We start from the raw sequence: 57,671 nt of genomic DNA, 5'->3' as shown, positions 1-57,671 counted from the left end.
GCACCTATTTTATTGGTAATGCCTCAGTTAAGGCCGCTAATTTCTCGTTATGCACGAACATTTTCACAAGGACTTGCCGTGTTGTCGTATAACGAGATCCCAGAAAACAAACAGATTAACGTGGTAGGGAACCTTGGATAATTTAACGAGTTACAAAGCGCTGTTTCTCTATGTGTTGCGACTCATAGAGGACAGTGCAGAAACTGAAGATGACGAGAAGCTTGCAGAGTTGCTGTCTAAGGACGAGATCTGCCATGCCAGCCAACCTATTCGTAGCTGTCGCAGCGACGATATTCAGTACCAATACATCACGTTGCGCTATGGCGAGAAGAAAGACGACAGCGTATTTGCCTTAGACTTGTCTGAGAAAGTACGTTCGGCACTGGACTTGTTTGCCCTCTACCTGGCCATTCGCCAAACTCAATTTGAGCTGGAAACCTTCCACCCCGATTTGCTCAACAATGTGGTGGTCGCCGTGAATGCCAGCACCCTGCTGTGGCCCAAAGGCCAGCACTTTGTTGAACAGTTGATGATTCATCACAAAAAGCCGCTGTCGATGATCGTGCCAAGCCTTTACATCACGCAAGAGCAGGCTCATCTGCCGCAAATTCGCGAAGGGGTCAGTAAACTGCAAGAAAAGGTGCACGAGATTTACTTTGATGTGCACCTGCCTGTGACGAATCTGGATTATCTCGCGCCCTACCGCCCAAGCGTAATAAAAGTCTCCAACTCACTTGAAGACCAAAGCGAAAAGCGCGCGCTTCTGCCCATCATTCGTTATCTAAAGCGTACTAAAACCACGCTCATTGCAGGTCGGGTCACCAGCCAGATCACCTTGCAGCAGTACAAAATGCTGGGCGCTAAATACTACTTTGGCTATGTCACGGACATTCCCACCCCTGTGAAATTTAAGGGCTTTGACGATCCCAAAGCGGCCATGCGTAAAGCGCAAAGAGACAAATTAAAGCAAGAAAAAGCACCCGTTAAGGATGCCGCTGAAGATCAACTGGCGATAGAAGAAGCTGAGCGTTTAGCACAGCAAGAAAAACTCGATGCCAGCATAGATAACCTCTATGCCAGCGCCAAACCAAAATTTGAGGACGACGAACTGTCACGCGTGATTCAACTGGCCGAGCAAGAGCAGCAAGACAACTGATCCCCCTGCCACTGCGCCCCTCCACTGGGGCGTGGCATGCTATCTGGTTTAACCAGTAGTCACATTCCCCTCAACTTTGCTAATTTTGTTGAACTAAGATCGCATTTTCTCTGGCAAGTTGACCATTTAGCGTTTTTTTTCACTTTTTCAATTAATTCTCAAAACCAAGTGTCCGCCTTTAGATATTGAGCGGGGCAGATGTCCCACATTGATAAAGAATCTAGGAGAATACACATGGCTCTATCGATGCACACTAACTACGCTTCGCTAGTTACACAAAACACTCTAAGCAGCACAAACAACCTACTTAACACCGCGATGGAGCGCCTAAGTACAGGTTACCGCATTAACTCTGCAGCTGACGATGCAGCGGGTCTTCAAATTGCAAGCCGTCTAGAAGCACAAACTCGTGGTATGGGCGTTGCGATGCGTAACTCGCAAGACGCCATTTCTTACATGTCTACTGCTGAAGGCGCGTTAGATGAAATGTCTAGCATTGCTTACCGCATGAAAGACTTGGCAACACAAGCGGCAAACGGCATCAACACCACTGAAGAGCTTACCGCCCTTGACGCTGAATACCAAGAGCTGGCGACAGAGGGTGCGCGTATTCTATCGGAAACATCGTACGGTGCAGGCGTTAAAATGCTTGACGGCACAGTAGGTACAATTTCTGAAGCGGCGGGGGTTACTTTCCAAATTGGCGCGAACAACTCTGCTGGCGACCAGCTAAACGTTTCTATAGGTACAGAGGTAACTGCTCTTAATACATTCTTCGGCCTAGCAGGTGATCTAACAACTCAAGCCAATGCGCAGACAGCTATTGGCGCCAATGAGACCGTATTGAGTACCGTTGGCCAAGCGCGTGCGACGCTAGGTGCGAACATCAACCGCCTAGAGCACACAATTAGCAACTTAGCAAACATCTCTGAAAACACCGCGGCAGCGAAAGGTCGTATCATGGATGCTGACTTCGCAGTTGAATCTTCAAATATGACGAAGAACCAAATGCTGATGCAAGCAGGTACAACGGTTCTGTCGCAAACCAACCAACTGCCTGGTATGGCGATGTCACTACTGCGCTAATAGCGCTGGACATCTCTTTAGGATTAAAACACCACTTACAGCAAAAGATGAATTTCCTTCGTTAATAATTCATCCGTCCTTTAGCCTCCTTCGGGAGGCTTTTTTCTATGCTTTTCACTGCCTTTGTTTCAATATCCCACCTGAAGCAAGATCTCATAACCCACTATAATCAGTAACTTTTTTGAGTAAGCCGTCGCCTTAGTTAACTGACAATCTCTCTATTATTGTGGAAGTTGCGGAAACGCTCATCGGAAATTCAACTTCCGCAAAAGAACAAATAGAACATAAAGCACTGAAAACATTGCACATTTAAACTGGCATACATCTTGTAGTAATTGTTGAGATTAAACGTATTCAATTAGTCGCAATTTCTGCAACTAATAAGCGTTAGGCGCAAGATGTCCTAACTGAAAAACAAGGAGCGATCAAATGAGTTCATTTGACCCAATAACGATGGCAACCCAGCTGGCAACTTATGACATTCAAGCTTTTCAACAGCGCTATCAAATACAGTCTGATAAGTATCAAGGTCAGCTCGAGGCGTTAGGTAAGGTTGAATCAGCACTGAGAGATTTTCGCACCGCTGTAAATGCGATGAACAGCAGTAGCTCGAACATCATTAAAAACAGTGCCACCGTATCGCAAGATGGCTATTTTTCGGCCAATGCCAATGCCAGCGCCATGACGGGCAGCTATCAAATTTTTGTCGAGCAAATCGCCACGGCTCATCAGCTTTCGACGGGCATGCCCGCCGATCTTGATCCATCCACTGAAATTCCAACCACGGGCACCCTAGAGTTTACCGTTGATGGTCAAACCATGACGCTCGACTTGTCGACGGTAGATACCGATGCCGACGGTAAAGCCACCATCAGTGACTTGGTGTCAGCGATCAATAACGACCCTGACAACCCAGGGGTCAACGCCACGTTAGTGCGCTCTAATGGCCAGACGCACTTTATGTTATCGAGCGAAGAAACCGGAGTGGCTAATCAAATCAATGTCACCGCTTCGGGCACTGGCGCAACCTGGTTTGAAGATGCCTTTACCAACACCACCGACATCAGCGTTGCTAAAGATGCAGTGATTTGGCTTGGCGCTGAAGGCACAGGTCTTAAGCTTGAGAACAGCAGCAACACCTTTACCGGTGTCATTGATGGTGTGGATCTCACAGTCAGTAACGCTCAAACCTCCGGTGAAGCACCGATTACCCTGAAAATTGGCCCTGATGATGAAGCCACCAAAGAGCAAATCAATAACTTTATCGATGCTTACAACACATTGGCGACAACGCTATCTGACTTCACCAATATCGGTGGTGAAGATTCAGCTCGTGGGGTACTGGCAAACGATCCCACACTGCGTTCCATTGATAGTCAACTGACCAGTTTGATTCGTGGGGAATATGATGGCTTAAGTCTAAATGACGTCGGTATTACCATTAACCGTGAAGGTAAAATGGAACTCGATGCTGCTAAATTTTCTGACGCTCAAAACAACAATAGCGCTGCTCTAGAAGCGATGTTTAATGGTGATGGCAACCTGCTCGATTCCATCGATACCATGGCCGAACCATTTCTCATGAGTAACAGTGGCTTATTCAGCAATCGCAAAGATACCTTGCAGCAGAACATCTCGCGTATTGATGATAAACAAGTGGGCTTAGAGCGTAAATACGATATGTCGTACGACCGCTATCTAAAACAATTTACTCAAATGAACATACTAATGACGCAAATGAACCAAACCATGAGCATGTTTGGTCAAAGTTAGGAGAGAACAATTATGCTAATGGATTCTGGCTATGATTCCTATCAACAGGTCGACTTAGACGCGCAGGCGGCCTCGGCCAACCCACACCAACTGGTGGTGATGCTCATTGACGGGCTGCTAGACGAAGTTGAACGCGTGCGCGGCCACATTGAAGCTGGGCGACTCGAGCAAAAAGGCGCAGGGATCAGCAAGTGTATGAACATCCTCGTTGGTCTAGACAGCGCGCTCGATACCGAAACAGGGGGCGAAGTAGCTGAGAATCTACACCAGTTGTATGAGTTTTGTCAGCTAGAGCTCTATCAAGCAAGCGTACAGAACGACGTAGACAAGCTTGGTAATGTCGAGCGAGTAATGAGCAACATACGAGAAGGATGGCTGAATTTTGGCAAGCAAGCATAAAGTCTCTCCGGAGCGATTTCGTCACCTGTCTCATCTGATCCAGGTCGCGACTAAAACCCAGGATTGGAATGCTCTAAAGCGCTACGACTTACAGCTTCGTGAGCTTTTGACCACCCATAGGCCATACCTCCATGACCCTCGTTTAGCCCCAGAAATCAACAAGGCGAAAGAGGCACATAAAAACGCCTTTGAAGCGTTAGAAGCGGCGGCAAAAGAGGTTGAAGGACAGCTCAAGAATCTGGGCGAACAGCGTGAAGGTGCTCTGGCGTATCAGCTAGCAATGAGTTTGGAGTAATCGCGATGATAGATACAACGTTAACGCAGCCGGCAAACCACAACTCGGGCAACCGAAACACTGCAGACGCTAAAGAGCACAACGTCCAACCGGCCCAATCCACTGGCGAGCCATCCGGTTCAGAGGCCGCTTTTCGTTTAAATGAACAGCGCTCATCTGCACAGTCTAAAGGCAAGGATACGAGTATAGATAATCATACTCGCAAAGCAGAAAGCGAGACTAATGCAGACGAGCAGCTCATCGCATCCCTTACCATAGGGTTTGGTGAATTTGGTGAAACAAGAGCGCAATCTACTCAGCCCCTGATGGCTTTTGGTCAACAAACGTTTGAGCGAGGCTTGGCATCACAAACTCGCACCTCCATGAGCGCTTTTGCCAATCCATCCATCAACCTTGATCAAGTGAGCCATGAGCGCAGCCTCAGCCAAATGCAGTACAGCATTGTTCATACCGCAAAAGAGGCCGGGCCAAATAGATTAATGAATCTTGAAGGTGTCAGTGCTCTCTCTTCACAACCGGCACTGCAAACACCACTGCAAGCGATAGCGGCGGTCGCAAACGGCTCAGCCAATGTGGTTAATGATCTCGCTTCTCCACCATCTCAGGCTCTGGCAACAACATCTGCGACAACAAGTGCTGAGTGGGCCAGCGTTCGTGTCGACACCAGTGCAGGAAAATGGGGCGAGCAGATGCTGCAAGTGCTTAACGATCGCGTCACTCTGCAAGCACAGCAAAATCTTCAAGAAGCGAAGATACGCCTTGACCCGCCCGATCTGGGCAAACTCGATCTGATGGTTCGTGTTGAGGGTGACAGGTTGAGCGTACAAATCAATGCCAACACCGCGGCGACTCGCGAAGCTTTGATGCAAGTATCAGAACGATTAAGAGCCGAACTGCAAAACCAAAATTTCGTTCATGTCGAAGTGAATGTGGGTTCAGACAAAGGACGAGAAGGACAACACGACCCACAATCTGACGATGATATAACCGTGTTCTCTGCCAACAACCACCATGACGATAGCACCACATTTACTCAATCTGAGCACTGGCTAAATACCCAAGCTTAGTGTCATAACAAGGAAAGCAATGATGACGAAACCACAATTTTTCGCCATGTTTATTATGATGATTATCACCAGCGTGGTGGTCTCTGGTGCCACTGTGTTTGGCGCAGCATGGTATTTTAAAAACTCGCCGAGTTCAGAGCTATCAGACTCACCTTTTTCCTTTTTAACAGACAAGAGTAGCAGCTACCAAGGACCAAGTTTCCACCCACTGGAAAAGCTGGTGCTTAGCGTTAAAGGTAAAAAACAAACTCACTTCGTCATGCTCGAAATGGCGGTAGAAACCAGCCGTCCTGACCGAATCGAAAAGATCGACAACTACATGCCTGTGGTTCGCAATGCGGTTTTAAAGTTATTTAGTCAAAAGACCTACGATGACCTGCATGGTGCAGACAAGATAGAAAAACTGCAGGCCGAGGTGAAGCAGACGGTCCTTGATGCCTTCGCAAGAACCGATGTCGTGCGTGACATTGATGATATTTTGCTGACCAAATACGTTGTGCAGTAAGGGGGCTTATGCTGGATATGAACCTAACCGATAGCTATGGCCAGGACAATGACGTTGCGTCCTCCTCGCCAGCTATTGATGAGAATAAACTGCTCAACCAGCATCAAATCTTGGTCAAAAGAGTGGTCAATCAACTGCGTAATCACACTTCAACGCATTGCAGCTACGAAGACATGCAGCAAATTGGCCTGATTGGCTTACTTGAAGCCGGTCGACGCTACGGCAATATCGACGACCCTAACTTTCCGGCCTATGCCGTGTGCCGTATTCGTGGCGCGATTCTCGACGAGTTAAGGCGACTCGACTGGCGTTCTCGAAAAACACGGCAGCAAGCGCATGAGCTCAATGACATCACTCGAGATTTAACCAAGGCTTTGGGTCGACCACCTTCTGACGCTGAAATCATTGCCGCGCTTGGCACTGACAACGCCGACTATCAATCCCGGCTGAATGCGTCGCTTGCCGGTGAAATGCAAAGCTTAGATCAACTGCTGGAAACTGGCTTTGAAGCTCAATCGGATCATGCTTTTGATGGGGTCAATCATGAGCACATGCGCCGCAGTCTTGAAGTGGCGCTGAGCAAATTGGCCAAACGCGAGCAACTGCTTCTCACCCTGTTCTATCAGCACGATCTTAACTTACATGAAATCGCTCTTGTGCTAGAACTGACACCACCTCGGATCTGTCAGCTCCACAAACAAGCGCTAAAACAACTCAATCACCATTTATCCTGTTAGGAGTCAGATATGCAAAAGTTTACTGGCGCAATCATCATTTTGATTTGTGTCTTCGGCGGCTACGTTTGGGCCGGAGGCAAAATGGCAGCAATTTGGCAACCTGCTGAATTCCTGATCATTATTGGCGCTACGGTTGGCTCTCTAATTGTCGGCAACCCACCTCAGGTGCTCAAAGAGATGCGCCTACAGCTGCGCGCCATCGTTTCTCCGCCAAAAGACGAAGCTGGGTTCTATATGGAACTCATGGCTCTATTGCAGGCGCTGTTAGAAACCGTGCGCAGTGGTGGCTTCAAAGCGTTAGACCGACACATCGAAAACCCAGAACAGAGCCCGATATTTGCCCGTTATCCGCTGGTTCGCCAAGATTATCGCTTGGTTTCTTTCATTACCGACAATTTACGTTTAATGGCAATGGGACAAATGTCGCCTCATGAATTAGAGGGCTTACTTGAACAAGAAATTGAAGCGATAGAAGCAGACTTATTACTCCCTTCTCGCTCAATGCAGCGCACAGCAGAGGCACTCCCTGGATTTGGTATTCTTGCCGCCGTGGGAGGCATCATCATCACAATGTCGGCGATTGATGGCTCTATTGCTTTAATTGGCTACCATGTCGCCGCTGCTCTTGTAGGTACATTTTTAGGAATTTTTGGCTGTTACTGCTGTTTAGACCCTGCAAGTAACGCCATGGCTCAACGAGTTAAGCGAGACATGTCCGCGTTCGACTGCATCCGCGCCACTTTGGTTGCGTATGTAGCCAAAAAGCCGACATTGTTAGCTATCGATGCAGGCCGTAAACACATTCAGCTAGACATCAAACCGACATTTAATCAAATGGAGAAGTGGCTAGCTGAACAGGAGGGATAATGCAAAAACAAGAGCATGTGGTCTTTAAGCGCGCTTCTCGAAGAAGCCACGAACAATCTCATGGTAGCGCCTGGAAGGTCGCGTTTGCGGACTTTATGATTGCTCTTATGTCGCTATTCCTGGTTCTGTGGGTTATGCAGGTCGTTGATAAAGATGAGCGCAAAGCGATTGTGGCTCATCTGCAAATGGCCAGTGTCTTTGACCAAGGTAGTGGTAACCCTTTTGATACGTCTCAAAGTTTATCGCCTATCGACTTGGCATCGAATTCTTCGGTGCCAAGCAAGCATGACTCTAACCATGTAGTGACGTCATTTTTCAACGGTGACCGTAATGGCCCTGAGAGCGATTCTTTAATCCCCGGCACGTTTGATACTCAAGAGCAGCTTGCGGTATTAGCACAAGTGATTGATCACGTAGCCAAGCAGATCAGTGCTCAAGGCAATGTACATGTCACCATAACACCACAAGGCCTACGTGTCGTGCTGCAAGACGACTACAAACAGCACATGTTTGATCGCGGCGGCTCTGCATTAACGCCTTTCTTCGAAGACTTATTACTCGCGTTTGCGCCAGTATTTCAACGTGTTGAAAATCCAATCATCATAAGTGGTCACACTGATTCAACGCAGTTTAAGAAACGTTTTGGCCACACTTCTAACTGGGAGCTATCCGCGACTCGCGCCAATATTGCTCGTCAAACTCTGGTTGCCGGTGGCATGCCAGAAACTCGGGTGATGCAAGTCACAGGCATGTCAGATCGCGCCTTACTCAACCCTGCAGAACCTGACTCAAGTGAAAACCGCCGCATCGAGTTGTTCGTATTGACCACACCAGCAGCCCAGGTCCTCGATACCCTATTTGGCAACCAGCAAGACAGTGAATTGAATCAGGCCAAAGAAAAAGCCATCTTTAATCAGCCTGTTTTGAGGCAAGATACGATTCGCTATTCTATACTGCCAGAAAGCGGCACACAGAACTCTCAAGAGTTTTAGCATTTTCATGAGCTTATCAGTGCGGCGCCTATCTGGCGTTGCGCGATGAGAGCTGTTGTCTTCATTATTTGCTAACTAGGGTCAGTTTGCTATGCGCCAAACTCAACCACACATTCAACACGACAAAAAGGACAGCTTACAAAAAGCCTTTATGTGGCTGATTGTGATCGATTATGTTTTGTTGGCGATGTTCCTCTCACAGCTCACTTCGCTGTCTCTGCGAAGCGGTACCATGATCAGTTTACTGTTAGTGGTCTACAATATTTTACTTAGTTTTCTGTGCTTTCAACGCACTGGTAAACAAGATTCCCACATCATCTATCCAACCTTATCAGCCACTTTGCTGGCCTTTATCTGTTTTCTCTATTTTTTCTTTTTGATCTAATGGCCCTCTCTTAAGAACATCTTTACAAGAGAATCGTAGTTAAATGATACAAGGACGACACATAGCCGATTGATAGCATGCCTGCACCATCTGCAATGGTCACCTTATTGAGTGCAGTAGTGTTTCAGCACGGGAATACGCTATGTGAAAATGTACTTTAGCGGCGTCACTTGTGACAGTGACGCATCAGTTTGTGCTCGTAGAGTGTTTTGTTGAGGGGGTTACTTAAGCAATGCGACCACTGTGTGTCGTCTTACGTTTGCCTGGGCATTGACAGCCTGAAAGGTCGAGGTGAAGTCATTGGATAGGGATTGGATTTGCTGCAATTTCTGAGTCACTTGCTGCTCAGAAACCACGTTAGATTGTCTTTGGATTTTGTGCATTTGCTGATTAAGCTGGCTATTAAATTGCTTGGCATCTTCTAGGCTCAATTGCACCTGTTTAATGTGCTGATTAACCTTAACAATGGTCTGCTTAATGCCCTCACGCGAACCGGTATCAAACTGCAGCTCTGCAATACCATCTGGCTCAGCCTTGATACCAAACACATTCGCTTGCCCTGCGGGAAAGCGGTGCCCTTGACCTGTCACCATCACCTTTTGCTGCATTTGGTTAAATGCCGATTCTTTTGCTTCGAATAGCACAGTACCGTCAGCGGCAAGGGAAGCTCTCATCCCCATTGGAATCAGGTTTCTATCAAGCATTTTAATGGTCTTAGCACTGTCTGCATCACCGTCAAAACGCATCATGACCGATCCGCCCTGTGGAAAGTCCAAGCGCACCTGTTCAGGCTTATCACTCAAACGATGAACATTGAGTCCCGGCACAGAAAAACGCCTGACATCAGCGCTATCGAGTTTTAGGCGCAGCTCGTTATCCACGACGCGTTGCCCATCAAAACGTGCTCGTTCAAGCGTACCGACGATCTGACGCTTTGACTGGGATAAACTCTCATTTAGTCCCGTATTGGAGCTCACGTTACGCCCCATGGCTTGGGTTAAGTTTCGCTTAACCATGGTCAGCTCGCGACCGACACTCTGGAGCGCTTTACTGGCGATCTGCACTGACGTGGCGTGTTGCTGCCCCTGGGTGAGTAGAACGCCAGATAAGGAATAGGCCGACGTCATGTCAGCCTGAGGTTTAAGGTAGCGCTGGGTCAGTGAGGTGGCCGAATTAGAGGCTTGGGAAGGCGCTATCGTTGCCGCCTCTTGCCCGGTTAATCTTACACTGTGCGGCCTGACTTCAACCGTACTCACTGCCATGCTGATATCCTTTCTTTATAGTCGATCAAATAATGATAAATCATTGATTTTCATGTAACTGGCTTGTGTCGCTTGTAACGCAGCCATGTAGTTACTCAAGCGCACCGAAGCCTCACCGTAATCCAGTGCTGAGAGATCACTAGAAACTTTATCGACAAACAATTGGTTATCACCGTGAGCGCTGTCCATAAGATCCAGATTATTGTGACGCCCACCAATTGTGGTCATCGCCCCTAGCACATTAGCCAAGGTATCATCGATCGCATCTAGTGTGTCACCCACTTCCGTTTGAAAATTTGGACTCGGGTTCTTAAATTCGACAATCAGTGCGTCAATCTGGTTGAGTACATTGGCGCCGCCCCCAAGATCTAAAATATCTTGCGCAGTCAAATTTGACTCCATGGTCACGCCCTTAGCCACGGTCACTATGCGTTTGTCACTGTTGCCATCGAGTACGTAACCGCCGCCACCATTTGAAATCGACGGTGTGTCTGTTTTGGTGCCAGAGAACAGATAGTTTCCTTCTTCATCCTGGGCATTAAAAGAAGCTGCTAAAGCATCTTTTAAGCTTTCAAGCTCCGCAACCATACCTGCACGGTCCTCGTCAGTCAGGGTGCCATTTGCACCCCACAACACTAACTCCCGCATGCTCTTTAGGCCTTCATTTGCGGAATCCAAATACACTTCCTGGCTAGAGAGTGTCGTTTTTACGTTTTCGATATTGCGCTGGTATTGATTAATGGCACTGCCTTCTCGATCAAGGTTGAGCAAGCGGATAGACGCCATCGGGTCATCAGATAACTTGGTGAGGCGATCACCCGTGGCCATTTGTTGCATTACCTTACCCAAACCTGCGTTGTTACTCTGCAAGCTTTGCATCATCATTTGGCTAAATTGAGTATCACTAATTCTCATGGTCGCTCCTAGAACAACTGAATAACCGAATCAAACAGTTGATTCGCTGTACTTATGACTTTCATGTTGGCGTTGTGCGCGTTGGCAAATGTCATCAGGTTGGCAGCTTCTTCATCGCTATTAACCGCACTCAGGTTATTTCTCGCCGCAATCGCTTGTTCACTCATTGAGTTTTTCGCCTGATAATCGGCCTCTGCCTGACGAGCTTTGATGGCGGTTTCGCCCACCATAGCAGTAAAAGCATCGTTCAAAGACAACGAGCCAAAGCCGGTAATCGCGACGGGCTTGCTACTGATATCAATGAGATCTTTTAACACGTCACTGTTACCCGGCGTGCCGTCTGACGAAAACGCCAATTCAGCGGCTTTGAGATTGGTAATGTCTAAGCTCGCGGCTGGGTTTGCCGGATCGTAGGTAAACAGCGGCGCACCAGGGTTGCCATTAAGGTCGGTACCTGTTGCCAGTACTGCATTAAATTCATCAGCCAACGAGCGCGCCATGTCATCAATCGCGGTTTGATAAGGTTTGAGCACTTCTGTTTGGTAATCATTGATTGAGCCAAGTTGACCACCCACCGAATCGGCAATTGCGAACGTCTGCTTGGCAAACTCTATATGCATATCGGCCAAATATGGGTCTGTCGGATCAGGCGTGGCTTTTAGCTGGCCAAAATCCCCTCCCATGACTAGCGGCTGCCCAGAAGCCAGCGCCACTTGAATGCTGCCATCAGCTTGTTCGGTGGTTCTTACTTCCATCACTTTAGACAGTTCACCCACTAGGGCATCTCGGGTGTCCATGAGCTGGGCAGGGTTGCCACCGGTGCCTTGCATCTCGACAATCTTTTTGTTCACCTCTGCGATGTTTTCAATCAAGCTGTTGCCATGAGCCACAGCAGCCGTACGCTGATCGCTCATGTCTTTGTGCTGGTTGTACAAAGACTCGTTTAGCGTATTAAAGCGTCTTGATAATGCTTCTGACTCGTTAATAATTTGCTGACGCAGAGGGATAGATTCGGGTTTTGTGGTCGCGTCATGCAGCGAAGCAAAAAGACTATCAAGGCCAGCTGAAAGGCTAAAGCCGTCAGCCCCTAAAGTATTTTCCAGCAGGCTCATGTTGGTAGTGAATTTTTCTGCGTAAGACGACATGGTATTGGTTGACCATGTCTGTTTCACTACAAATTGATCGGTGACACGTCGAATGCTCGTCACCTCGACCCCCATGCCGGGGCTCTGCGCATTGGATACACCACCATGAACAGCGGCCGTTAGCGCCTGCTGTCTGCTGTACCCTGGTGTATTCACATTGGCGACATTCTGTGCCGTCACGTTCATCGCCACTCGATTGGCGTTTAAACCAGAAAGTGCAATATTCACCATACTCATAGTAATTCTTGCTCCGTTGTCCTAATTAAAGGTTGCGAGAATGCGGCTCCGAAAGCCGCATCCTGCAGGGGTGTATTGTTATAGGCGACCGATAGCGGTGCCGAGTTAACGCTCACTTGAGCATCGTGTGATTTGCCTTCCAAATTAGCGGTCATTGGCATAGGTTCGTTAGCCGATGAAAGTGCCTGTGCAGACTTAGGTTCAAACTGAACGTCGGCGTGAGAAGGGCTTAACTGTTTGACCAACATGTCTGCGATACCAGAATTCTGCTTCTTCGCCATTTCGATCGCCAATTGTCCATCGTACATGTCACGAAATACGCCTTGTTGCTGACTGGCAAATGGGCTGTCTTCATCGGCAAGCACATCACTGCTGCTGCGCATCTGCCTTAACACCATTTGCAAAAACATCGCTTCAAACTGCCCAGCAACCGTTTCCAAGGCACCTTCTTGTTGCGAGCTGTGCTTGATGTTCGTTAGTGCGGCATTATCGTGATAGAGCACGCTGTTGACCTTAGCTTGGTCGTTCATTCCATCAATCGTCATACCGCCTCCTATATCACTACAAGTTCAGCATTGAGAGCGCCAGCTTCGTGCAATGCTTGTAAGATCGACATTAAGTCTGTTGGTGTCGCACCTAAACTGTTTACTGCATTCACTATGGTATTGAGTTCAGTACCCGGAGGCCAAATCACCATCTGAGCCTGCTCTTCACTAATGCCAACTTTAGATTGTTCGACCACCACCGTATCGCCATCGGCAAAAGCATTGGGTTGACTCACACGCTGCGATTCAGAGATAGTGACGGTCAAGTTGCCGTGACTCACTGCTGCCTCACTCACTTTTACGTTTTGACCAACCACCACTGTGCCAGTACGAGAATTGAATACGATACGGGCTGGTTTACGACCTTCCACCACGCTCATTTCTTCTAGCATCGACATCATAGTGACGCGCTGCTGAGAGTCTTTCGGTGCGCGCATATCAATGCGACCTTTACTGATTGCGACCGCCACTTCCGGGCCAAACATCGCATTGATCTCACGAGTAATATTTTTCGCTGTGGTAAAACTTGGTTTGCGCAAGTTTAGGGTAATGTTGTCACGCGAGTTAAAGTCAGACGGGATTTCACGCTCTAACGTTGCACCGTTGGGGATCCGTCCCGACGTTGGGGTGTTTATCGCAACTTTCGAACCACTGCGTCCCTCTGCAGAGACACCACCAATCACCAGGTTACCTTGAGCCACAGCATAGACTTCACCATCGACACCGCGCAGAGGGGTCAATAGTAACGTACCGCCTCGCAAGCTTTTTGCATCACCAATCGATGACACCACAATATCCAGTGTCTGACCTGGACCTGCCATTGGATCCACGGTTGCGGTCACACTCACTGAGGCGACATTACGCAATTTTGGATTAGAAGCATCATCGATTTGCACCCCAAATTGGCGCAACATATTAATGATGGATTGCGCGGTAAATTTGACTTGATTTCGATCGCCTTGACCGTCTAAACCAACCACCAGACCGTAGCCGACCAATTGGTTGCTCCGAATGCCCTGCACATCGACCAGATCCATGATCGGAATTTCCACTTCCGCCCGAGCCGTCGCAGCAAACCCTAACGACACAACAAGCAAAATAGTGGTTAAAAATGTTGTCTGTTTTTTCATTAGAACGGCATCCATGGGCTAGTGAAGAACTGAGTTAACCAACCCGCTGAGTTACTGTCTGCTAAGGCACCACGCCCTGAGTAGGTAATGCGCGCATCACCAATGCGATGAGAAAAGACCTGATTGTAGCGATCCACATCATCGATGCGCACAATTCCTGTCACACGAATAAATTCGTCACCCTGGTTGAGGCGGATCCACTTTTCACCACTGATGCGCAGCACGCCACTAGGGAGTACTTCGTGTACCGTGACGGTAATTGCACCTTCAAGCTTGTTACCTTGCGAGCTTGCCGAGCCACCATCAAAGGAGCGATTACCTTCAATGCCAACCTTGGTGCCATCGATGGTGGTACCACCAATGGTTGCCGCGCCAAAATCGACATTCGAAGACTTACCAAAGCGGGTATCGGCTTTTTTGCTTGATTGGGTTTCTTCTGCCAGCAAAACGGTCAAGACATCACCAACGCGATAGGCGCGGCGGTCTTGAAATAGGGTCATGGTGTACTGGTGACGATAGAGGCTTCCATCTTTTGCCTGTGGTAAGGCATAGTCTAACTTCGGCGGCGCGTAATCCTGATCATCAGGCTCTGGCGGCACAAACTCTGGGCGAGTCGCGCACCCCACTAATACCAGCAATACCGACATCGCAAATGTTCTAGAAAGCCATCTCATCGTACTATCCTTTAACCTACTACCGAACTACAGTGCTTGTGCTACAAACTTCAACATATCATCCGCGGCCGAAACCACTTTGGCGTTCATCTCGTAAGCACGTTGCGTGGTGATCATATCCACCATTTCTTCAACCACTTGTACGTTAGAACCTTCCAATGCGCCTTGTTTGATGCTGCCAGAGCCTTCTTCGCCCGGGATCAGTTCTTCCGCTTGACCACTGGCTTCAGTTTGTTTAAACAGGTTGCCGCCGACCGCTTCAAGGCCCGCTGGGTTAACAAATTTCGCTAGGGTCACTTGTCCCAGGTTTTGCGGAACGGTGCTGTCTGCCGTAGTGGCAGTAACGGTGCCGTCATAACCCACGGACAGGCTCAACGCATTTTCGGGAATTTGCACCTGAGGCTCTAGCGGCAGGCCTTGGCTATTCACCATTAAACCCTCTGAGTTGACATGAAACTGACCATTACGGGTATACATAATTTGCCCATCTGAGTTTTCGATCTGGAAGAAACCCTGTCCCATGACCGCCAGATCCAGCTCTTGCCCTGTGTTTTGCGCACTGCCCTGGGTAAACACTTTTTGCGTGCCGACCACACGAACACCACTACCCAGCTGTACCCCTGTTGGCAATTGGTTAACCTGGTCAACCTGCGCCCCTGGTTGACGTTGAATGCTGTAAAACAGATCTTCAAAAACAACGCGATCGCGCTTGAAGCCAACGGTATTCACGTTGGCTAAGTTGTTGGAAATTGCCGTCATTTTGGTGTCTTGAGCGGCCATCCCTGTTTTACTGACCCAGAGTGCTGAATGCATGTGTACTTCTCCTTGGTACGTTCAATAAGCCTATGCTTATCGAGCGCTCATTAATTTGTTGCCAGCTTGCGCCAGAGTTTCTGCGGTTTTCATCATGCGTACTTGCATTTCGAAGTTACGCGTCAGTGACATCACGTTCATTAGCTCATCAATGGCTGACACGTTACTGCCTTCAATATGCTCAGGTGCTAAGTTCACCGTCGCATCTGCAGCAAAAGGTTGCCCATCGACACTGTGCAGTAGGCTGTCACTCTCTTTCTGCAGTTGAGTGATGTCAGGCTTAACCAATTTTAGTTGCCCGACTTCCACTTCGGCGCCACCACCTGGAGGGACGACAGAAACGCGTCCACGTTCACTTATTTCCACTTTTTGAAACTCAGGTAAGGCCATCGGGCCATTGTCACCAATCACGGCAAAGCCGTTGATGCTTAATGCCCCTTGTTGATCGACCTTGATGTTACCAGCACGGGTGTATGCCTCATTCCCATCGGGTGTTTGCACCGTAATGTAACCGTCACCCATGATGGCAATATCAAGTGGACGGCCTGTTTTCACTACATCCCCAGAATCAAATCGTGTCGCCGCCGAGTTCGTAACCACCATAGTGCGGCCATCAAAACCGGAGCCTTGCAGCGGAACGCTTTGTACTCGTTCCATGTCAGCACGAAAGCCTGCGGTGTCGGCGTTCGACAAGTTGTTCGAACGAACATGTTGAGCTTTAAGAACTCGACTTGCCCCTGTGGTTGCGGTAAATAGCAAACTGTCCATGTCTTAAAACCTTAAACTGCGTTAAACAGTGCTTGTGTTAATTTGTCTGACGTCGAAATGGTTTTCGCGTTCGCCTGGTAGTTACGTTGCGCGGTCATCAGACCAACCAATTCAGAGGTTAGGTCAACGTTCGAACCTTCCAAAGCTCCTGGTGTTAAATCACCCAGTATGCCTGTGCCCGGAACACCGATAATTGGCGCACCTGAGCTGAAACTTTGTGTCCAAGCCGTTCCTGTTACATTCGCTAAGCCTTGTGGGTTGGCAAATTCGGCTAGCACCACTTGGCCTTGCAGCTGCGATTGACCATTGGTGTAAGTGGCGTAAACCATGCCGTTATCTTCAACGCGAACACCTGTCAGATCACCCGAAGTGTAACCGTTCGGGTTGTTGGTGCTTACACCAAATGACGCACCAAATTGCGTGCTGCCTGCTAGGCTAATGTCGATGCTCATGCCATTAGCGCCCGCTGCAGGGAAAGCGATGTTAAATGGCGTTGCTGGTGCGGCAAGGGTACCGTCAGGGTTAAAAGACACCGCTTGAGTTGTCGCGGGTACGGTCGGAGCACCATCAACTTCTACATTGACCTGCCACGTGTTGTCAGCCGTTTTAGTGAAGTACTGCGTCACGGTGTGCGAGTTACCCAATGAGTCGTATACCTTACTGGTATAAGATGAGTTGAAAGAGTTTGGATCGGCAGGGTCAAATGGGTTAACCGCTTGGTCAATTACCGATGAACTTGCATCAAAGTTAGCAACAAAGTCCAGATTGTCCGTGGCTTTTGCGCCCAGTGACGCGGTGCTGATTTGAATATCACCAATAGAGCCGCTCAGCAGATTATTGTTGCCATCCACCGCATAACCTTGCAGCTTCGAGCCTGTATTGCTAACCACAAAGTTGTTTTTATCAGTGCCAAATACACCTGAACGGGTGTACTGAACTTGACCTGCCGTGTCTTTCGTCACAAAGAAACCGTTGCCATTGATCGCCAAATCCATTGCTCGGCCAGTGCCCGTCACAGAACCATTCTTATCGAAGTTCTGTGAGATCGAAGCCACTTGTACACCACCAGCCTGTAAGCCGTTATACACCGATGAGAATTCAGTACGCGATCCTTTGAAGCCGTACGTGGATGCATTAGCGATGTTGTTACTGATGGTATTAAGTTGAGTATTGGTGGCATCCAGGCCACTTAATGCGATATCAAAGCTCATAATGTTCCCTAATCCTTGTTATTAATTGAGTAAGTACGGGGTGGGTTAAGCACCAAACTGACTTATTTGATAGAACGGTACGCTGCCTACGCCAGCAATGTGCACCATTGCTGCGCCACCGTTACTCGGAATTCTGACCTGCTCCACTTCACCCGCGAGCAAAATAGTGGGATCTGACTGTCCTTCTTGAACTTTGACAGACACCGTGTATTTACCTGGCTCTAGGCCAAGCTCTTCAGGGTTAAGGGAAAAATCCACATCCCCTGCTGGGTGTGCGCCAAGAGGGACTTCGGTCTTGTTACCGAACTCATCGGTGACTTCTAACGTCACCTGGCTCGATGAGTGCTCAAGCTCTATGCGGCCACCCTGGGTACCTTCACCCAATTCAAACTCATTCCCCACTGCGTATACCGTGCGACCGACTAAACCAGCCGTGGTCAGTACCTGCATGTTGTCGAGCAGCACCATGCTGTTTTGCATCAAACCCGACATGTTCTCCATGCTTTGCACTTGCGAGAACTGAGCGAGCTGACTAACGTACTCGGTACCATCTAGAGGGTTCAGTGGATCCTGGTTTTGAATTTGAGCCACCATCAGGGTGATGAATTCATTTTGCAGTGCAGTACCACTGTTCATGTCTTGCGGGTTCGCTTGTACTGCCACATCGGCTTGCGCCGCGGGTGGTGTGTCTGACGTCAGTGCGGTAAATTGAGCAATACTCATTAGCGTCCTTCTCCTAATCTCAACAAACCTTGCTGCATGCTTTTAACGTTGGCGAGCACTTCTACATTGGTTTCAAAACTGCGAGTGGCTGACATCATGTCGGCCATTTCGGTCACAACATCGATATCAGGGTAAAACACATACCCTTCTTCATTGGCGAGCGGGTTATTTGGTTCAAAGCGCTTATCGGCTTGCCCCTGCTGCTGCACCACATCAACGATGCGCACTTCGGCGTTCGGGTACACATTTTCACCCGCGGCCAATTGTGTCTGGCTGTATACCGTTGCAAACACCGGCTTAAGCGCCTTGTAAGCATCATTTGGGTTGGCTGCCACTGCATCGGCGTTGGCTAAGTTACTTGCCACCGTGTTAAGTCTGACGGTCTGCGCGGTCATCGCAGAGCCAGCAATGGAGTAAATATCAGAAAATGCCATGATTAACGTCCTTCTATCGCTTTTGCCAGCCCGCTAAACTTCATGTTGAGAAAGGTCAGGCTAGTTTGAAAATCCATGTTGTTTTGAGTGAACTTGGCTTGCTCTACGCCAAGCTCAACCGTATTGCCGTCTTTACTGTTTTGATAAGGAATTGAATATTTAGCGGATACATCCAACTTTGGCACTGGCGTGTTCACACCGTTTGGCTTCATCTGGCTCATCACCGTGTTGAAGCTCAAATCTTTAGCAAGGTATCCAGGCGTATCAACATTTGCTAGATTACTGGCCAGGACCTTGGTGCGTTCAACACGAAAATTTAAAGCATCTGGATGGACGCCAAGTGCATTGTTAAAGTTGATTGCCATGCTGCTTTCCTTAAGTCGGCATAAGTTACCAAAGGTATCTTCAAGATACGTGCCATAAAATTAACATTTAAAATTCAACAACTTAAAAAACAAAGGGAAGTTGAACTTCCGTTTATCGGAAGCGTTAAAACCACAAGGGGAAGTGATGAGTTCCGACATAAAACGACTGGTGATCTTGCTCGCAGGCTGGGTCTTTGGAATGTCGTTCAGTCTCGCCAATACGGCGACTATGAACCAAGATCTCATTGAGCAGGCGGTGACTGCGCAGTTAAATGAAGAGCTGTCGATATTGGCCAGCCAGCGCCATTGGCAGCAATATCAGGCTCAATTTACGCTATGGGTACCCAGTTCGGTCAAGCATCTGCCTTTATGCCACTCTGATTTAGTTATCGAAGGGCGAAATCATCAGACCATTCCTGTTGGTAATCTTAAACGCATGGTGCGTTGCGATGATGGCAGTCATGATTGGCGATTGAACGTCACGGTTAAGTCAGTGCTTTCGCTGCCTGTCGTGGTGGCGCAGTCAACATTAAATCGTGATGAGGAAATCTCAGCAAAAGAGCTCAAACTCGAAACCCGTACCTTATCTCGCGCAACAGACTTCTTAACTTCTGTTGCAGATGCCGCAGGGCAAAGACCAACACGTCGCATACGCTCAGGACAAGTGTTGGACGGTGCGCTTTTAATTGCGCCCCCTCTGGTTCAAAAAGGCAATGAAGTGATCATTATCGCCTCTAAAGATGGCTTTAATGCGTCCACGAAAGGCATCGCTCTGGAGCGTGGAAGTCGAGGCGACCAAATCGATGTTCAAAACTTACGCTCAAAAAAAGTCATTCGCGCCGTGGTCAGCGGATTAAACCAGGTGCACACACAGTTTTAAAACTTAGATTTTTCCATTTATTATATGTAAGCAAGTTCATTTCTAATGGCGGATTTGAGTTCAATTACTTGACTCAAGGTATCAAAATTGAAGATGTCACCTCGCCACTCGAAAATGTTTTTAGTACAAACTAAACCATGCAACTTGTGTTTCAGTTGCCAGATACGACGATGATAGAAGATGATGGCAACACCCAATCCCTTTGCTTTGGTCAGTTCACCAACGTAGATTTGATGGTGGTTCCATAATTTTCACAAAAAAGTGGACAAAATGTTTAATCTATTTTGTCCACTTGTCGCCCTATACTGGTAACGACACAAATACAGGACAGTGAGCAATGAAAATCGACAAAGTTGCGGGTGGCCACGTTCCACAAACCAAACTTGATCAAGCGAGCCGAAAGCCAAGCGCAAGCGTGAGCAGCAAGCCAGTATCCGAGCCCGCATTAAATGCAAACACTGCGGCATTGGATAAAGCGCAAGCTGATATGGCAAAGCTACCTGATGTCGACATGGCGAAAGTCGAGCAAGTTCGTAATGCTTTGGTTAAGGGTGAATTGGGCTTAGACGTAAAATCTTTGTCTCAAGCCGTCATGCGCTTTCACACAGGTCATGAATAAGCCGAAGCGTCGCTTGCTCCAATATATCTATAGTTTCAAGGAGTACGATGAATGGCCGAGACAAAGACACAGCTAGTGCAACGTTTTATTTTCTCGATTAACGAGGACATTAAGCACTACAAGCAGCTACTTCATCTACTCCAAGATCAGAGTGTTTTGTACCTCAAGTTTGATGGCGAAGCACTCAGTGAAAACATCCACCAACAACTGCCTATTCTTAAGCAGCTAGGGCGCAGTGCAGCCGAGCGTTCTCGTTGCCTACAGCAACTGCACTTACCAAGCTCTGAGCAAGGGGTTGAAAAGCTGATCCGCGCACTACCGGACAAGCACAAAACACCGCTAAAGATGCAGTGGAAATCTCTAGAAACTCTGATCAAACATTGCCAAAAATACAATAACCAGAATGGCCAGAGCTCTGCGGCATTCCACGAGTTATTAGGGCAGCTGACCCAAGAACCTCAACATGCCTATGGTGAAAACCAGTTCTAATCATTCGATCGCGATCTGTGCTGGTAAATCCTGCTAACCATCTGATCTTGATAACAATCATGAGCGTGACTCTTGGTTGTCGGTTTGCTGCCGCATCAGCCTTGCCCGATGCTCTCATTCAATCGCACATCGATGTGTTGAGTCCTTATCAACGTCAAATTGAGCAAAAGCTGCAACAATTTGACCCCTTGGTGCAAGAGATCTTCAAACAATTAGACAGATACGATTTGCCCGACAATCTGGTATTGGTGCCAATGCTGGAGTCTTCCTACAACCCACAAGCCATTTCTCCAGCCAAGGCGGCGGGGTTATGGCAACTGATGCCTGCCACGGCCAAGCGCTTTGGCTTGAAAGTCTCTTACCAACGAGATGAGCGATTTGAAATAGCCCCCAGCACTGACGCTGCCATCCAGTACTTGGCGTTTTTGTATCGCAAGTTTAAAGGGGATTTAACCTTAACACTGGCGGCATACAACGCAGGGGAAGGACGAGTACAGCGCACTCTCAGAGCCTCTCCGAACACCCCTTTCCACCAGCTGCCTTTACCTAGAGAAACCCAGCATTATGTGCGCCGTTTTTACGCGCTTGATTCGCTCATCAATGTCTCATCTTTGCGCCATGATAACTTTCAACCGATACTATTATTTGCAGGCCAACAACAGTGGCAAAAAAAGCCTCTGATCGATCTCTCACCGTTGCCTGCACTCATTTCTCTCTGACGATTTATTCCTGCACCATTGGGTAAAGTTTTTCGTTTGTTGATTCACATTCACTGGTAAGATGCTCACATTCTGAACCACCACACTATGAATTCAATAATGCATAATGAACGTAATGCACTGCTGTTTGGCTTGGCTGCCGTCCTGCTTTGGTCAACGGTCGCCACGGCTTTTAAACTGACGTTGGCGGAATTTACTCCAGCTCAGATGGTAGCCGCAGCATCACTTGCATCCACTTTGGCTTTGATCGCGGTTTGCGCTTATCAAGGCACCCTCTCACAACTTGCTAATACCTTTACTTCCAACCCTTGGTATTACGTTGTTTTGGGCCTGATTAATCCCTTTGCCTACTATCTGATTCTCTTTAAAGCGTACGATCTTTTACCAGCGTCACAAGCTCAGCCCATTAACTATAGTTGGGCCATTACCCTAACTTTGATGGCCGCTGTTTTCTTAAAACAGAAAATTCGACCACAAGATTGGTTCGCTTGTGCCCTGGGGTATTTTGGCGTTGTGGTGATTGCCACCAAAGGCGACGTGCTGGCTCTGCAGTTTGACAGTCCGCTTGGTGTTGGCCTTGCGCTGCTTTCTACTCTACTTTGGGCAGGCTATTGGATATTGAACACCAAAAACACGGCAGATCCCGTTGTTGGTGTACTGCTCGGTTTTTTAGTCGCTCTTCCGTTTGCTTTTGGCGTGGCGTTCTATGAGGGTGCCGCGTGGTCAACGATCAGCCTGAAAGGATGGCTTGCTGTTGGCTACGTTGGCTTATTTGAAATGGGCATCACGTTTGTGTTGTGGTTGAGTGCTCTCAAACTGACACAAAATACCGCTCGCATCAGTAACCTGATATTTGCCTCACCCTTTATCTCTTTGATGTTGTTGGCCTATGTCATTGGTGAGGAAATCCATCCATCGACCTTGGCTGGTTTGGTTCTCATTGTGATTGGTTTGATTGTCCAGCAGATAAAGCGACGCAAAGCTTAATGTTTCTTGAGTCGGTTTGAGGCTCTTTCATGCCGCCTCACATTAAAATCAACGCCATGACAGGAGGACGCCACGAGCATGAATGATATTATCGCGATTCGCTTAACCAGGGGGCAGGATTTGAAGTCCGAGATTCAAGCGCTCGTGACGCAACACCGGATCCAGGCAGGGAGCATCGCTTCGTGCGTGGGTTGTTTGCAAACTCTCAATATTCGACTCGCAGGCGCGACAAGCACACTGTCGTTGCAGCAGCCCTTTGAAATCGTCTCAATCATGGGCACGCTCACGCCACAACACCAGCATATCCACATTTCTGTGGCCGACTCTCGTGGTCAGGTATTTGGTGGGCACCTTCTTGAGGGCAACATCATCGACACCACCGCAGAACTCATTATTCACCAATATGAACAACTCAGCTTTAGCAGAGAGCACGATCCCATGACTGGCTATAGTGAATGGGTAATTGATAATCCTTCACAGCATCTTTAATTACACGGCTAAATGACATTCTGATGTTTACAGATAAGCTGCCAAGCGCTCTGGAAATGGATAATGTAATCACCATTAAAAACGCCGAGCGATTTTTCTCGGCGTTTTCTTATCTATTACAGCGACTACACATGCTGACCGGCGACAAAGCCCGATGACCAGCACCATTGGAAGTTGTATCCGCCTAGCCAACCAGTCACATCCATGACTTCACCGATAAAGTACAACCCTTCTACCGATTTACATTGCATGGTTTTCGACGATAAGTGGTTGGTATTAACGCCTCCTAAGGTCACTTCCGCAGTGCGGTAGCCCTCTGTACCATTGGGTGCAATACTCCAGTTTTCCAAGGACTCGCGAATTTGCGTGAGCTCTTTCGGATTGTATTGCTTAAGCGGCTTATCTGCGAACACCTTACGTTCTATCAATACCTCGACCAAACGCTTAGGCAGTACTCGCGCCAGGGTATTTTTCAGGCTCTGATTTGGATGTTTTTCCAAAGAATTCGACAGTAATTCATCAATATCGGCCTCAGGCACTAGATTGACTGATACATTTTGCCCCGGCTTCCAAAAAGACGAGATCTGCAACACCGACGGGCCTGACAAACCTCTGTGGGTAAAGAGCAAGGCTTCTTTAAAGAGTGTCCCATCGTTGGCGGTGATCTCAGCAGGGATCGCGATGCCTGACAGCTCAGCGAAGTCTTCTTTGTCTTCCTTATGCAAGGTAAATGGAACCAGCCCTGCGGTCGTGGGGATGACTTCTAAACCAAATTGCTGGGCGATCTTGTAACCAAATGGCGTCGCACCTAATTTGGGCATAGACAAACCACCTGTCGCAACCACCAACGATTTACATTCGATCACATCGGTGTCTGCGTGCAACGAAAAACCCGTTGAGGTTTTTGCGATACTATGTACATCAACTTGATAACGAAACTGCGTTTTGGGTGCTTCGCATTCCGCTAGCAGCATCTTGACGATGTCTTTGGCCGATTCAAGGCAGAACAGCTGACCATGATCGCGCTCTTCAAAATCGATAGCGTATTTGCTGACCATGGAGATGAAATCCCAGTTAGTGTACTGAGACAAAGCCGACTTAACAAAGTGAGGGTTTTGGCAGAGGAAGTTGTTGGCGGATACATCGTAGTTGGTAAAGTTGCATTTACCGCCTCCCGAAATCAAGATCTTGCGTCCAGGTTTTTTGGCGTGATCAAGCACCAGCACACTGCGTCCACGTTTGCCTGCCTCAGCAGCGCACATTAGGCCTGCAGCACCAGCACCTATAATGACAACGTCAACTTTATTACTCATAGCCACACTCATTCCCAGCTTTTCACTTGCGTTTCTCAACAAAAAAGGATGTGCCGATAAGCACATCCTTTATACAATCTGGCGCTATTGTAGCGACTCTTTCTGCTAATGCAATGTTTGAGCAACAACCCACACCTAACACCAATGTCGCGTTAGTGTCAAAACGCCAATGTAATGACTCGAAGCGGTCTGCTAAAGAAGCATCGCCGCAAGCAAGCTCACCCCAACCAAAGAACACGACAAGACAAACAGCTCTCTTACTCTATCGCATTTCTGGATAAAAACAGGATCATGATGGTGGTGATATTCTTTGCTTTTCAGATAATGAAACAGGCGCACTTGTTTTGCCATATTACCATGAGTGGTAAAGAAACCTCTGCCATCCACTTGTTGATAAAGTAATGGATGCGCTTCTCGCATGATAAAAATGAGAGAGCGTAGTGCCGTCAGATACCGAGCCATATTGACCGAAGTGATTAACATCAATACTAATAAAATAGTGTCTCCACTGATCATCTTTTCCTCCCTACATCTTCCGAGATGCCCAAGAGAAAAAGACGACAGGTCGACTTTAGTCGCTGATATTACTCAGCAGAGGCATCCATAATGGAAGAAGAACCTTCTTTTGCTAACTGTGCTAGGTCCTTATCAATGAAAAACAGAGCCTGACCATTTTCACCAACAAGTTCTAGCTTATCCAAAATCCCTTTAAACAGTTTTTCTTCTTCATGCTGCTCAGAAACATACCACTGAAGAAAATTAAACGTTGAGTAGTCCTGAGCGGTGAAAGCAACATGAGCGAGCTTATTGATTTTTTCAGTAATCATTTGCTCATGTTCGTAAGTTTCACGGAATACGTCACCAAGGCTGTTGTAGTCATGTTTAGGAGCGTCAATCGCACCTAAGATTGGCAGCGCACCCGTTTCACTAACATACGTAAATAGGCGCTGCATGTGCTCCATTTCTTCTACAGCATGGACTCGCAAAAACTCCGCTGCACCCTCGAATCCTTTGTCTTCACACCAAGCACTCATTTGTAAGTATAGATTGGATGAAAAAAATTCTAGATTTATTTGCTCATTCAAGTGTTCAACCATGGATGGAGATAGCATTTGAAGCTCCTAATTTTCTGCGCTAAATAATAATTACTATACCATGCTTTATAAACAGGTAGTCAACTTGTGTGCTCGTCGTTGAATGGCGTATCACATTTGTAGCCCCCATATCATCTACATTTACGTTTAAATCAAAGTTCAAAATCAAATGGAAAATCAGTAGATAGCTGCCCATATCAACGATCAACATTCACATCTGTCATCCACTCAGTTAATGAGATCCTGACAACAAAAAAAACTTGCGTGAAGTGCTATGTTTTAACTGGAACATTCAAAAAGGAGCATTGCACATGAGTTACAAACACATTTTAGTCGCATTAGATCTCTCAGATGAAAGCAAACTGCTCATCGATAAGGCAGTCTCCTTAGCCAAACCGCTTGATGCCGAGCTTTCTTTCATTCATATCGATGTGAACTATACCGAGCTGTACACTGGATTGATCGACGTAAACCTTGCGGAGAACCAAAATAAAACAATGGAAGCCTCGCTGGCACAGTTACAAGCTTTTGCTGACTACGCGAGTTATCCAGTGAAGCACTCTCTGGTCGGGAGTGGCGATTTAAGCAATGAGCTGACCGACACCATCAAGGAGTTCAATATCGATCTTGTGGTCTGTGGTCATCATCAGGATTTCTGGAGTAAATTGCTTTCATCCACAAGGCAACTTATCAATACCTCGCCTGTTGATTTACTGGTGGTACCGATCAAGGACTAACCGTCTTCAGGCTCCTAACTGGAGCCTTTTTCATCCTACCTCTTTGCGTATCTTGTCGTGATATACTGCGCGCAAATTCTTAATTGTAAGTTGTATCTATGGGTTATCTCTATTCTGTCACACTGCTTTGGGCATTTTCCTTTAGCTTAATTGGTGTGTATTTAGCGGGTCAGGTTGACTCCTGGTTCTCCGTTCTGATGCGTGTCGTCCTTGCAGGCGTGGTGTTCTTACCATTTCTGAAATTTAAGGGCGTACCTAAGGCTCTAGCAGCCAAGCTGATGGCCATTGGCGGTATCCAACTTGGCTTGATGTATTGCTTTTACTACCAATCCTTTTTGCTGCTATCAGTTCCTGAGGTGTTACTATTTACGGTTTTCACACCTATTTATGTCACCTTGTTTTACGACTTTCTTAAAGGCCGTTTCTCACCGTGGTATTTGGTGACGGCTGCAATTGCGGTAGCGGGCGCGGCGTTTATCAAATTTGCCGGTATCAATGAGCAGTTTTTGACGGGGTTTCTTGTGGTTCAGGGGGCCAACGTCTGTTTCGCTATTGGCCAGGTCGGCTACAAATACGTCATGGAAAAGAGTGATGTCGAGCTGCCTCAACATACGATTTTTGGTTACTTCTATATAGGTGCCATCATAGTCGCTACGGTGGCCTTTGCTCTAATGGGTGACATCAATAAATTACCAACCACCACGACTCAGTGGGTAGTACTGACCTACCTTGGCGTCATCGCTTCAGGCTTGGGTTACTTTATCTGGAACAGAGGGGCGTGTCTGGTCAATGCAGGAGCATTAGCTGTGATGAACAACCTGTTAGTTCCAGCAGGCCTTATTGTAAACATTGTCATTTGGAATCGCGACGTCGATGTCGCCAGGTTGTCGATTGGTGGCGCCATTATCTTAGCGTCATTGGTGATCAATGAAATATGGGTTAAGCCTCGCGCACAAGCTCAGTACCAAGGCTCCGCTAATCCTTAAAGTCGTCAAAGTCAGTGTAGCGCCTCGCGCTGCACTGACTCACCTCGTAATTCCACGCTGCTGGGTGATAAACCATAGCGCAATTCTAACTCTGCTTGCTTACGAGCCAGCTTCGCACTTTTTTTCAAAATCTTAGCAAGCTTTTTCTGCGCCTTCTTCTGTTTCTTCAGTGCCTTTTTAGCGCTCTTTTCCGCTTTATTTTCTTGCTGTTGTTGAGGCTCTTGAATATCAACAACTATAGGCACGGGTTGTACCAATGTTTCGGCCAGCACGGCACACTGCTGTTTCTCAATCATGGGTTTTCCCTGACACTGTTTCGGTGGGATAGCTGCCGGCTTGCACAATCGTGATGAATCACTAGAGGAGCGAGAACATGAACGACACAGGTATTTGGCTTCCGCGACTAAGGTGTAGATTTCACCTAGGTTGGCGTTGATCTCATGTCGATTTAGTTTGCATAGACGTTTACTCATACAACTTCCCACTCTCCGATACAGCGATGAGCCTGTGGCTCCAATTACAGATAAGAATGACAATGATTCTTAATTAGATATAACTGGAAATGGATATGGTTGCAAGTAACAGCGCTCAGGTTACTGGAACAAAAAGTAACCTACTTTCGCTAACTCATTGACGCTTTAACATAAACATCAAAGCGATTTTTCTTGGTCTCGATCGCCATACTCGGCTTTTGACCATCAAGCCAGTCGGCATAGTCGGGACGTTTAACAACGACTCGCTTGCATGCCAGCTGCAGTGCCGGCGCTAATAACGCATCAGCATCATTATCGGCGCCAACCAAAGATTGAAAAACACGCATTTCTTTTTTGACCAGAGCACTCTTTTTCTTGTTCTCTGGATGCGGGTACATTGGGTCAAGATACACCACATCTGGCTGCTCAAAATCAGGGTCACTGGCCAGCTTCTCCAACGCATCGTGGCTTGATGCATGAATCAATGACATTCGCTCTGTCACCCACGCCCCGATCTCTTTATCTTGTTGAGCTCTGGATAAGCCGTCATCCAACAAAGCGGCTACAACGGGGTGCCTTTCCACCATTTGAACCTTACATCCTAACGACGCAAGCACAAACGCATCACGTCCGAGACCGGCGGTACCATCGAGTACTGTCGGCGTCACTCCTTTGTTAAGCCCTGCCGCTTTAGCGATAGATTGTCCCTTACCGCCTCCAAACTTGCGACGATGCGCCACAGCGCCACTCACCAGATCAACGTAAATAGCACCAAGTTTTGGCTCGTCCAATTTACGAAGCTCTAAACGAGTGTCGGTCAATACCAGTGCAAAGACACTTTGTTCACAAGCGACAAGCCCCCAACGAGTGGCGAGCTGTTCGAGTTCTTGCTGACGATTCTCATGTTCACTGATTAACTGAATTTGCACGGGTGGCTCCGACAAGGAATAACTAGGAAGCGCAAGTGTACCTGAACTGCTCAGTGCAACCAATAAGCGTGATCACCTTGCCCCCATATGTAAGTTTAATGGTAAGCTTAGTGGATAATGATTCATCCATCGCTAAGGATACGCTATGCATGGCAATAACGCCCTTGATGATCTCGACCGTGCTATTTTAAAAACGTTAATGGAAGATGCACGCCGGCCTTACGCAGAAATGGCTAAGCAGTTCGATGTCAGCCCAGCAACGATTCATGTTCGTATTGAGAAGATGAAAGCGGCAGGCATCATTGAAGGAACCGAAGTGGTGGTGAACACTAAAAAGCTGGGTTATGACGTGTGCTGCTTTATTGGCATTAACCTCTATGCTGCGCGCGACTACCATTCGGCATTGGAAAAGCTCGACGCCCTTGATGAAGTGGTTGAGGCTTACTACACCACGGGAGCCTACAATATTTTCGTTAAACTTATGTGTCGCTCTATTGAAGAGCTACAGCACGTTCTGATCGAAAAGCTGCAAGCGATCAGTGAGGTGCAATCGACCGAAACGCTGATTTCGTTGCAAAACCCCATCAGTCGCAACGTCGACCCATAAATGCCTTGACTATAAAAAATGGCTCCCTTTGGGGAGCCATTTCAGTTACGCGCTAATACCAGCGTGACGCAGCAAGGCGTCGATTTCTGGCTCTCGGCCTCTAAAGCGTTTAAAGAGCTCCATTGGCTCTTCGCTGCCACCCATTTCCAGGATGTTGTTCAAAAAGCTTTGACCCGTTTCCTTATTAAAAATGCCTTCCTCTTCAAAGCGAGAATACGCATCTGAAGACAGGACTTCTGCCCACAGGTAGCTGTAATAACCCGCACTGTAACCACCAGCAAAAATATGGCTAAAGCTGTGCGAGAAGCGGTTCCACTCAAGGCTTGGCAATACGGCCACTTTGCCTTTCACTTCAGCCAACGTTTCTAGAACGCGAGCTCCAACCTCTGGATCATATTCGGTGTGCAGCGTGAAATCGAAAAGTCCAAACTCGAGTTGACGCAAAATAAACATCGCCGACTGAAAGTTTTTAGCAGACAGCATTTTTTCGAGCATCTCTTTCGGTAATGGTTCACCCGTTTCATAGTGTCCAGAGATGAAGGCTAGCGCTTCTTCTTCCCAACACCAGTTCTCTAAGAATTGGCTAGGCAACTCAACCGCATCCCATGGCACTCCATTGATCCCTGACACCGCCCCTGCATCGATCTTCGTCAGCATATGATGAATGCCATGACCTGTTTCGTGGAAAAGTGTCACCACTTCATCATGAGTAAACATCGCAGGCTTATCGCCTACAGGTTTATTGAAGTTACACGTTAGGTACGCCACTGGCGTTTGCAGCTCACCATCAAGGTTTGTGCGGCGCACACGGCATTCATCCATCCACGCACCGCCACGTTTGTGCTCGCGTGCGTAGAGATCGAGATAGAAACTGCCGCGCAACGTACCTTCACTATCAAAGATATCGAAGAAACGTACCGACTCGTGCCAGGTATCAACCCCTTCACGCTCTTTGATCTGCATACCAAAAACGCGATTGAGCACTTCAAACAGCCCACTCACGACTTTTGATTCAGGGAAGTAAGGGCGCAGCTCTTCGTTAGAAAACTGGAATAAATGCTGTTTTTGCTTCTCACTGTAATAAGCGATGTCCCACAAATTAAGTTCGGTAACACCAAACTCTTTCTCAGAAAATCGACGCAGCTCTTCAACTTCACGCTCGCCTTGTGGCTTAGCCTTCACCGCAAGATCATTAAGAAAACCAAGAACCTGAGCCGGAGTCTCTGCCATTTTGGTCGCCAGTGATTTTTCGCTATAGGTCGCAAAGCCCAGCAAGCGAGCTATTTCGTGACGCAGTTTTAGCTGCTCGGTAATAATTTCGGTGTTGTCCCATTGACCCGCATTCGGACCACGGTCTGAGGCTCTGGTGACGTAAGCCTCGTAAAGCTCTTGGCGCAGTGCTTGGTTATCGCAGTACGTCAGTACCGGAAGGTAAGATGGGATATCGAGAGTGAGCAAGTAACCATCAAGTTCTTTCGCTTGTGCCGCCGCTTGTGCTGCCGCCAGCGCAGACTCTGGCATTCCGGCCAATTCTTTTTCATCGGTAACGTGCTTGCTCCACCCCATAGTTGCGTCGAGCACATTGTTCGAAAACTGCGAGCCTAACTCTGACATGCGCTTGCTGATTTCACCATACCGGTGCTGTTCATCCGCAGGTAGGCCGATCCCAGACAGCTCAAAATCACGCAACGCATCTTTGATGGTTTTTTGTTGAGCTTGCGACAAAGCAGCAAAGCTCTTAGCGTCTTTAATTGCTTTGTAAGCCTCAAAGAGCCCTTTGTGCTGACCAACCCAAGTGCCGTACTCTGACAGCAGCGGTAAGCAGCTCTCGTACGCTTCACGTAATTCATCACTGTTGACGACCGAATTCATATGGCTCACCGGAGACCATAAACGGCTCAGGCTATCATCAACCTGTTCTATTGGCGCGACGAGGTTATCCCAAGTTGGCGTGTCATTTCCCTCAAGCACCTGTTCTATTTTTTTACGGCAAGCCTCGATAGCTTGCTCTACCGCTGGCTTTACATGCTCAGGCTTTATCTGTGAGAAAGGAGGTAAGTCAGTAATACTCAGAAGTGGGTTAGACATGCAGCATCCTTTTTGTGTTATCAGTTATCAATCTTACCTTTACTCGACATAGGGTGAGTCGTTGAGATAAGTGTTATCAATAAGATGTAGGCTGTTGGCCTAAAATTCAATGGCCGATGACGGAACTCCTCACACAGACTGTGCCACCAAAGCGATTTGCGTATATAATCCGTCCATTGGTTTTTATAAGTGAGTCATCATTTTGCTGAGTTATCGACACAGTTTTCACGCAGGCAATCACGCCGACGTCATCAAGCACATAGTACAAAGTCTTATCCTTAATTCTCTAAAAAACAAGGAAAAGCCGTTTGTTTACCACGATACGCATTCCGGTGTCGGGCGCTACGATCTTACTCACGAATGGTCTGAGAAAACGGGTGAATACAAACAAGGGATCGCTCGCATATGGGGAAATAAAGACATCCCACAAGACGTAGCTTCCTACATTGATTCGATCGAAATGCTCAATAGTGACGATACGCTGCGCTATTACCCGGGCTCACCGCGCGTGGCTCGAGCACACTTACGCGCGCAAGATCGCATGGTTCTCACCGAACTGCACCCTAGTGATTTTCCATTGCTAGAACAAGAATTTCACCGCGATCGCCAGGTTAAAATCTATAAAGACGATGGTTTCCAACGTTTGAAGGGCAGCTTGCCTCCAGCAGAACGCCGTGGCTTAGTGCTTATCGACCCGCCGTATGAGTTGGCCAAAGAGTACCGTGATGTGGTGACCGCTATCGCACAAAGCTACAAGCGTTGGGCAACCGGTATCTACGCCATTTGGTATCCAGTGGTGAATCGCTACGACATTGACGACATGATCGAAGGCCTCGAAGGTCTTGGCATTCGTAAAATTCTGCAAATTGAATTGGGTGTCTCCCCCGACACCAACGAACGAGGCATGACCGCATCAGGCATGATTGTCATCAATCCGCCGTGGACACTCGAAAAGCAGATGAACGATATCCTTCCTTACCTAAAAGACAAGATAGCCCCAGCAACCGGCCACTTTAAAGTGGAATGGATTGTACCTGAATAGCAACATCTAGTGAGTCAGCATTTTGGTTGGCTCACTTAACCTCCCAACATCAACTTCTTTCAATGACCTTATCTCACTATATAAGGCATCTTTTTATTGCTGGCACCCGCTGCGCGAACAAAAGTACACCATACTGCTATTGCCTTGTTTTTATTGGATAAAAATTAGATAAAAGTCACTTAATTGCATATAAAAACACAACCCAGTGTGATTAAATACTCTTGCATTTGATATGCAAACAGAACAATAAGATTATCAATAAGGAAATATCAGTGGATAACAAGAATTCAAGGTTGTTTAAAACAACAGGGTTGGCTTTAGCCATTTCTTTGGCAATGACTGGCTGTGGTGGCGGTAGCGATGACAGCAGTGGTAACAATGGTGGTACCGAAACCACCACTTATAAGGTGCAAATCAAAGACGGTTACCTTGTGGACGCTGAAGTCTACGTGGATCGCAATAAAAACGGCGTTGCGGATGCAAATGAAAAAGTCACCGCACTGACTGATGAGCAAGGCTACATTACCCTGCCCGTTGAAGATAAAGAGTTCCCAATCATTGCTCGAGCGATTGCTGGCAAAACTTACGATACCGACAAAGGGGGCCGCTTAACCGACACCTATGAACTATCGACAGCTGCGGGTATGGAAGTCATGAACCCTTTCACGCTTATCGCCGCGAAAAATGATGTCACTATAGAAGAAATTGCTCAGCAGCTTGGTGTGAATAATACTGAGTTACTGACATCGGACTACGTTGCTGCTAAGACAACAAAAAATGATGATGCTAGCAAAGTTCACTTCGCCGCTCGCTCTTTCGCAGAACTCTTTGCCAAAGGCGATGCCAGCGATATTAGTGACTGGCAGAACCACATCACCAACATTGTTGCTGGTATTGCTGAAGTCGAAGGCTACGGCAGCGACGATGATCTAAACAACTATATTGTGCGCGAAGGTGTGGTTGTCGAGGCACTAAAACCACTCAAAGAAGCACTGGTTGGTAAAACGTACGACTTCATTTCAACCAATGAAGCCTACGGTACACAAGAGGGTTTCATGACCCTCACGTTCAACGACTCCACCATCACAGTCGATGATCACGTTCAAGGTGAAGACCCATCTGATATGCCAACTGAGTACCACTACAACGGTTTCATGGTTTCTGGCGAAGAAGGCGGACCGCGCCTTGAAGAAGTGATTTTCCTGGGAGATAGCCTCGCGTTAACCGTGACGGCAGACAACGACCTACAGGTTGGCAGTACCCAAGACCTTGCGGGCGCTGCTGATGGTTATGCAGATTTCCGCATTAATGCACCTTACACCGAAGAGGCACTGAAAGGCAAAACGCTTTACCACTTCTGGGATGATGCGGGTGCTCTTGACTACACGGCCAAGCCATATTTTTCAGTTCTATCACTAGCAGAAAACGGCTCAGGCACGATTACAGAGTTTGCCAGCCTTGAGAGTTATCTTTCAAATACCCCTGAAGCGACTCACGACGGATTCTGGACAGTCATTGACGGTTCATTGGTGATTGGTGAGAGCAGCGATTCATTAACAAAAGATCAGGATTGGACTTTCCACTTTACCGATCTTTCTGATCATGGCCTACATGTGGCTTATGACTATGAAGAAGGCACCGGGCGCACCAAACTACCTCGCCTGATCACTGAAAACGAAGATCTAGCGGTCAGCTTGTTTGAGGAGTGGACAAGTTTAGTACATTCTCGATAATGTCATTCACATGGGCGCTACGGCGCCCATTTTTATAACAAAGGACAAGCCACTTCCTATTTTCGTCCCAACGGCTCTTCATTCATCGTTATTAGTCATAATCAACTGTGCTTTTTCCCATTAGCTAAAGTTGCTAGACTCAATTTATAGTATGGATAGCGATTGTTAACAAAACATGACAGTGATATTGAGTTCATCGATGCTCACCCCAATGTATTGGCAACAAGCAATCAAAAAATTAATAAGCTCTCGGAGAACGTAATGGCAACGCATTTTGACTATATCTGTATTGGTGGCGGCAGTGGCGGTATCGCTTCTGCAAACCGCGCAGCAATGTATGGCGCTAAAGTCGCGCTAATTGAAGCACAAGACCTTGGCGGTACGTGTGTCAATGTGGGTTGTGTGCCAAAGAAGGTAATGTGGCATGGCGCTCAAGTTGCGGAAGCAATGAATCTGTACGCAGAAGACTACGGCTTTGATGTCGATGTTAAAGGTTTTGACTGGAGCAAGCTAGTCGAAAGTCGCCAGGCGTACATTGGCCGAATTCACCAATCTTACGATCGTGTTCTGGGTAACAACAAAGTTAACGTTATCCGTGGCTTTGCTAAGTTTGTTGATGCAAAGACTGTTGAAGTCAACGGTGAGCACTACACTGCGGATCACATCCTCATCGCCGTTGGTGGTCGTCCTACGATTCCAAACATTCCTGGCGCAGAGTATGGCATCGATTCAAATGGTTTCTTTGAACTAAACGAGCAACCAAAACGTGTGGCGGTTATCGGTGCGGGCTACATCGCCGTTGAGATTGCTGGCGTACTGCATGCCCTGGGCACAGAAACACACCTGTTCTGCCGTAAAGAATCACCATTGCGCAGCTTTGACCCAATGATCATCGACACTCTGGTTGAGGTGATGAACACTGAAGGCCCAACTCTTCATACTCACTCTGTACCGAAAGAAGTGATTAAAGAAGCCGATGGCAGCCTGACTCTACACCTAGAAAACGGTGAAAGCCAAAACGTCGATGAGCTTATCTGGGCTATCGGTCGCCACCCTGCGACGGATGCGATCAATTTAGCGGCAACCGGTGTTGTCACCAATGACCGTGGCTACATCAAGGTGGATGAGTATCAAACGACAAACGTTGAAGGCATTTACTGTGTCGGCGACATTATGGAAGGTGGTATAGAGCTAACGCCAGTTGCAGTGAAAGCCGGTCGCCAACTTTCTGAGCGCCTATTTAACAATAAAGCCGACGCAAAAATGGATTACAACCTAGTCCCGACTGTGGTATTCAGCCACCCACCTATCGGCACGATTGGTCTCACAACCCAAGATGCGGAAGCGAAATACGGTAAAGACAACATTAAGGTGTACACGTCTGGCTTTACTGCTATGTACACTGCTGTGACGAAGCACCGTCAACCATGTAAGATGAAGTTGGTATGTGCAGGCCCTGAAGAAACCGTTGTTGGCCTACACGGCATCGGCTTTACCGTTGATGAAATGATTCAAGGCTTTGCCGTTGCCATGAAGATGGGTGCGACTAAAGCAGACTTCGACTCTGTCGTTGCGATTCACCCAACGGGTTCTGAGGAATTTGTTACCATGAGGTGATCATCATATTGAATTTAGAGGCCAGCAAGTTGCTGGCCTTTATTGTTTTAGGTCGAGGTGTAGATATCAATAATTGCCGCTATTTAACCAAACATCTTCTCTTATTGATTTGAATTCCCTATAGTGAAGCGCACTTTCATAAAGGTTGACGCTCTTGAAAAAACATATCTTTTTCTTTGACTTATTGCGTACAGTGGCTGCTATCGCCGTTATCGTTATTCATGCCCTCGGCCCCTTCAAACACGAATTCGGGCAGATCCCTTTTTTTGACTGGGCGACAGCCATTACATTCAATAGTTTCAGCCGCTGGGCAGTTCCTGTCTTTATCTTAATTTCTGGCGCACTGCTGCTCAGTGATAAGCGCCCATTCGACATGAAATATTACCTGTCACGCAGGGTGAGCAAGGTGGTGGTGCCATTTTTGATCTGGTCGCTGTTCTATGCCTATTTATCGGGCTGGACAAGCCAGGGATTTGATCTAGAGACGACAAAAATGGTGCTGTCTGAGAGCTACCATCACCAAACCTACTACCACCTTGGTTTTTTCTACTATTTTATTCCGCTGTACATTGCCGTTCCCTTCCTGCAAGCCATGGTCCGCAAGGGTGACGATACCGTTTTGTATGCATTTACGGCCATTTGGCTCATTACTACCACGCTGTTCTTATTTAGGATCAACGGCATATGGAATGAACAATTTTGGTTATTTCTGGGTTATCTACCACTAGGGTATCTGCTTTATCAAAAGCTGCCACTGTCTGCCAAGTCAGTGAGTATTTCTCTGCTACTGGGCGGTGCGGCGATGATACTTACCGCCTATATGGTAGTCACCAACAGCATTGAGGCAGGTAAGTACACCTATGGGCGCTGGCTCTCCTACAAGACAATCAACACCGTACTCGCGGCATGTTTAGTGTTTGTTGTGTGCAGAGCTAGCGCGAATCACTTACCTGAGTCACTTAAAACCATGGTCAGGTTTGTCGGCAAACACAGTTTAGGCGTCTATCTATTACACCCACTGTTTCTATGGCCAATGATTGAGTTCAAGTTACACCAAGGCCCTGCATTGATCATGATCCCCATTTGGGTGACGCTAAGTGGTGCCGGTTCACTGACGCTAACCTGGTGGATATCTAAATCCCCAAAGTTTCGCTGGCTACTTCCATAACGCGGTTGGTATAAAAAAGCACAGCGCCGTGCTGTGCTTAGGTGAGTGTCTCTTAGTTGATGCAGGCCACATTGAGCAAGGTGTTGCCTTTTAGTGGCGCGATTCTTCCGTTACTGAACATGCCCTTCTGGCCACTACCCCAATACGGCATTTGTTCTGGCCATTTGTCTTTTCTCATTGAGCTATTAAGTCGTAGCGTCTGCCACTCTTTTTCATCGATCAGTCGCATGTCCAACGCACTGCACATCTCAATAGCTTCGTTATAACTGACTCTATTCCATGCTTTATCGTGCTCCATATAAAACTGATGACTGCCTTTAGAGGAGTATGGCGCAACATAGGTTTTGTCATCAATCGAGGTACTGATTCTCACAATTAAGTCTGGCTGAGCCTGGGTTGCCATCGGTTTTATGGTTTGGACTGTTTTTGCGATGGGCTCAGCGGCTGCAGATGATGATTGCTTGGCTTGATCTTGTTGCGGATTGACTTGTCTGGCAAATGCATCTTTGTTTGCTCTTAATGAACGCACCTGCTGCAGTTCCTCTTCTAACACATCAACATCTGAGTAGGGCCCGATTAGGCAGCGGTATTTTTTGGATTCAGGTTTCATCCAAATGTCTGTTGATATTTTGCCGTACAAAGGCTTAGCCTGCTTTAAACTTAATGGGGCATCCAATAATCCACATTGTATCCAATAAACCGACTCGGCACTTCTCGGGGCTTTTTGCCCCCAAATGCCTTTACCGATGGGGCAATCTTGCTCCAATACTGGTAATTCGTTTGTGGATGCTTGGGAAGCGCTACACAGCGCATCTGCCGCGTGCGACGCCATCGAATGCGAGACTAAGGTGAACGATAGAAAGCTTAACCACAATAGTCGACGTCCATTTCTAACCATACAAGAGCTCATATACTTCCTCTTACGCTCTGAATCATCTAGCCGCAGATGAGTAATACGCTGGCAGCTAGCGGTGTTTCATATATTGCTCACTATGATTTATTAAACCAATAAAAAGAGCCACATAAATATGTGGCTCTTAGTTTAGGGATGAACAGGGTTAAAAATCAATCGCTTTGGATCACCCTTTATAGATTTTCGGGTTAAATACATCTCGTAGCCAGTCACCCAATAGGTTAATCACCAGTACCAGTGTTACCAGTAGTACACCAGGGAATGCGGTGATCCACCATGCGCCCGAGAAGATGTAGTTAAAGCCGATACTGATCAATGCGCCCAATGACGGCTGATCAACCGGTAGACCAAGCCCTAGGAATGACAGCGCCGCCTCTGACATGATCGCGTTAGCAACCTGTACCGTTGAGATAACCAAGATTGGTGACAAACAGTTAGGCAGAATGTGACGGAACATGATTCGTGGGGCCTTAAAGCCCATCACTCGCGCCGCTTCTACATACTCTTTCTTCTTCTCTGCTAATACTGATGCACGAATGGTACGCGCATATTGAGGCCACTCTGCCACACCAATGATCACCACCAGCATCACAACCGCATATTGACTGTAAAAGTCACTGCCAAAGCTCGCTTTAAAGATAGCAGAGACGATGATTGCAACCATCATGGTTGAAAACGATAGCTGGACATCCGCGAAACGCATCAAGAAGCTATCGATACGACCACCGAAATACCCTGCCGATAGACCAATAATGGTGCCAAGAAACAGTTGCAAACCTACCGCAAGGAAACCAATGGTCAACGATAAACGCGAGCCGTACAGCATGGTCGAGAAAATATCGCGCCCTTGTTCATCGGTTCCTAGTAAAAAGTTTTCGTCGCCATCTTCCATCCAAGAAGGTGGTAACTCCGCATCCATAATATCAATGGTGCTGAGATCATACGGGTTGTGTGGTGCAATAAGTGGCGACGCCAACGCCATCAATAAGAACACCATAAAGACTGTGAAACTCGCCATCGCAACTTTGTCGCGCTTGAAGTGGTAGAAAAAATCTGACTCCTTGAAGCGCTCCCAGCGAGAAGGAACGTGCGATGTTGTGGTTGAAACTTGAGACATGATTACGCTCCTTTACCTGTAAGATTAACCGTTGGGTTGATGACGCCATACATCAAATCAACAATCGTGTTTGTAACAACAAAGATAAGCCCCACAAAGATGACATATGCGGTAATCAGTGGCGTATCTACACGGTTAATCGCTTCAAGGAAAAGCGAGCCTGTACCTGGCCACTGAAAGACTGTTTCAGTCAAAATAGTGTATGCGACCATGGTACCAATCTGTACACCACCGACTGTCAATACAGGCAGCATGGTGTTCTTAAGAGCATGTTGATAATAAATCTTACGAAGAGGTAAACCTTTTGCCTTGGCAAATTTGATGTATTCCGAGCTGAGTACTTCGAGCATTTCAGAGCGCACTAGACGAATGAACAGTGGCAACATGATTGACGCCAGTGCAATACATGGCAGCACCAAGTGTGCTAAACCATCAAGTGTGAAGAAACCAGAATCCCATCCCAAAATATTCGCTGTTTCACCGCGTCCGTACGACGGGAACCAACCTAGCTCGATAGAGAAAACGTACATCAACATAATCGCTGTCAAGAAGACAGGAATCGAAATACCAACGCTACTACCCGCCATCACGACTTTGGTGAAAAAGCTTTTTGGGTTAATAGCTGAGTACACCCCTAGTGGGATGGACATACAAATAATGATGAGTGTTGCACCAAACACCAGTTCTAGTGTGGCAACTAACTTATCTAAAATCACGTCAACAGCTGGACGCTTGAAGAAATAGGATTGACCTAAATCACCTTGAACCGCACTGCTTAGAAAGCGTGCGTATTTCGTCATGAATGGATCGTTGAGGCCCATCTCATCACGCATAGCTTGGCGCTCGGCTTCTGATACCGATTGACCAACCATTTCACGCAATGGATCACCCAGGTTATCCTGAATGGCAAATGCCACCAAACTGATCACAAACATTACTACCATTGCCTGAAACAGGCGCTTGACCAGAAACGAAAACATCCCTTGCCCCTTAAACTATCCATTACTCATAACAAACAAATGTTATTCAGTCTTAAAATGTGCTCAGCCCGACTGAACAAAGCTGAGCACAATACGTATTATTTCAATTGAAACTCAAATTGAAATTATTTAACTACTAGGTCACCAAAGTATGGGAAGTTCATACCGTTGATGATTGGACTAATCTCAACGTTAGACTTCGCAGCCCACGATGGATCTTGCCAATGCAGAGGAACAAATGCTGCTTCATCATAAAGCGTTGCTTCTACTTGCTTAAGCATCGCGTTACGTTTCGTCAGATCCGTTTCAGTGTTTGAAGCATTAACTAGCTCATCCACTGCTGGATTAGAGTAGTGACCACAGTTGTATTGACCTTTGCCTGTCGTTTCATCACGAGTCATCGTTAGGAACTCAGTGAAGTTGGCAGAATCTTCAGTATCTGGGTGCCAGCCGATCATCATCATGTCTGCTGCACACTTATCAAACTCTGGCCAGTACTGTGCTTTTGGCATAGTTTTAAGGTCAACTTTAATGCCGATCTTAGAAAGCATTGCGGCAGAAGCCTGTGCGATTTTCGCATCGTTAACGTAACGGTTGTTAGGCGCCATCATTGTTAGCGTAAAGCCGTCAGCGTAACCTGCTTCTTTCATCAACTCTTTCGCTTTTTTCAGATCGTAACGAGGAGACAGCTTCTCATCGTAACCTGCATAACCCACTGGGCTTTGCTGGCCAGCTGGAGTCGCAGCGCCTTTCATGATCTTCTTAGCGATACCTTCGTTGTTGATTGCATGAACAATCGCTTGACGAACGCGAACATCTTTAAGAGCTTCATTGCTGTTTTGGTTCATTTGGAACGTGATTACACGCGTACCCGGCATTGTGAAAAGATCAATATTGCTTGCACTCTTAACACGCTGGTAGTCGTTTGGAGCCACAGGAGCAATCATGTCTACGTCGCCAGAAAGTAGCGCAGCAACACGAGTAGCCGCTTCTTTGATTGGAACCAAAGTTAGCTTGTCAACGTTACCTTTTGACGCTGAATCCCAATAACCGTCAAAACGTTCGAATTGTACTTTGATGCCTTGCTCACGTGCTGTGATAGTGAACGGGCCTGTACCAGAAACGTTAGTTGAAGCAAAAGAGTTACCGTGCTTAACGATCTCACCCTTGTCTTTACCTTCTGCCGTTTGGCCAGAGTAGAACTTGCTGTCCATTGGGAAGATGTACGTTGCTACGTTTTCGATTAGAGGGTATGTACCGTCTGTTTTGATTTCGATAGTGTGAGAATCCACTTTCGTTAGTGACACAAGCGGTGCAAAAATACCTTTGTAGTCAGCCGACTTTTTCAAACGAGCGAATGTCCAAACTACGTCATCTGCCGTTAGATCGTTACCAGAGTGGAATTTAACACCTTTACGCAGACTAAAACGCATTGTTTCGTTATCAACACGTTCCCAAGACTCAGCTAAGCGAGGCTCAAACTCCATGTCTTTGTTAAAACGGATGAGTGGATCAAATACCATGTGTGACATTTGCATCACGCCACCAGATAGCTGCTCATGCGGGTCTAGAGTCACTGGATCTGCGTCATACGCGACGGTAATGTCTGCGGCTGCTGCACTTAAGCTTAGACCTGCAGCCATCAAAGCTACAGCTAGTTTGCTTTTCATGGTTTTCATTTGCATAACTCCTTCATGCGGGGATTTCACCCCTTTTGTTGTGTTTGCTTCTGTTTTCGAGCTTGATTAGGCTCAATTATGTAACGACTTAAGCCGTTTTTATTTCTTCTCTTAAACCCGTAAATTCAGGCATCAGAGAAATCAGTTGCTTACTGTACTCGTGTTGTGGATCAGTAAATAACTGTTCAGTAGGTGCGACTTCAAGTAGCGTACCCATCTGCATCACACCTACACGGTCACACATTTGGCGAATAACAGGCAAATCGTGACTGATGAACAACATGGTGAGATTCAATTCTTGTTGTAAATCTTTCAATAAGTTCAAGATCTGAGCTTGAACCGATACATCGAGTGCAGACGTAGGCTCATCACAAATAAGCAAGCGTGGACGAGTCGCTAACGCTCGAGCGATAGAAATACGTTGACGCTGACCACCTGAGAATTCATGTGGGTATTTAACCCCAGCCATGCGACCCAAACCAACATGGTCAAGCAAATCATTCACAATCTGCTGTGTTTCCGATTCATTGCGAGTCAGCTTATGGAAACGAATTGGCTCTGCGATGATATCGAAGATCTTCATACGCGGGTTCATTGACGTATAAGGGTTTTGGAACACCATCTGCATTTGACGACGAATTGGACGACGCTCTTTTTCCGACTTCAATGACGTCAGATCGATGCCTTCAAATGTCACCTTACCAGAGTTAGGTGCATAAAGGCCTGCGATGACGCGAGCGATCGTTGACTTACCAGAGCCTGATTCACCCACTAAACCAAAGGTCTCACCCTCATGAACTTCAAAGCTTACATTGTTTGATGCTTGTACAAACTCACGACGGCTTTCAAACAAAGAATCCTTGGTAACAAAACGAAGATTAACGTTCTCAACATTGAGCAGTGGACCGGTGTATTCACGCTGATCCTGACTTTGACCCAACCAGTGGTTCTTCACGTCCAATGGTTCCATCTCGTGCGCTTCTTCGATGTAACTCACCAATGGGAAACGATCAAGTTTACGGTCTGAACGAGGTACCGCAGAAATTAAGCTATGGGTATAAGGGTGGTCAGGTTCGCCCAATACTTTTGCTGTTGGACCAAACTCAACCAGATCGCCTCGATACATCACCGCAACGCGGTCTGTTACGTTTGATACCACACCCATATCGTGCGTCACCAACATGCAGCCAACATTTTTTTCAATACACAAATCACGAATCAAAGTTAGAATTTGATCTTGAATGGAAACATCAAGTGCGGTAGTCGGTTCATCGGCGATAATAAGATCGGGTTCACCAGCCAGTGCGATGGCAATCACCACACGCTGACGCATACCACCTGAGAATTGGTGAGGATATTGTTTTAGGCGGTTTTCCGGTTGAGGTATCCCTACCTGCTTCATCAGCGAAAGCGAACGCTGATATGCCTCTTCATCAGAAACCTTCATGTTGGCATGAATCGTTTCTTTCAGTTGGTGCTCAACAGTAAAAAGAGGATTAAGAGAGGTCATTGGATCTTGGAAAATAAACCCAATTTTGGAGCCTCGTACTCGGCGCATTTGCTCTGGAGAAAGACCAGAAACTATTTCACCATCTAGGTAAACGTCACCGCTAGCGATACGCCCTGGAGGGCTTAGCAAGTCGATAACGGCGTTACCTACTGTGGATTTACCTGCACCTGACTCTCCGACTACGCCAACTATTTCACCGCGCTCAATATTGAACGACAAAGATTTAACCGCGGCATGTACCCCATGACGTGACGGATATTCGATACGAAGATTTTTTACTTCTAATAATGACATTACCAGACCTCTACTGCTTTGGCAGCTTTCTGCCCCTGTCTGCAAAATTGATTCCATTCTTAGGCAGCATTTTCTACTGACTAATTATAAGGGCATCAATTTGGCAAATCTTTCACAGAAAAGCAACAAAAATAGGATAAAAATTCGAAATAGAACCAATCTAAAGCAGCTTCAGTAAATATTTATGCATAACATCTACATATAGTAGTTGGTAAAACAATTTCACGAACGGATTATAAACCCATAAAACCCACACCATAGGGGATATTTCTACCTAAAAAAAGAGAGTTAAGCCAAATTAATAACTAGAGACGCTAGAATACTTATTCCACTATTAATTTAACACCACAGAAACATAATAAATTAAACACAATCGCCATCAGACCAATAAACCAGACAATTGTCACAGACATAGCAATTACGTTCATGATAGAGGCCAATTACAATATTAACCACCATACAATCACGTTACATTTGTTTATATCTACTACTAATATCCCTACTGAAATATTTCAAATTTTACCCATTTATTAGAATTTCGTTCTCGTTTCCACAAAAGAAAGCGCTAAGAATTAGTATTCACTCGCAAAACTAAGCACTAACTGTAGACGAATTCTGACTATCTGCCGCAATCAATACACAGGAATGGGCGATGGATCCGTTTTGCTTCTAGAGTGTGTGATTTTCAAGTTCGAGCCCGACGGCACCGTAAGCGGTGGAATGCCTCCCGCCCAGTGTCCTTTATTGATGATACACAGTCTCAGGGTTTAATCGGCGGCTTGTTCAAGAGGTTCGATAGTTATGGTGTTGTATAGCACGACTCTTACGGTCAGAGCGATCATCTTTACAATGGCAGAAGGGGCATAGGTTTCACTCTCAACGACTGGGCGTCCAGCCCCGACTCCAATAATGACTCTTTCTTAGTCAAATTCATCTTCGTTCAGACGAAAAAAAACCTCGTCTTTCGACAAGGCCTTGAATGGTGGTCGGTGAAGAGGGATTCGATGCGACTGGCCATTCAGCCCTCGACTCGTATGCGCTTTCCCTAAAACCTGTAAAGCTATATACGAAAAAAGCCTCGTCTTTCGACGAGGCTTTCGAATGGTGGTCGGTGAAGAGGGATTCGAACCCCCGACCCTCTGGTCCCAAACCAGATGCGCTACCAAGCTGCGCTATTCACCGACAATATTTTATTACGACTAGAATCGCAAAAGGGAGCACAATGCTACCAAAATAAATGGGGTGGCTAACGAGATTCGAACTCGCGACCACCGGAATCACAATCCAGGGCTCTACCAACTGAGCTATAGCCACCACAAATTTTGTTTTGTTACCGTTAGCAACGATAACTGAAATAGTGGTCGGTGAAGAGGGATTCGAACCCCCGACCCTCTGGTCCCAAACCAGATGCGCTACCAAGCTGCGCTATTCACCGACAATGTTCTTTTCAGAACGTTTCGTCTCGAAAAATCAAGACTGGAAACCGAAGTTACCGAAATAATGGGGTGGCTAACGAGATTCGAACTCGCGACCACCGGAATCACAATCCAGGGCTCTACCAACTGAGCTATAGCCACCATTATACTTTGCCAATTTTTGTCCGGATGGCGCGCCCGAAAGGATTCGAACCTTCGACCTTTGGCTCCGGAGGCCAACGCTCTATCCAGCTGAGCTACGGGCGCTTGCCCTATCGGCGGAGTGGAATAATACGTATATCACACTATGTCGTAAAGTACTTTTTCAACTTTTTTTATCGTTTGTTGGCTTTTTCGGCACTTCGGGACAATAAATGTGTGGTTTACGATGTGATTAACCCCGTGAAGCTGACAAGTTGTTGTTTATTGCAACAACCTAACAGGATATAATCACCCAACGTTTACATTGATTTAACAGTTCACTGTGAGATCAGAAAAGACTATAAATAGCGTATAAATTGGCGAGCGACGACTTGCCCCTTGGATTGTGAAGTGAGTTTAATGGATATGTCTCAACGAATGTTAACTGTGTTGTTCGCTGCACTAACGTTTTCTACTGCTTCTGTAGCAGCAAATGTTAGCCCAGAAGAATATGATGCGATAGCTGAACGCATCAAACCTGTCGGTAATGTCTATTTAGCAGGCAGTGAGCCTGTTGCTGCTGAACCTACGGGTCCACGTGACGGTAAGGCTGTTTACGGTATGTTCTGTACTGCTTGTCACTCGAGCGGTGTAAGCGGAGCACCAAAGACTGGTGATGCTGCCGATTGGGCTCCTCGTATTGCTCAAGGTAAAGATGTATTGGCAGATCACGCGATTAATGGCTTCAATGCTATGCCAGCAAAAGGCTCTTGTATGGATTGCTCTGACGACGAAATCGTAGCAGCAATTGAACATATGATTGCAGGTCTGTAATAAATTTCGATAAGAAAAAGGCTTACCTCTCACGGTAAGCCTTTTTTGTTGCTGCTGTCCCGTGCTTTGTTATTTCTTGTCAAACATTGCACGTAGATTGGCGATATGCGCCTGGCCTTTTTGCATTCTCTCTTCAGCAGAAACCACTTTTTTCACTCGCTCCCATTCCACATCGTCATAGGGCAGTTCATCCAAAAATCGACTTTGCTGAGGTTTGATGAGCTCACCAAATTGACGTCGCTCTTTGCACATAGTGAAAGTCAGCTCTTTTTGTGCGCGTGTTATCCCCACATACATCAAGCGCCGCTCTTCTTCCACATTATCTTCATCGATACTAGTTTGATGCGGAAGAATACCCTCTTCAGCCCCGATTAGGTAAACATAGGGAAATTCGAGACCTTTTGAGGAGTGCAGGGTCATCAGTTGCACCGCATCGCTATCATCCTCATCTTCTCCACGCTCCATCATGTCTCGCAGAGTTAATCGCTGAACCACCTCTTTAAGGTTCTTCTCTTCTTTATCATAATTATCTCCTTCAAGGTCGGCGACAATCCAAGAATAAAGATCCGATACATTCTTCATGCGCATTTCAGCGGCCTTAGCGCTCGATGATGTTTCGTACAACCAGTCTTCATAATTGATATCACGCACCAACGAGCGAACCGCTTCGACAGTATTACCACGCTCAGCGTTGTCACCTATCGTCACAACCCACTGAGTAAAGCGTCGTAAGTTTTCTAGCCCGCGCCCAGTGAGGTGCTGCTCTAAACCCAATTCAAAGCTCGCTTCAAATAAGCTTTTACCACGCATGTTGGCATAGCTACCCAGCTTTTCTAAAGTAGCAGGACCAATTTCTCGCCGCGGTGTATTTACAATACGCAAAAAGGCATTGTCATCATCAGGGTTCACGAGCACTCTCAAGTAGGCCATGATGTCTTTGATTTCGGCTCGAGCAAAAAATGAGGTCCCACCTGATATTTTGTAAGGTACTCGGTTTTGCATGAGCGCTTTTTCTATCAACCTCGATTGATGGTTACCACGATAAAGAATGGCGTAACCTCGATAGTCGGTACGATTTAAAAAGCGATGGGCAATCAACTCTCCCGTGACACGCTCCGCTTCGTGCTCTTCATTTTTAGCGGTAAGTACTTTAACCTTCTCACCATCAGGGATTTCGGAGAAAAGTTTCTTTTCGAATACGTGTGGGTTGTTATCAATCAGTATATTGGCCGCTCTTAAGATCCTTGAGGTCGAGCGGTAGTTTTGCTCAAGCTTAATAACTCGTAACTGTGGGAAGTCTTGACTCAACAACACTAAGTTCTGTGGTTTGGCTCCACGCCACGAGTAGATCGATTGGTCATCATCACCCACCACGGTAAGACGAGCCCTTTCCCCTACCAGAAGCTTCACTAATTCATACTGACTGGTGTTGGTGTCTTGATATTCATCCACCAGCAAGTAGCGAATGCGATTTTGCCAGCGTTGACGAACGTCTTCATTTTGCTTGAGCAGCATCACTGGCAGCGCAATGAGATCATCAAAATCGAGCGCGTTATAAGCTTTCATCTGCGTTTGATACATTTCAAAACAGAATGCAAACAGCTGTTCTTGTTCAGAGTGTGCTCTGGCTTTCACGGTATCTGGTGAAAGCATGTCGTTTTTCCAATTGGAAATCGAGCTTAGGAGCTGTCTGAGTAAATCCTTGTCACCATCAAGCTGCTGCTCTGTGAGCTCTTTTAGCAGCGCCATTTGATCCTGGTCGTCAAAAAGCGAAAAGCCCGCTTTGAGGCCAAGCGCTTTATATTCACGTCGAATGATATTAAGGCCCATTGTATGGAACGTAGATACCATCAAACCTTTAGACTCTGCTTTTCCTAGGGTTTGTCCAACACGCTCTTTCATCTCGCGCGCCGCTTTGTTAGTAAAAGTTACCGCAGCAATATTTCTGGCTTTATAGCCACACTGCTGAACTAAGTAGGCTATCTTGTTAGTGATAACCCTGGTTTTACCCGAGCCCGCACCCGCGAGGACTAGACACGGTCCTGATACATATTTGACGGCTTCATCTTGCTGGGGATTCAGCTTCATAATGCGCTCACACTTCTGCTTTTTTGAACGAGCACATAATAGATCGCGATCGCTTCGAATACCATGCCGGGGTGTTTTTTTTGCTTCTTAAGCAAATTGATAACTATATTTGTATAAATGCTCGAGTTTTTCCCTATAATGAATGAACGTTCATTCATTAGTTGGCAGGTATCACATGACAGATAACACCAATATGGATAAGCGAGCTCAGATACTGTGTGCTGCCAATAAAATTGTAGCAGAGCAAGGTATTCAGGGTTTGTCGATGCAAAAGCTCGCCAAAGAAGCCAATGTGGCTGCAGGCACGATCTATCGTTACTTTGAAGATAAAGATCACCTGCTTGATGAGTTAAGGATGACTATCACCTCGCAAATAGCAAAAGCTGTACAACGTGGCGTCACCACAGACAAACCTTTGAAAGAGCGTTATCGAACAATGTGGTTGAATATTTGGCACCTCGCAGCCAACGATCTCAACGCATTGAAAAATAGAGCACAGTACGACTCTGTTCCTTCTAAAAATAGTCGAACAATTAGGGAGCAAGAACGGAGAATGTTTGCCCAAATAGATCGACTATTTACAGAAGGAAAGAATCAGGGGGTATTTAAAAACCTCGATAATGAAATTCTCTCTGGGCTAAGCTTAGAAGCAAGCGTGTCTCTTGCCAGAAAACACTCTCAAGGGTTCTATCACTTGGACGATGCGGCGTTAGATTCCGCCATCGAAGCCAGTTGGGATGCAATAATAAAACACAAATAAGTTGGAGTTCTAATCAGAATGAAAAAATGGACAATCTTCATGTTACTTATCGTGACACTGCTATTTGGCAGCGTGATAGGTTTCAATATGTTCAAGCAGAAAAAAATCGCTGAGTATTTGGCTAACCGACCTGAACCTGAATTTCCTGTCACCGTCACCACTGTCGATACCATCGACTGGGTGCCGGTTATTGAAGCGATTGGTTTTGTAGAACCCAACCAAGGCGTAACTCTGACTTCAGAGACCAGCGGTGTGATCGATAAAATAGCCTTCACCTCTGGTTCTCAAGTTGAAACAGGCCAGCTGCTGCTGCAACTTGACTCTGACGTTGAAAAGGCCAATCTACGAAGTGCCGAAGCCAGACTACCCGCCGCACAAGCAAAATATAAACGCTATAAAGGTTTGTTTAGTAAAGGGTCTGTCTCAAAAGAAGCGTTTGATGAAGCAGAAGCTAACTTTTACTCCCTTTCTGCAGACATAGAAAGCCTAAAAGCATCTATCAGTCGCCGTGAAATCAACGCGCCATTTTCTGGTGTCGTGGGCATTCGAAATGTGTTCCTTGGCCAATATTTGCAACCAAGCGATCGCATCGTGCGACTTGAAGATATTAGCGTGATGAAACTGCGTTTTACCGTGCCCCAAACGGATTTTTCTCGTATTTCTATTGGTCAAGATGTGGATATTTTTGTCGACGCTTACCCTAACCGACCATTTAAAGGCTCAATCAGTGCGATCGAACCTGCTGTTAGCGTACAAAGCGGCTTGATCCAAGTGCAAGCTGACATCCCGAATAACGATGGCAAGCTACGTAGTGGCATGTTCGCTCGCGCCAATATCATTTTGCCTAAGATCGAAAATCAGGTCACGCTGCCACAGACGGCCATTACTTTCACATTATATGGCGACAATGTTTACGTCCTAGAAGATGTCGATGGTGAAAAGCGCGTTAAGCAAACAGTCGTCAAAGTCGGCGAGCGTGCTGAAGATATTGCTCATATCTTACAAGGTATTAAAGAGGGTGATACGGTCGTGACCTCTGGTCAGGTTCGTTTAAGTAATGGCGCAAAGGTTCGTGTTGTTGAGAGTGATGCTACAACTCCTCCAGCCGAAACACCGATGCTGTAATTGGAGGTAATATGCGCTTTACTGATGTTTTCATAAAACGTCCAGTTCTGGCGATTTCGATCAGTTTTTTGATTGCTTTGCTTGGTCTACAAGCAATTTTCAAGATGCAGGTTCGTGAATATCCAGAAATGACCAACACTGTTGTGACCGTCACAACCAGTTATTACGGTGCCAGTGCGGACCTTATTCAAGGCTTCATTACCCAACCGTTAGAGCAAGCTGTCGCTCAGGCCGACAATATTGACTTTATGACCTCGCAATCGGTGATGGGTAAGTCAACGATTACGGTAACAATGAAGCTCAACACCGACCCTAATGCGGCGTTGTCTGATATTCTTGCTAAGACAAACTCTGTACGTTCTCAACTGCCAAAGGAATCGGAAGACCCAACGGTAACCATGTCGACGGGCTCAACAACTGCAGTTCTGTATATTGGCTTTACCAGTAATGAACTGGCTTCTAGCCAAATTACCGATTACCTTGAGCGTGTTGTTAATCCACAGCTGTTTACCGTTAATGGGGTCTCTAAAGTCGATCTCTATGGGGGCATGAAATACGCTCTACGTGTCTGGTTAGACCCTGCCAAAATGGGCGCTCTAAAACTCACCGCAGCGGATATCATGGGCGTTCTCAACGCCAACAACTACCAGTCAGCAGCAGGACAAGCCACTGGCGAGTTTGTACTGTATAACGGCAGTGCCGATACACAAGTATCTACTACCAACGAGCTCAGTAACCTAGTGATTAAAGCTGGCGACGGAGAGGTGATCCGTTTAGGCGATATTGCTAAAGTGACGCTAGAGAAAAGCCACGATGTTTATCGTGCTAGTGCCAACGGAGAGGAAGCCGTAGTAACGGCAATTAACGCGGCACCAAGTGCAAACCCAATAAACATCGCCGCTGATGTCATGGCAATGCTGCCAGAGCTAGAACGAAACCTACCTAGCAACATAAAAATGAACGTCATGTACGACTCAACGATTGCCATCAATGAGTCTATCAATGAAGTTATCAAGACTATTCTAGAAGCAGCGCTCATCGTATTGGTGGTCATCACCGTATTCTTAGGTTCTTTCAGAGCTGTCATCATTCCTATTGTGACGATTCCACTGTCATTGATTGGTGTTGCCATGGTGATGCAAGGAATGGGTTTCTCATGGAACCTTATGACCCTGCTGGCAATGGTTCTTGCTATCGGCCTGGTGGTCGATGATGCCATCGTCGTTCTTGAAAATGTGGACCGCCATATTAAGCTCGGCGAATCACCGTTTCGAGCCGCGATCATAGGTACCCGTGAAATCGCAGTTCCTGTCATTGCAATGACACTGACCTTAGGTGCGGTATACGCTCCTATAGCGATGATGGGTGGTATTACTGGCTCATTGTTTAAAGAATTCGCTTTGACTCTAGCAGGCGCGGTATTTGTGTCGGGCATTGTAGCGCTGACTCTGTCACCAATGATGTGCTCTAAGATGCTTAAGGCCAACGAAAAACCAAGCCGCTTCGAAAAAACAGTACACCGAGTACTGGACAAAATGACCACACGCTATGAGAAAATGCTTGTCGCTGTCATGCAACACCGCCCGGTTATCATTGCCTTTGCGATTATTGTGTTCGGTACTCTACCGATGCTGTTTAAGTTCATTCCTAGTGAACTAGCACCATCAGAAGACAAAGGGGTTGTGATGTTAATGGGTACGGGCCCATCAAACGCCAACCTAGACTACCTACAAAACACCATGAATGACGTAAATGAGATTTTGGCAGAACAGCCAGAAGTGAAGTTTGCTCAGGTATTTACTGGTGTACCAAACTCAAACCAAGCTTTCGGCATTGCCTCTATGGTTCCTTGGAGCCAGCGTGAAGCAAGCCAAGCAGAAGTGACTAATCGAGTGGGCCAGTTGGTGAGTAACATCCCTGGAATGGCGGTAACTGCCTTCCAAATGCCAGAGTTGCCAGGTGCTGGTTCAGGACTGCCAATTCAATTTGTCATCACGACTCCAAATAGTTTTGAAAGTCTATTTACCATTGCGACTGAAGTGCTGACGGAAGTACAACGTAATGCAATGTTTGTATACTCTAATTTGGATTTGAACTACGACTCTGCCACGATGAAAATCAATATCGACAAGGATATGGCAGGTGCGTACGGAGTAACGATGCAAGACATCGGTATTACGTTGAGCACCATGATGGCTGATGGGTATGTTAACCGTATCGACCTAAATGGCCGCTCATACGAAGTGATCCCACAAGTAGAGCGTCGTTATCGCTTAAACCCAGAATCGATGAACAGTTACTTTGTTCGCTCTGATGACGGTGAAATGATCCCACTTGGCAGTTTAATTAGCATTGATGTGGTTGCGGAGCCTCGCGCCCTTCCTCACTTTAACCAGCTAAATTCTGCCACCATTGGTGCCGTTCCAGCGCCGGGGACGGCGATGGGGGATGCGATTGCTTGGTTTGAGTCAACCGCAGAGTCTAAACTTCCAAGTGGTTACAACCATGACTACATGGGTGAATCACGTCAGTACGTCACAGAAGGAAGCGCCCTGTATGCGACTTTTGGTCTAGCACTGGCGATTATATTCCTAGTATTGGCGATTCAGTTCGAGTCGGTCAAAGATCCGCTGGTTATCATGGTTTCTGTACCACTCGCTATTTGTGGTGCTTTGATTGCCTTAGCCTGGGGAGCTGCCACGATGAACATATACTCTCAGGTCGGGCTGATCACGCTGGTAGGCTTAATCACCAAGCACGGTATCTTGATTTGCGAAGTGGCGAAAGAAGAGCAACTGCATAATCACAAGAACCGTATGGAAGCTGTCATGGAAGCGGCGAAGGTACGTTTGCGCCCAATTCTAATGACAACAGCTGCTATGATTGCAGGTCTGATCCCGTTGATGTATGCGACAGGCGCTGGTGCAGCACAACGCTTTAGTATTGGTATTGTAATCGTATCAGGTTTGGCGATTGGTACACTGTTTACACTCTTCGTACTACCGGTAATTTATACCTACCTTGCCGAGAAACATAAGCCTCTACCGGTTTTTGTTGAAGACAAGGATTTGGAAAAGCTTGCACGCATTGACGAAGTCAAAGCTGTGCATAGAGAAATGAACGAAAGTCGCTAGCGGTTTCGCTAACTCACTCACGAAAGGCCACAATTGTGGCCTTTTTTATTGCTGTTATATGGAACAATTACATAGAATAGGCAGTAAATAGATAGGAGCTTTAACGTATGTTTGATCCAAAAAAGCTAGAGCAAGTTGCTAAGCAAATCCACGATTCAATGCCACAGCCAGTAAAAGACCTCGGTGCCGATGTAGATCAGAAAGTTCGCCAAGTGATCCAAGGTCAACTCAATAAGCTAGACGTGGTGAGTCGCGAAGAGTTTGACGTGCAAACTCAAGTACTACTGCGTACTCGTCAAAAACTGACAGAAATGGAAAAAAAGCTCGAAGAGCTTGAGAACAGACTTTCTGAAAAATAAAAACAAAAAAGGCTTAGTCATCTCAACTAAGCCTTTTGCTATTATTCAAGCTTATTAGCCACCAACGGCGATACGCTTCATATCCGTCATATAACCACGCAACTCTTCACCGATGTATTCTACAGGATGGTTACGAACAGCTTCGTTTACTTCAATCAGTTTTGCATTATCAACCTGATTTGAAGTTTCACCTAGACCTCGGCCAATAACATCAGTCCCGATTGAAGGCATAAATTTCTCACGAAGAAGTGGTGTTGCTACGTTAGCAAATAGGTAGTTACCGTACTCAGCTGTGTCAGAAATTACAACGTTCATTTCGTATAGACGCTTACGAGCTACGGTGTTAGCAATCAACGGTAATTCGTGAAGTGACTCATAGTAAGCCGACTCATCAATGATACCTGACGCTGTCATTGCTTCAAATGCCAACTCAACACCAGCTCGAACCATTGCGACCATTACGATGCCATTGTCGAAGTATTCTTGCTCAGAAATTTCAACATCGCTTGCTGGGTAGTTTTCGAATGCAGTTTCACCCGTTTCTTCACGCCAACCGAATAGGTTCGCGTCGTCATTTGCCCAGTCAGCCATCATTGTGCTAGAAAAGTGGCCGCTGATGATGTCATCCATGTGTTTGTTGTAAAGCGGACGCATTAGATCTTTTAGCTCTTCAGACAAATCAAACGCTTTAACTTTTGCAGGGTTGGATAGACGATCCATCATGTGAGTGATGCCACCAAACTTTAAAGCTTCCGTGATGGTTTCCCAACCATACTGCAGCAGTTTACCTGCATAGCCAGGTTCAATTCCGTCAGCAATCATCTTCTCGTAGCATACGATTGAACCAGCTTGCAACATACCACAAAGGATAGTTTGTTCACCCATAAGGTCAGACTTAACTTCAGCAACAAATGAAGACTCTAGAACACCAGCTCGGTGGCCACCAGTCGCAGCAGCCCACGCTTTCGCAATTTCAAGACCTTCACCTTGAGGGTCATTCTCTGGGTGCACGGCGATCAATGTTGGAACACCAAAGCCACGCTTATATTCTTCGCGAACCTCTGTACCTGGACACTTAGGAGCCACCATAACAACCGTTAGATCTTTACGGATTTGCATACCTTCTTCAACGATATTGAAGCCGTGTGAGTAACCTAGTGCAGCGCCGTCTTTCATTAGCGGCATGACCGTTTCAACAACATTGGTGTGTTGTTTGTCTGGAGTAAGGTTAACAACTAGGTCTGCTTGAGGAATTAGATCTTCGTAGCTACCTACAGAAAAACCATTGTCTTTAGCATTTTTGAACGACTGACGTTGCTCATCAATCGCTGCCTGACGTAGCGCATAAGAAACGTCTAGACCCGAGTCACGCATATTTAGACCTTGGTTCAGCCCCTGAGCACCACAACCAACGATGACGACTTTCTTACCTTTTAGGTAGTCGGCTTCTGTTGTAAATTCAGAGCGATCCATAAAACGACAACGACCAAGTTGGTCTAATTGCTGACGAAGGTTAAGAGTGTTGAAATAATTAGCCATAGCAGGGCTCTCCTGTTGAATTCTATCCATAGTGTCGACACTGTGTCGAATAAGCCCATAGTAATTCAGCTTTATCGTTGCTTAAAGTGATATATTCACAAATAGTTATTGCAAATAATGCAATTACATTTATCTTTAACTCTATGAATATAAAAAGCCTACAGACTTTCATTCATTTATGTGAAAGCAAAAACTTTAGCCGAACCGCCATCGCCATGCATATCAGTCCATCAGCGTTAAGTCGGCAAATACAAAAATTAGAGCTGGAAGCTGGACAGAGTCTTCTGGTTCGCGACAATCGCTCTGTCGAGCTTACCGTTGCAGGGCAAAAGCTACTCCCCATTGCGCTGTCCATTGTCACTGAATGGCAGCAGTTTCAGGCACATAGTAAACACGGAGAGCTAGAGCTAAAAGGTACTATTCGCCTTTTTTGCTCAGTGACAGCCAGCTATAGCCATCTTCCAGAGCTGCTGGCAGAATTTCGCATTCTTTATCCCTACATTGAATTTGAAATATCAACCGGAGATCCGGCACAAGCCATTGATAAGATATTAAATGACCAATGTGATATCGCAATTTCCGCTCGCCCCGAACAACTATCAGCACGACTAAACTTCGAAACAATCAGTGAGATACCATTATCAGTGATCGCTCCAATTGGTGTCAGCAATTTTGCTCAAGAGTTACAAGGTGATGTTCCCAATTGGAATAAGATCCCATTTATCGTACCCGAAGCAGGAACAGCTCGTGAAAGAGCCAATGCTTGGTTTAAGAAAATGCGCATTAAACCCAATATCTATGCCCAGGTTTCAGGGCATGAGGCTATTGTTAGTATGGTTGCACTTGGTTGCGGCGTGGGGATCGCACCGGAAGTCGTTATTGTAAATAGCCCAGTTAGAGACAAAATACAGCGCCTTAAATTAGAGTCAATTAAGCCATTTAAGCTTGGCGTCGTATGCAAAAAGTCATTACTAACTACCCCTTTGATCAGTGCTTTTTGGGAAGTGGCGGAAAAAACATACATTCAACCGACAAGCTAAAAAAAAGCAACCAGGATAAAATCCGGTTGCTTTCATTTAGCCAATAAGCATTTTAGCTGATTGTTAGCCTGATTTATCCATTGGGAACACATTACAATACAACTCTCGCTCGTACTGATGCTCTAGGGTTGCCCGCCAATCCTCAGCACCACCGATTGGGATCAAAAAGAACTTATCCCGACTAGCGTCTGTCACGAATGCGATGTTGTATTGCATAAGTTCATAGTGAATGTCATTGATGTAACTAAGAGCGACGGTCTGCCTACCAGACAAATGAGTAATGTCCTCTCTCGTTAACACCACACCTGACTCTTGTGAAGAAAAACGGTCTTTGAGCCAATGCGCAAACTGTTTTGCTGAAATCATCGTCATAAAAGTATTCCTTACCTTAATATTTTGGCCCGACATAGACCAACAAGTAAGCAGAAAAGTTACTTTTGAATACCGCAAGACATTACAGATTTGAGAAAAATGAAGACATGTAAGCCTTAATCCACAACCAATGTAGACTAATCCACTAATTATCAATAAACATAGTTGATATTGCCGATCAGTAGTGTTGCAAAATTGAGAGTCTAAAAAGTTAGTGTTTTTTTCCATTGAGATAACAAACTCCGGGATGGAATTCTGTAAAAATCACCGTTACATCAATATCTTGCCCTGCCGCCAACTGCACATTGTGAGTAATCACTTCGGCTAGTTTGTCCTGTACCACTGGGGTTACGTTGGCGTAAAGGACTTCAACAAACGGCGAACCATGGTATATATCACCTTGCTTATAGAATTGCGTAGAAACCAACTCAAAAGTGAAATCTTCTAGAGAGCTGGTTGGAAATAATTGCTGAAGTTCTGCGACTAATGCTATAGACAAAGCACTCATAACCTCTGTATCAACTGCACGAAAACGTAAGTGGAGCATAATACTACCTCTCTATTTTTTCTCGTTGATATTAGTTTAGCAGTTAGCTGATGTCACATGATGATAGCTTAAAAATGAATCAGGCCTCAGCTTACGATCCAGTGGCTTCATTTTCTATTGATGGTGTGTATTTTAAGTGAGTAGGAAACAAAAAAGGCCCTGACCTAAGTCAGAGCCTTCGAAAATGGCAGGGGTGGAGAGATTCGAACTCCCAACACGCGGATTTGGAATCCGCTGCTCTGCCAATTGGAGCTACACCCCTAAATTTGTCTCACTAACATAAAGTAATTAAATTTTATTATCAATATGTTAGATGAAAAAAAACCTCGCTCTAAGCGAGGTTTTTTAATAAGTGGCGGAGTGGACGGGA

Annotated in this window: 58 protein-coding genes and 6 tRNA genes (1 of these 64 running past the window's edge); 31 read left to right on the top strand and 33 right to left on the bottom strand. The window is 46.5% G+C overall.

The annotated features are described in order from the left end of the window. The 12 genes from flhA to LNL84_RS17260 all read left to right on the top strand — a co-directional run. Positions 1–141, top strand: the 3' end of a protein-coding gene (gene flhA, locus LNL84_RS17315; protein ID WP_244358962.1) for a flagellar biosynthesis protein FlhA. Its footprint begins 1,953 nt before the window's first position; only the last 141 of its 2,094 coding nucleotides appear in the window; its start codon lies off the left edge, out of view; it ends in the stop codon at positions 139–141. Next, positions 134–1,156 (top strand): EAL domain-containing protein, encoded by a 1,023-nt coding sequence (locus LNL84_RS17310; RefSeq protein ID WP_244358961.1) that lies wholly within the window; start codon positions 134–136, stop codon positions 1,154–1,156. The genes flhA and LNL84_RS17310 overlap by 8 nt, the downstream gene beginning before the upstream one ends. Before the next feature lie 234 nt (positions 1,157–1,390). Further along, positions 1,391–2,242, top strand: a complete 852-nt coding sequence (gene lafA, locus LNL84_RS17305) for a lateral flagellin LafA (RefSeq protein WP_244358960.1) — start codon at positions 1,391–1,393, stop codon at positions 2,240–2,242. A 429-nt stretch (positions 2,243–2,671) separates the two neighbouring features. After that, positions 2,672–4,015: a flagellar filament capping protein FliD gene (gene fliD, locus LNL84_RS17300; protein ID WP_244358959.1), complete on the top strand. Its 1,344-nt coding sequence runs from the start codon at positions 2,672–2,674 to the stop codon at positions 4,013–4,015. Positions 4,016–4,027: 12 nt separating this feature from the next. Then, a complete protein-coding gene (gene fliS, locus LNL84_RS17295; protein ID WP_244358958.1) occupies positions 4,028–4,414 on the top strand; it encodes a flagellar export chaperone FliS in 387 nt (128 codons plus the stop codon). Continuing rightward, on the top strand, positions 4,398–4,709 hold the full coding sequence (locus LNL84_RS17290) for a LafD (RefSeq protein ID WP_244358957.1): 312 nt from the start codon (positions 4,398–4,400) through the stop codon (positions 4,707–4,709). Before fliS ends, LNL84_RS17290 begins: the two co-directional genes overlap by 17 nt. A 5-nt stretch (positions 4,710–4,714) precedes the next feature. Beyond that, positions 4,715–5,776 carry a flagellar hook-length control protein FliK gene (locus LNL84_RS17285; protein ID WP_244358956.1) on the top strand — a complete coding sequence of 354 codons (1,062 nt, stop codon included), beginning with the start codon at positions 4,715–4,717 and terminating at the stop codon, positions 5,774–5,776. A gap of 22 nt (positions 5,777–5,798) precedes the next feature. Continuing rightward, the gene (locus tag LNL84_RS17280) at positions 5,799–6,281 is read left to right on the top strand and encodes a flagellar basal body-associated FliL family protein (RefSeq protein ID WP_244358984.1); all 483 of its coding nucleotides are present in this window, start codon (positions 5,799–5,801) and stop codon (positions 6,279–6,281) included. Positions 6,282–6,289: 8 nt separating this feature from the next. Then, positions 6,290–7,018 (top strand): FliA/WhiG family RNA polymerase sigma factor, encoded by a 729-nt coding sequence (locus LNL84_RS17275; RefSeq protein WP_244358955.1) that lies wholly within the window; start codon positions 6,290–6,292, stop codon positions 7,016–7,018. 9 nt (positions 7,019–7,027) lie between these two features. Then, on the top strand, positions 7,028–7,885 hold the full coding sequence (gene motA, locus LNL84_RS17270; protein ID WP_244358954.1) for a flagellar motor stator protein MotA: 858 nt from the start codon (positions 7,028–7,030) through the stop codon (positions 7,883–7,885). Further along, complete coding sequence (locus tag LNL84_RS17265) at positions 7,885–8,877, top strand: flagellar motor protein MotB (RefSeq protein ID WP_244358953.1); 993 nt, start codon at positions 7,885–7,887, stop codon at positions 8,875–8,877. Before motA ends, LNL84_RS17265 begins: the two co-directional genes overlap by 1 nt. Positions 8,878–8,968: 91 nt before the next feature. Beyond that, positions 8,969–9,262, top strand: coding sequence for a hypothetical protein (locus tag LNL84_RS17260; protein ID WP_244358952.1), 294 nt, complete (start codon positions 8,969–8,971; stop codon positions 9,260–9,262). 221 nt (positions 9,263–9,483) lie between these two features. Here LNL84_RS17260 and LNL84_RS17255 read toward each other — a convergent pair whose 3' ends face one another. Genes LNL84_RS17255 through flgB form a run of 12 tightly spaced genes read right to left on the bottom strand, consistent with a single transcriptional unit; the run spans position 9,484 to position 19,484 of the window. Then, a complete protein-coding gene (locus tag LNL84_RS17255) occupies positions 9,484–10,524 on the bottom strand; it encodes a flagellin (protein WP_244358951.1) in 1,041 nt (346 codons plus the stop codon). 15 nt (positions 10,525–10,539) lie between these two features. Then, the gene (flgL, locus tag LNL84_RS17250) at positions 10,540–11,439 is read right to left on the bottom strand and encodes a flagellar hook-associated protein FlgL (protein WP_244358950.1); all 900 of its coding nucleotides are present in this window, start codon (positions 11,437–11,439) and stop codon (positions 10,540–10,542) included. Positions 11,440–11,447: 8 nt separating this feature from the next. Beyond that, complete coding sequence (gene flgK / locus LNL84_RS17245; RefSeq protein WP_244358949.1) at positions 11,448–12,821, bottom strand: flagellar hook-associated protein FlgK; 1,374 nt, start codon at positions 12,819–12,821, stop codon at positions 11,448–11,450. Continuing rightward, positions 12,818–13,366 carry a rod-binding protein gene (locus tag LNL84_RS17240; RefSeq protein WP_244358948.1) on the bottom strand — a complete coding sequence of 183 codons (549 nt, stop codon included), beginning with the start codon at positions 13,364–13,366 and terminating at the stop codon, positions 12,818–12,820. The genes flgK and LNL84_RS17240 overlap by 4 nt, the downstream gene beginning before the upstream one ends. An 8-nt stretch (positions 13,367–13,374) precedes the next feature. Continuing rightward, complete coding sequence (locus LNL84_RS17235) at positions 13,375–14,496, bottom strand: flagellar basal body P-ring protein FlgI (RefSeq protein ID WP_244358947.1); 1,122 nt, start codon at positions 14,494–14,496, stop codon at positions 13,375–13,377. Further along, the gene (gene flgH / locus LNL84_RS17230) at positions 14,496–15,170 is read right to left on the bottom strand and encodes a flagellar basal body L-ring protein FlgH (RefSeq protein ID WP_244358946.1); all 675 of its coding nucleotides are present in this window, start codon (positions 15,168–15,170) and stop codon (positions 14,496–14,498) included. Before flgH ends, LNL84_RS17235 begins: the two co-directional genes overlap by 1 nt. Before the next feature lie 27 nt (positions 15,171–15,197). Next, a complete protein-coding gene (flgG, locus tag LNL84_RS17225) occupies positions 15,198–15,983 on the bottom strand; it encodes a flagellar basal-body rod protein FlgG (RefSeq protein WP_244358945.1) in 786 nt (261 codons plus the stop codon). A 36-nt stretch (positions 15,984–16,019) separates the two neighbouring features. Then, positions 16,020–16,751, bottom strand: a complete 732-nt coding sequence (flgF, locus tag LNL84_RS17220; RefSeq protein WP_244358944.1) for a flagellar basal-body rod protein FlgF — start codon at positions 16,749–16,751, stop codon at positions 16,020–16,022. Between the two features lie 11 nt (positions 16,752–16,762). Continuing rightward, the gene (flgE, locus tag LNL84_RS17215) at positions 16,763–17,962 is read right to left on the bottom strand and encodes a flagellar hook protein FlgE (RefSeq protein WP_244358943.1); all 1,200 of its coding nucleotides are present in this window, start codon (positions 17,960–17,962) and stop codon (positions 16,763–16,765) included. 45 nt (positions 17,963–18,007) lie between these two features. After that, positions 18,008–18,685 (bottom strand): flagellar hook assembly protein FlgD, encoded by a 678-nt coding sequence (flgD, locus tag LNL84_RS17210; RefSeq protein ID WP_244358941.1) that lies wholly within the window; start codon positions 18,683–18,685, stop codon positions 18,008–18,010. Then, positions 18,685–19,119: a flagellar basal body rod protein FlgC gene (gene flgC / locus LNL84_RS17205; RefSeq protein ID WP_244358939.1), complete on the bottom strand. Its 435-nt coding sequence runs from the start codon at positions 19,117–19,119 to the stop codon at positions 18,685–18,687. Before flgC ends, flgD begins: the two co-directional genes overlap by 1 nt. Positions 19,120–19,121: 2 nt before the next feature. Continuing rightward, positions 19,122–19,484 carry a flagellar basal body rod protein FlgB gene (gene flgB, locus LNL84_RS17200; RefSeq protein WP_244358937.1) on the bottom strand — a complete coding sequence of 121 codons (363 nt, stop codon included), beginning with the start codon at positions 19,482–19,484 and terminating at the stop codon, positions 19,122–19,124. Between the two features lie 145 nt (positions 19,485–19,629). On the opposite strand from flgB, the gene flgA reads away from it, so the two are divergent. The 6 genes from flgA (at position 19,630) to LNL84_RS17170 (ending at position 23,667) form a co-directional block, all read left to right on the top strand. Further along, positions 19,630–20,364, top strand: a complete 735-nt coding sequence (flgA, locus tag LNL84_RS17195; RefSeq protein WP_244358935.1) for a flagellar basal body P-ring formation chaperone FlgA — start codon at positions 19,630–19,632, stop codon at positions 20,362–20,364. Positions 20,365–20,701: 337 nt separating this feature from the next. Continuing rightward, a complete protein-coding gene (flgM, locus tag LNL84_RS17190) occupies positions 20,702–20,983 on the top strand; it encodes a flagellar biosynthesis anti-sigma factor FlgM (protein ID WP_244358933.1) in 282 nt (93 codons plus the stop codon). A gap of 51 nt (positions 20,984–21,034) precedes the next feature. After that, on the top strand, positions 21,035–21,472 hold the full coding sequence (locus tag LNL84_RS17185) for a flagellar protein FlgN (protein ID WP_244358931.1): 438 nt from the start codon (positions 21,035–21,037) through the stop codon (positions 21,470–21,472). A 59-nt stretch (positions 21,473–21,531) separates the two neighbouring features. After that, positions 21,532–22,191 carry a lytic transglycosylase domain-containing protein gene (locus LNL84_RS17180; RefSeq protein ID WP_244358930.1) on the top strand — a complete coding sequence of 220 codons (660 nt, stop codon included), beginning with the start codon at positions 21,532–21,534 and terminating at the stop codon, positions 22,189–22,191. 99 nt (positions 22,192–22,290) lie between these two features. Continuing rightward, positions 22,291–23,178, top strand: a complete 888-nt coding sequence (locus LNL84_RS17175) for a DMT family transporter (protein WP_244358928.1) — start codon at positions 22,291–22,293, stop codon at positions 23,176–23,178. A gap of 78 nt (positions 23,179–23,256) precedes the next feature. Then, positions 23,257–23,667: a PPC domain-containing DNA-binding protein gene (locus LNL84_RS17170; RefSeq protein WP_244358926.1), complete on the top strand. Its 411-nt coding sequence runs from the start codon at positions 23,257–23,259 to the stop codon at positions 23,665–23,667. A gap of 125 nt (positions 23,668–23,792) precedes the next feature. On the opposite strand, the gene LNL84_RS17165 is transcribed toward LNL84_RS17170, so the two are convergent. From LNL84_RS17165 to ftnA, 3 genes are all read right to left on the bottom strand, one after another. Further along, positions 23,793–24,980 (bottom strand): BaiN/RdsA family NAD(P)/FAD-dependent oxidoreductase, encoded by a 1,188-nt coding sequence (locus tag LNL84_RS17165; protein WP_244358924.1) that lies wholly within the window; start codon positions 24,978–24,980, stop codon positions 23,793–23,795. A 192-nt stretch (positions 24,981–25,172) separates the two neighbouring features. Beyond that, on the bottom strand, positions 25,173–25,496 hold the full coding sequence (gene uspB, locus LNL84_RS17160) for a universal stress protein UspB (RefSeq protein ID WP_244358922.1): 324 nt from the start codon (positions 25,494–25,496) through the stop codon (positions 25,173–25,175). Positions 25,497–25,564: 68 nt separating this feature from the next. Continuing rightward, complete coding sequence (ftnA, locus tag LNL84_RS17155; RefSeq protein ID WP_244358920.1) at positions 25,565–26,092, bottom strand: non-heme ferritin; 528 nt, start codon at positions 26,090–26,092, stop codon at positions 25,565–25,567. Positions 26,093–26,385: 293 nt separating this feature from the next. Between ftnA and uspA the strand changes: the two genes are divergently transcribed. Then, entirely contained in the window at positions 26,386–26,811 is a 426-nt protein-coding gene (gene uspA, locus LNL84_RS17150) for a universal stress protein UspA (protein WP_244358918.1), read from the top strand. A gap of 98 nt (positions 26,812–26,909) precedes the next feature. Further along, complete coding sequence (locus LNL84_RS17145; protein ID WP_244358916.1) at positions 26,910–27,797, top strand: carboxylate/amino acid/amine transporter; 888 nt, start codon at positions 26,910–26,912, stop codon at positions 27,795–27,797. A gap of 11 nt (positions 27,798–27,808) precedes the next feature. On the opposite strand, the gene LNL84_RS17140 is transcribed toward LNL84_RS17145, so the two are convergent. Beyond that, positions 27,809–28,270, bottom strand: coding sequence for a hypothetical protein (locus LNL84_RS17140; RefSeq protein WP_244358914.1), 462 nt, complete (start codon positions 28,268–28,270; stop codon positions 27,809–27,811). 149 nt (positions 28,271–28,419) lie between these two features. Then, a complete protein-coding gene (locus tag LNL84_RS17135) occupies positions 28,420–29,199 on the bottom strand; it encodes a class I SAM-dependent methyltransferase (RefSeq protein WP_244358912.1) in 780 nt (259 codons plus the stop codon). Between the two features lie 145 nt (positions 29,200–29,344). Here LNL84_RS17135 and asnC point away from each other — a divergent pair, with 145 nt between their 5' ends. After that, positions 29,345–29,806, top strand: a complete 462-nt coding sequence (asnC, locus tag LNL84_RS17130; RefSeq protein ID WP_244358910.1) for a transcriptional regulator AsnC — start codon at positions 29,345–29,347, stop codon at positions 29,804–29,806. A gap of 45 nt (positions 29,807–29,851) precedes the next feature. Here asnC and prlC read toward each other — a convergent pair whose 3' ends face one another. Then, positions 29,852–31,894 carry an oligopeptidase A gene (gene prlC, locus LNL84_RS17125; protein WP_244358908.1) on the bottom strand — a complete coding sequence of 681 codons (2,043 nt, stop codon included), beginning with the start codon at positions 31,892–31,894 and terminating at the stop codon, positions 29,852–29,854. A 202-nt stretch (positions 31,895–32,096) separates the two neighbouring features. Here prlC and LNL84_RS17120 point away from each other — a divergent pair, with 202 nt between their 5' ends. The 4 genes from LNL84_RS17120 (at position 32,097) to LNL84_RS17105 (ending at position 37,454) form a co-directional block, all read left to right on the top strand. Further along, positions 32,097–32,936 carry a 23S rRNA (adenine(2030)-N(6))-methyltransferase RlmJ gene (locus LNL84_RS17120; RefSeq protein WP_244358906.1) on the top strand — a complete coding sequence of 280 codons (840 nt, stop codon included), beginning with the start codon at positions 32,097–32,099 and terminating at the stop codon, positions 32,934–32,936. Between the two features lie 272 nt (positions 32,937–33,208). Further along, entirely contained in the window at positions 33,209–34,669 is a 1,461-nt protein-coding gene (locus LNL84_RS17115) for a hypothetical protein (protein ID WP_244358905.1), read from the top strand. A 261-nt stretch (positions 34,670–34,930) separates the two neighbouring features. Then, a complete protein-coding gene (gorA, locus tag LNL84_RS17110) occupies positions 34,931–36,286 on the top strand; it encodes a glutathione-disulfide reductase (protein ID WP_244358983.1) in 1,356 nt (451 codons plus the stop codon). Between the two features lie 154 nt (positions 36,287–36,440). Beyond that, positions 36,441–37,454 carry an acyltransferase gene (locus LNL84_RS17105; protein WP_244358903.1) on the top strand — a complete coding sequence of 338 codons (1,014 nt, stop codon included), beginning with the start codon at positions 36,441–36,443 and terminating at the stop codon, positions 37,452–37,454. A gap of 52 nt (positions 37,455–37,506) precedes the next feature. Here LNL84_RS17105 and LNL84_RS17100 read toward each other — a convergent pair whose 3' ends face one another. The 10 genes from LNL84_RS17100 to LNL84_RS17055 form a co-directional block, all read right to left on the bottom strand. Further along, positions 37,507–38,364 carry an SPOR domain-containing protein gene (locus tag LNL84_RS17100; RefSeq protein WP_244358901.1) on the bottom strand — a complete coding sequence of 286 codons (858 nt, stop codon included), beginning with the start codon at positions 38,362–38,364 and terminating at the stop codon, positions 37,507–37,509. Between the two features lie 169 nt (positions 38,365–38,533). Continuing rightward, positions 38,534–39,484 (bottom strand): ABC transporter permease, encoded by a 951-nt coding sequence (locus LNL84_RS17095; protein ID WP_244358899.1) that lies wholly within the window; start codon positions 39,482–39,484, stop codon positions 38,534–38,536. A 2-nt stretch (positions 39,485–39,486) separates the two neighbouring features. Next, positions 39,487–40,464, bottom strand: a complete 978-nt coding sequence (locus LNL84_RS17090; protein ID WP_244358897.1) for an ABC transporter permease — start codon at positions 40,462–40,464, stop codon at positions 39,487–39,489. 125 nt (positions 40,465–40,589) lie between these two features. Then, complete coding sequence (locus tag LNL84_RS17085) at positions 40,590–42,143, bottom strand: ABC transporter substrate-binding protein (RefSeq protein ID WP_244358895.1); 1,554 nt, start codon at positions 42,141–42,143, stop codon at positions 40,590–40,592. Between the two features lie 88 nt (positions 42,144–42,231). Beyond that, positions 42,232–43,947: a dipeptide ABC transporter ATP-binding protein gene (locus LNL84_RS17080; protein WP_244358893.1), complete on the bottom strand. Its 1,716-nt coding sequence runs from the start codon at positions 43,945–43,947 to the stop codon at positions 42,232–42,234. A gap of 1,105 nt (positions 43,948–45,052) precedes the next feature. Beyond that, positions 45,053–45,129: transfer RNA gene (locus tag LNL84_RS17075), tRNA-Pro, on the bottom strand. A 56-nt stretch (positions 45,130–45,185) separates the two neighbouring features. After that, positions 45,186–45,261 (bottom strand) — tRNA-His (locus LNL84_RS17070). A 44-nt stretch (positions 45,262–45,305) separates the two neighbouring features. Further along, positions 45,306–45,382 (bottom strand) — tRNA-Pro (locus LNL84_RS17065). A gap of 66 nt (positions 45,383–45,448) precedes the next feature. Next, positions 45,449–45,524 (bottom strand) — tRNA-His (locus LNL84_RS17060). Positions 45,525–45,552: 28 nt separating this feature from the next. Beyond that, positions 45,553–45,629, bottom strand: a tRNA-Arg gene (locus LNL84_RS17055). 294 nt (positions 45,630–45,923) lie between these two features. On the opposite strand from LNL84_RS17055, the gene LNL84_RS17050 reads away from it, so the two are divergent. Then, on the top strand, positions 45,924–46,337 hold the full coding sequence (locus LNL84_RS17050) for a c-type cytochrome (RefSeq protein WP_244358891.1): 414 nt from the start codon (positions 45,924–45,926) through the stop codon (positions 46,335–46,337). Positions 46,338–46,406: 69 nt separating this feature from the next. On the opposite strand, the gene rep is transcribed toward LNL84_RS17050, so the two are convergent. Then, on the bottom strand, positions 46,407–48,425 hold the full coding sequence (rep, locus tag LNL84_RS17045; protein ID WP_244358889.1) for a DNA helicase Rep: 2,019 nt from the start codon (positions 48,423–48,425) through the stop codon (positions 46,407–46,409). Positions 48,426–48,600: 175 nt separating this feature from the next. Between rep and LNL84_RS17040 the strand changes: the two genes are divergently transcribed. The 4 genes from LNL84_RS17040 (at position 48,601) to ubiK (ending at position 53,803) form a co-directional block, all read left to right on the top strand. Further along, positions 48,601–49,185, top strand: a complete 585-nt coding sequence (locus LNL84_RS17040) for a TetR/AcrR family transcriptional regulator (RefSeq protein WP_244358887.1) — start codon at positions 48,601–48,603, stop codon at positions 49,183–49,185. A gap of 18 nt (positions 49,186–49,203) precedes the next feature. Next, the gene (locus tag LNL84_RS17035; RefSeq protein ID WP_244358886.1) at positions 49,204–50,310 is read left to right on the top strand and encodes an efflux RND transporter periplasmic adaptor subunit; all 1,107 of its coding nucleotides are present in this window, start codon (positions 49,204–49,206) and stop codon (positions 50,308–50,310) included. Positions 50,311–50,321: 11 nt separating this feature from the next. Further along, entirely contained in the window at positions 50,322–53,444 is a 3,123-nt protein-coding gene (locus LNL84_RS17030) for a multidrug efflux RND transporter permease subunit (RefSeq protein ID WP_244358885.1), read from the top strand. A gap of 107 nt (positions 53,445–53,551) precedes the next feature. Then, a complete protein-coding gene (gene ubiK, locus LNL84_RS17025; RefSeq protein ID WP_244358884.1) occupies positions 53,552–53,803 on the top strand; it encodes a ubiquinone biosynthesis accessory factor UbiK in 252 nt (83 codons plus the stop codon). Between the two features lie 54 nt (positions 53,804–53,857). On the opposite strand, the gene ilvC is transcribed toward ubiK, so the two are convergent. Next, entirely contained in the window at positions 53,858–55,342 is a 1,485-nt protein-coding gene (gene ilvC / locus LNL84_RS17020; protein WP_244358882.1) for a ketol-acid reductoisomerase, read from the bottom strand. 143 nt (positions 55,343–55,485) lie between these two features. Between ilvC and ilvY the strand changes: the two genes are divergently transcribed. After that, a complete protein-coding gene (gene ilvY, locus LNL84_RS17015) occupies positions 55,486–56,382 on the top strand; it encodes an HTH-type transcriptional activator IlvY (protein WP_244358880.1) in 897 nt (298 codons plus the stop codon). A 63-nt stretch (positions 56,383–56,445) separates the two neighbouring features. Here ilvY and LNL84_RS17010 read toward each other — a convergent pair whose 3' ends face one another. From LNL84_RS17010 to LNL84_RS17000, 3 genes are all read right to left on the bottom strand, one after another. Next, a complete protein-coding gene (locus tag LNL84_RS17010; RefSeq protein ID WP_244358878.1) occupies positions 56,446–56,754 on the bottom strand; it encodes a hypothetical protein in 309 nt (102 codons plus the stop codon). A gap of 211 nt (positions 56,755–56,965) precedes the next feature. Beyond that, entirely contained in the window at positions 56,966–57,301 is a 336-nt protein-coding gene (locus tag LNL84_RS17005) for a DUF1904 family protein (RefSeq protein WP_244358876.1), read from the bottom strand. 185 nt (positions 57,302–57,486) lie between these two features. After that, a tRNA-Trp gene (locus LNL84_RS17000) sits at positions 57,487–57,563 on the bottom strand. Positions 57,564–57,671 lie beyond the last annotated feature (108 nt).

Source organism: Vibrio gelatinilyticus, assembly GCF_022836845.1.
Lineage (GTDB): Bacteria > Pseudomonadota > Gammaproteobacteria > Enterobacterales > Vibrionaceae > Vibrio > Vibrio gelatinilyticus.
Note: the sequence above shows the minus strand (reverse complement) of the source record. Positions and strands in the feature narration are given on the sequence as shown.

Bases quoted from the DNA above. Each gene is read 5' to 3' on its own strand.
- lafA (WP_244358960.1), top strand. From the start codon at position 1,391: ATGGCTCTATCGATGCACACTAACTACGCTTCGCTAGTTACACAAAAC.
- fliD (WP_244358959.1), top strand. From the start codon at position 2,672: ATGAGTTCATTTGACCCAATAACGATGGCAACCCAGCTGGCAACTTAT.
- fliS (WP_244358958.1), top strand. From the start codon at position 4,028: ATGCTAATGGATTCTGGCTATGATTCCTATCAACAGGTCGACTTAGAC.
- LNL84_RS17285 (WP_244358956.1), top strand. From the start codon at position 4,715: ATGATAGATACAACGTTAACGCAGCCGGCAAACCACAACTCGGGCAAC.
- LNL84_RS17280 (WP_244358984.1), top strand. From the start codon at position 5,799: ATGACGAAACCACAATTTTTCGCCATGTTTATTATGATGATTATCACC.
- LNL84_RS17275 (WP_244358955.1), top strand. From the start codon at position 6,290: ATGCTGGATATGAACCTAACCGATAGCTATGGCCAGGACAATGACGTT.
- motA (WP_244358954.1), top strand. From the start codon at position 7,028: ATGCAAAAGTTTACTGGCGCAATCATCATTTTGATTTGTGTCTTCGGC.
- LNL84_RS17265 (WP_244358953.1), top strand. From the start codon at position 7,885: ATGCAAAAACAAGAGCATGTGGTCTTTAAGCGCGCTTCTCGAAGAAGC.
- LNL84_RS17260 (WP_244358952.1), top strand. From the start codon at position 8,969: ATGCGCCAAACTCAACCACACATTCAACACGACAAAAAGGACAGCTTA.
- LNL84_RS17255 (WP_244358951.1), bottom strand. From the start codon at position 10,524: ATGGCAGTGAGTACGGTTGAAGTCAGGCCGCACAGTGTAAGATTAACC.
- flgL (WP_244358950.1), bottom strand. From the start codon at position 11,439: ATGAGAATTAGTGATACTCAATTTAGCCAAATGATGATGCAAAGCTTG.
- flgK (WP_244358949.1), bottom strand. From the start codon at position 12,821: ATGAGTATGGTGAATATTGCACTTTCTGGTTTAAACGCCAATCGAGTG.
- LNL84_RS17240 (WP_244358948.1), bottom strand. From the start codon at position 13,366: ATGACGATTGATGGAATGAACGACCAAGCTAAGGTCAACAGCGTGCTC.
- LNL84_RS17235 (WP_244358947.1), bottom strand. From the start codon at position 14,496: ATGAAAAAACAGACAACATTTTTAACCACTATTTTGCTTGTTGTGTCG.
- flgH (WP_244358946.1), bottom strand. From the start codon at position 15,170: ATGAGATGGCTTTCTAGAACATTTGCGATGTCGGTATTGCTGGTATTA.
- flgG (WP_244358945.1), bottom strand. From the start codon at position 15,983: ATGCATTCAGCACTCTGGGTCAGTAAAACAGGGATGGCCGCTCAAGAC.
- flgF (WP_244358944.1), bottom strand. From the start codon at position 16,751: ATGGACAGTTTGCTATTTACCGCAACCACAGGGGCAAGTCGAGTTCTT.
- flgE (WP_244358943.1), bottom strand. From the start codon at position 17,962: ATGAGCTTTGATATCGCATTAAGTGGCCTGGATGCCACCAATACTCAA.
- flgD (WP_244358941.1), bottom strand. From the start codon at position 18,685: ATGAGTATTGCTCAATTTACCGCACTGACGTCAGACACACCACCCGCG.
- flgC (WP_244358939.1), bottom strand. From the start codon at position 19,119: ATGGCATTTTCTGATATTTACTCCATTGCTGGCTCTGCGATGACCGCG.
- flgB (WP_244358937.1), bottom strand. From the start codon at position 19,484: ATGGCAATCAACTTTAACAATGCACTTGGCGTCCATCCAGATGCTTTA.
- flgA (WP_244358935.1), top strand. From the start codon at position 19,630: ATGAGTTCCGACATAAAACGACTGGTGATCTTGCTCGCAGGCTGGGTC.
- flgM (WP_244358933.1), top strand. From the start codon at position 20,702: ATGAAAATCGACAAAGTTGCGGGTGGCCACGTTCCACAAACCAAACTT.
- LNL84_RS17185 (WP_244358931.1), top strand. From the start codon at position 21,035: ATGGCCGAGACAAAGACACAGCTAGTGCAACGTTTTATTTTCTCGATT.
- LNL84_RS17180 (WP_244358930.1), top strand. From the start codon at position 21,532: ATGAGCGTGACTCTTGGTTGTCGGTTTGCTGCCGCATCAGCCTTGCCC.
- LNL84_RS17175 (WP_244358928.1), top strand. From the start codon at position 22,291: ATGCATAATGAACGTAATGCACTGCTGTTTGGCTTGGCTGCCGTCCTG.
- LNL84_RS17170 (WP_244358926.1), top strand. From the start codon at position 23,257: ATGAATGATATTATCGCGATTCGCTTAACCAGGGGGCAGGATTTGAAG.
- LNL84_RS17165 (WP_244358924.1), bottom strand. From the start codon at position 24,980: ATGAGTAATAAAGTTGACGTTGTCATTATAGGTGCTGGTGCTGCAGGC.
- uspB (WP_244358922.1), bottom strand. From the start codon at position 25,496: ATGATCAGTGGAGACACTATTTTATTAGTATTGATGTTAATCACTTCG.
- ftnA (WP_244358920.1), bottom strand. From the start codon at position 26,092: ATGCTATCTCCATCCATGGTTGAACACTTGAATGAGCAAATAAATCTA.
- uspA (WP_244358918.1), top strand. From the start codon at position 26,386: ATGAGTTACAAACACATTTTAGTCGCATTAGATCTCTCAGATGAAAGC.
- LNL84_RS17145 (WP_244358916.1), top strand. From the start codon at position 26,910: ATGGGTTATCTCTATTCTGTCACACTGCTTTGGGCATTTTCCTTTAGC.
- LNL84_RS17140 (WP_244358914.1), bottom strand. From the start codon at position 28,270: ATGAGTAAACGTCTATGCAAACTAAATCGACATGAGATCAACGCCAAC.
- asnC (WP_244358910.1), top strand. From the start codon at position 29,345: ATGCATGGCAATAACGCCCTTGATGATCTCGACCGTGCTATTTTAAAA.
- prlC (WP_244358908.1), bottom strand. From the start codon at position 31,894: ATGTCTAACCCACTTCTGAGTATTACTGACTTACCTCCTTTCTCACAG.
- gorA (WP_244358983.1), top strand. From the start codon at position 34,931: ATGGCAACGCATTTTGACTATATCTGTATTGGTGGCGGCAGTGGCGGT.
- LNL84_RS17100 (WP_244358901.1), bottom strand. From the start codon at position 38,364: ATGAGCTCTTGTATGGTTAGAAATGGACGTCGACTATTGTGGTTAAGC.
- LNL84_RS17095 (WP_244358899.1), bottom strand. From the start codon at position 39,484: ATGTCTCAAGTTTCAACCACAACATCGCACGTTCCTTCTCGCTGGGAG.
- LNL84_RS17090 (WP_244358897.1), bottom strand. From the start codon at position 40,464: ATGTTTTCGTTTCTGGTCAAGCGCCTGTTTCAGGCAATGGTAGTAATG.
- LNL84_RS17085 (WP_244358895.1), bottom strand. From the start codon at position 42,143: ATGAAAACCATGAAAAGCAAACTAGCTGTAGCTTTGATGGCTGCAGGT.
- LNL84_RS17080 (WP_244358893.1), bottom strand. From the start codon at position 43,947: ATGTCATTATTAGAAGTAAAAAATCTTCGTATCGAATATCCGTCACGT.
- LNL84_RS17050 (WP_244358891.1), top strand. From the start codon at position 45,924: ATGGATATGTCTCAACGAATGTTAACTGTGTTGTTCGCTGCACTAACG.
- rep (WP_244358889.1), bottom strand. From the start codon at position 48,425: ATGAAGCTGAATCCCCAGCAAGATGAAGCCGTCAAATATGTATCAGGA.
- LNL84_RS17040 (WP_244358887.1), top strand. From the start codon at position 48,601: ATGACAGATAACACCAATATGGATAAGCGAGCTCAGATACTGTGTGCT.
- LNL84_RS17035 (WP_244358886.1), top strand. From the start codon at position 49,204: ATGAAAAAATGGACAATCTTCATGTTACTTATCGTGACACTGCTATTT.
- LNL84_RS17030 (WP_244358885.1), top strand. From the start codon at position 50,322: ATGCGCTTTACTGATGTTTTCATAAAACGTCCAGTTCTGGCGATTTCG.
- ubiK (WP_244358884.1), top strand. From the start codon at position 53,552: ATGTTTGATCCAAAAAAGCTAGAGCAAGTTGCTAAGCAAATCCACGAT.
- ilvC (WP_244358882.1), bottom strand. From the start codon at position 55,342: ATGGCTAATTATTTCAACACTCTTAACCTTCGTCAGCAATTAGACCAA.
- ilvY (WP_244358880.1), top strand. From the start codon at position 55,486: ATGAATATAAAAAGCCTACAGACTTTCATTCATTTATGTGAAAGCAAA.
- LNL84_RS17010 (WP_244358878.1), bottom strand. From the start codon at position 56,754: ATGACGATGATTTCAGCAAAACAGTTTGCGCATTGGCTCAAAGACCGT.
- LNL84_RS17005 (WP_244358876.1), bottom strand. From the start codon at position 57,301: ATGCTCCACTTACGTTTTCGTGCAGTTGATACAGAGGTTATGAGTGCT.